At 51.0% G+C, this 55172-nt stretch carries 66 protein-coding genes and 1 pseudogene (1 of these 67 cut by a window edge); 42 read left to right on the top strand and 25 right to left on the bottom strand.

Annotated features, from left to right (window positions below; genetic code table 11):
* The 24 genes from AC0IM9_RS15515 to AC0IM9_RS15400 form a co-directional block, all read left to right on the top strand.
* A protein-coding gene (locus tag AC0IM9_RS15515) for a DUF4304 domain-containing protein (RefSeq protein WP_445370109.1) crosses the window boundary here: on the top strand, positions 1 to 410 show its 3' portion. Its footprint begins 25 nt before the window's first position; only the last 410 of its 435 coding nucleotides appear in the window; its start codon lies beyond the left edge, outside the window; the stop codon is at positions 408 to 410.
* Between the two features lie 22 nt (positions 411 to 432).
* Entirely contained in the window at positions 433 to 924 is a 492-nt protein-coding gene (locus AC0IM9_RS15510; protein ID WP_445370108.1) for a DUF4240 domain-containing protein, read from the top strand.
* A 90-nt stretch (positions 925 to 1014) separates the two neighbouring features.
* Positions 1015 to 1275, top strand: coding sequence for a type IV pilus assembly protein FimV (locus AC0IM9_RS15505; protein WP_445370107.1), 261 nt, complete (start codon positions 1015 to 1017; stop codon positions 1273 to 1275).
* Positions 1276 to 1362: 87 nt separating this feature from the next.
* A complete protein-coding gene (locus AC0IM9_RS15500; protein ID WP_482804617.1) occupies positions 1363 to 1806 on the top strand; it encodes a hypothetical protein in 444 nt (147 codons plus the stop codon).
* Positions 1807 to 1822: 16 nt separating this feature from the next.
* Positions 1823 to 2218, top strand: coding sequence for a DUF2750 domain-containing protein (locus AC0IM9_RS15495; RefSeq protein ID WP_445370105.1), 396 nt, complete (start codon positions 1823 to 1825; stop codon positions 2216 to 2218).
* 961 nt (positions 2219 to 3179) lie between these two features.
* Positions 3180 to 3803: a hypothetical protein gene (locus tag AC0IM9_RS15490; RefSeq protein WP_445370101.1), complete on the top strand. Its 624-nt coding sequence runs from the start codon at positions 3180 to 3182 to the stop codon at positions 3801 to 3803.
* Positions 3804 to 3893: 90 nt separating this feature from the next.
* A complete protein-coding gene (locus AC0IM9_RS15485) occupies positions 3894 to 4352 on the top strand; it encodes a DUF695 domain-containing protein (protein ID WP_482804616.1) in 459 nt (152 codons plus the stop codon).
* A 34-nt stretch (positions 4353 to 4386) separates the two neighbouring features.
* Entirely contained in the window at positions 4387 to 4833 is a 447-nt protein-coding gene (locus AC0IM9_RS15480; protein ID WP_445370099.1) for a DUF7832 domain-containing protein, read from the top strand.
* A 100-nt stretch (positions 4834 to 4933) separates the two neighbouring features.
* A complete protein-coding gene (locus AC0IM9_RS15475; RefSeq protein WP_445370098.1) occupies positions 4934 to 5524 on the top strand; it encodes a hypothetical protein in 591 nt (196 codons plus the stop codon).
* 84 nt (positions 5525 to 5608) lie between these two features.
* Positions 5609 to 6136, top strand: coding sequence for a DMP19 family protein (locus tag AC0IM9_RS15470; RefSeq protein WP_445370097.1), 528 nt, complete (start codon positions 5609 to 5611; stop codon positions 6134 to 6136).
* 104 nt (positions 6137 to 6240) lie between these two features.
* Complete coding sequence (locus AC0IM9_RS15465) at positions 6241 to 6522, top strand: hypothetical protein (RefSeq protein WP_445370096.1); 282 nt, start codon at positions 6241 to 6243, stop codon at positions 6520 to 6522.
* A gap of 144 nt (positions 6523 to 6666) precedes the next feature.
* Entirely contained in the window at positions 6667 to 7131 is a 465-nt protein-coding gene (locus AC0IM9_RS15460; RefSeq protein ID WP_445370095.1) for a hypothetical protein, read from the top strand.
* A gap of 83 nt (positions 7132 to 7214) precedes the next feature.
* On the top strand, positions 7215 to 7619 hold the full coding sequence (locus AC0IM9_RS15455) for a hypothetical protein (protein WP_445370094.1): 405 nt from the start codon (positions 7215 to 7217) through the stop codon (positions 7617 to 7619).
* 452 nt (positions 7620 to 8071) lie between these two features.
* A complete protein-coding gene (locus AC0IM9_RS15450) occupies positions 8072 to 8536 on the top strand; it encodes a hypothetical protein (protein ID WP_445370093.1) in 465 nt (154 codons plus the stop codon).
* A 485-nt stretch (positions 8537 to 9021) separates the two neighbouring features.
* Entirely contained in the window at positions 9022 to 9525 is a 504-nt protein-coding gene (locus tag AC0IM9_RS15445) for a DUF2199 domain-containing protein (RefSeq protein ID WP_445370092.1), read from the top strand.
* A gap of 631 nt (positions 9526 to 10156) precedes the next feature.
* On the top strand, positions 10157 to 11464 hold the full coding sequence (locus tag AC0IM9_RS15440) for a GTPase-associated system all-helical protein GASH (RefSeq protein ID WP_445370091.1): 1308 nt from the start codon (positions 10157 to 10159) through the stop codon (positions 11462 to 11464).
* Between the two features lie 8 nt (positions 11465 to 11472).
* Complete coding sequence (locus tag AC0IM9_RS15435) at positions 11473 to 12456, top strand: TRAFAC clade GTPase domain-containing protein (protein WP_445370090.1); 984 nt, start codon at positions 11473 to 11475, stop codon at positions 12454 to 12456.
* On the top strand, positions 12443 to 13270 hold the full coding sequence (locus tag AC0IM9_RS15430) for a TRAFAC clade GTPase domain-containing protein (RefSeq protein WP_445370089.1): 828 nt from the start codon (positions 12443 to 12445) through the stop codon (positions 13268 to 13270). Before AC0IM9_RS15435 ends, AC0IM9_RS15430 begins: the two co-directional genes overlap by 14 nt.
* On the top strand, positions 13267 to 15756 hold the full coding sequence (locus AC0IM9_RS15425) for a GAP1-N1 domain-containing protein (protein WP_445370088.1): 2490 nt from the start codon (positions 13267 to 13269) through the stop codon (positions 15754 to 15756). The genes AC0IM9_RS15430 and AC0IM9_RS15425 overlap by 4 nt, the downstream gene beginning before the upstream one ends.
* Positions 15753 to 16790 carry a phosphorylase family protein gene (locus AC0IM9_RS15420; protein WP_445370087.1) on the top strand — a complete coding sequence of 346 codons (1038 nt, stop codon included), beginning with the start codon at positions 15753 to 15755 and terminating at the stop codon, positions 16788 to 16790. Before AC0IM9_RS15425 ends, AC0IM9_RS15420 begins: the two co-directional genes overlap by 4 nt.
* A gap of 378 nt (positions 16791 to 17168) precedes the next feature.
* Positions 17169 to 17456, top strand: coding sequence for a DUF6794 domain-containing protein (locus AC0IM9_RS15415; RefSeq protein ID WP_445370086.1), 288 nt, complete (start codon positions 17169 to 17171; stop codon positions 17454 to 17456).
* A gap of 9 nt (positions 17457 to 17465) precedes the next feature.
* Positions 17466 to 18266 carry a retropepsin-like aspartic protease family protein gene (locus AC0IM9_RS15410; protein ID WP_445370085.1) on the top strand — a complete coding sequence of 267 codons (801 nt, stop codon included), beginning with the start codon at positions 17466 to 17468 and terminating at the stop codon, positions 18264 to 18266.
* Positions 18267 to 18669: 403 nt separating this feature from the next.
* The gene (locus AC0IM9_RS15405; RefSeq protein ID WP_445370084.1) at positions 18670 to 18921 is read left to right on the top strand and encodes a type II toxin-antitoxin system ParD family antitoxin; all 252 of its coding nucleotides are present in this window, start codon (positions 18670 to 18672) and stop codon (positions 18919 to 18921) included.
* On the top strand, positions 18918 to 19238 hold the full coding sequence (locus AC0IM9_RS15400; protein WP_064023803.1) for a type II toxin-antitoxin system RelE/ParE family toxin: 321 nt from the start codon (positions 18918 to 18920) through the stop codon (positions 19236 to 19238). The genes AC0IM9_RS15405 and AC0IM9_RS15400 overlap by 4 nt, the downstream gene beginning before the upstream one ends.
* A 328-nt stretch (positions 19239 to 19566) precedes the next feature.
* Here the strand turns inward: AC0IM9_RS15400 and AC0IM9_RS15395 are convergent, their stop codons facing one another.
* The 10 genes from AC0IM9_RS15395 to AC0IM9_RS15350 form a co-directional block, all read right to left on the bottom strand.
* A complete protein-coding gene (locus AC0IM9_RS15395; protein WP_482804615.1) occupies positions 19567 to 19893 on the bottom strand; it encodes a hypothetical protein in 327 nt (108 codons plus the stop codon).
* 603 nt (positions 19894 to 20496) lie between these two features.
* Entirely contained in the window at positions 20497 to 21066 is a 570-nt protein-coding gene (locus AC0IM9_RS15390; protein WP_482804614.1) for a Uma2 family endonuclease, read from the bottom strand.
* Between the two features lie 205 nt (positions 21067 to 21271).
* Positions 21272 to 21562 carry a hypothetical protein gene (locus AC0IM9_RS15385; RefSeq protein ID WP_482804613.1) on the bottom strand — a complete coding sequence of 97 codons (291 nt, stop codon included), beginning with the start codon at positions 21560 to 21562 and terminating at the stop codon, positions 21272 to 21274.
* The gene (locus AC0IM9_RS15380) at positions 21559 to 23211 is read right to left on the bottom strand and encodes a hypothetical protein (RefSeq protein WP_482804612.1); all 1653 of its coding nucleotides are present in this window, start codon (positions 23209 to 23211) and stop codon (positions 21559 to 21561) included. The genes AC0IM9_RS15385 and AC0IM9_RS15380 overlap by 4 nt, the downstream gene beginning before the upstream one ends.
* A gap of 133 nt (positions 23212 to 23344) precedes the next feature.
* Complete coding sequence (locus tag AC0IM9_RS15375; RefSeq protein ID WP_482804611.1) at positions 23345 to 23680, bottom strand: hypothetical protein; 336 nt, start codon at positions 23678 to 23680, stop codon at positions 23345 to 23347.
* Between the two features lie 73 nt (positions 23681 to 23753).
* Positions 23754 to 24380 carry a hypothetical protein gene (locus tag AC0IM9_RS15370; RefSeq protein ID WP_482804610.1) on the bottom strand — a complete coding sequence of 209 codons (627 nt, stop codon included), beginning with the start codon at positions 24378 to 24380 and terminating at the stop codon, positions 23754 to 23756.
* Between the two features lie 84 nt (positions 24381 to 24464).
* Positions 24465 to 25088 (bottom strand): hypothetical protein, encoded by a 624-nt coding sequence (locus AC0IM9_RS15365; protein WP_482804609.1) that lies wholly within the window; start codon positions 25086 to 25088, stop codon positions 24465 to 24467.
* Between the two features lie 145 nt (positions 25089 to 25233).
* Positions 25234 to 25707 carry a RadC family protein gene (radC, locus tag AC0IM9_RS15360; RefSeq protein ID WP_482804608.1) on the bottom strand — a complete coding sequence of 158 codons (474 nt, stop codon included), beginning with the start codon at positions 25705 to 25707 and terminating at the stop codon, positions 25234 to 25236.
* Positions 25708 to 25859: 152 nt separating this feature from the next.
* Positions 25860 to 27629: a DUF4942 domain-containing protein gene (locus AC0IM9_RS15355; RefSeq protein ID WP_482804607.1), complete on the bottom strand. Its 1770-nt coding sequence runs from the start codon at positions 27627 to 27629 to the stop codon at positions 25860 to 25862.
* A 107-nt stretch (positions 27630 to 27736) separates the two neighbouring features.
* Entirely contained in the window at positions 27737 to 28318 is a 582-nt protein-coding gene (locus AC0IM9_RS15350; protein WP_482804606.1) for a hypothetical protein, read from the bottom strand.
* Between the two features lie 153 nt (positions 28319 to 28471).
* Here AC0IM9_RS15350 and AC0IM9_RS15345 point away from each other — a divergent pair, with 153 nt between their 5' ends.
* On the top strand, positions 28472 to 28828 hold the full coding sequence (locus tag AC0IM9_RS15345; protein WP_482804605.1) for a hypothetical protein: 357 nt from the start codon (positions 28472 to 28474) through the stop codon (positions 28826 to 28828).
* 7 nt (positions 28829 to 28835) lie between these two features.
* On the opposite strand, the gene AC0IM9_RS15340 is transcribed toward AC0IM9_RS15345, so the two are convergent.
* The 5 genes from AC0IM9_RS15340 to AC0IM9_RS15320 form a co-directional block, all read right to left on the bottom strand.
* Entirely contained in the window at positions 28836 to 29384 is a 549-nt protein-coding gene (locus AC0IM9_RS15340) for a hypothetical protein (protein WP_445370067.1), read from the bottom strand.
* 346 nt (positions 29385 to 29730) lie between these two features.
* Complete coding sequence (locus tag AC0IM9_RS15335) at positions 29731 to 31515, bottom strand: vWA domain-containing protein (RefSeq protein WP_482804604.1); 1785 nt, start codon at positions 31513 to 31515, stop codon at positions 29731 to 29733.
* A gap of 83 nt (positions 31516 to 31598) precedes the next feature.
* A complete protein-coding gene (locus AC0IM9_RS15330; RefSeq protein ID WP_482804603.1) occupies positions 31599 to 32792 on the bottom strand; it encodes a DUF3150 domain-containing protein in 1194 nt (397 codons plus the stop codon).
* 110 nt (positions 32793 to 32902) lie between these two features.
* Entirely contained in the window at positions 32903 to 33205 is a 303-nt protein-coding gene (locus AC0IM9_RS15325; RefSeq protein WP_482804602.1) for a hypothetical protein, read from the bottom strand.
* Between the two features lie 154 nt (positions 33206 to 33359).
* Positions 33360 to 34301: an AAA family ATPase gene (locus tag AC0IM9_RS15320; RefSeq protein WP_482804601.1), complete on the bottom strand. Its 942-nt coding sequence runs from the start codon at positions 34299 to 34301 to the stop codon at positions 33360 to 33362.
* 131 nt (positions 34302 to 34432) lie between these two features.
* Here AC0IM9_RS15320 and AC0IM9_RS15315 point away from each other — a divergent pair, with 131 nt between their 5' ends.
* Entirely contained in the window at positions 34433 to 34642 is a 210-nt protein-coding gene (locus tag AC0IM9_RS15315) for a hypothetical protein (protein ID WP_482804600.1), read from the top strand.
* On the opposite strand, the gene AC0IM9_RS15310 is transcribed toward AC0IM9_RS15315, so the two are convergent.
* A complete protein-coding gene (locus AC0IM9_RS15310) occupies positions 34613 to 34903 on the bottom strand; it encodes a hypothetical protein (RefSeq protein WP_482804599.1) in 291 nt (96 codons plus the stop codon). The genes AC0IM9_RS15315 and AC0IM9_RS15310 overlap by 30 nt on opposite strands.
* A gap of 110 nt (positions 34904 to 35013) precedes the next feature.
* Here AC0IM9_RS15310 and AC0IM9_RS15305 point away from each other — a divergent pair, with 110 nt between their 5' ends.
* A complete protein-coding gene (locus AC0IM9_RS15305; RefSeq protein WP_140911866.1) occupies positions 35014 to 35250 on the top strand; it encodes a hypothetical protein in 237 nt (78 codons plus the stop codon).
* Positions 35251 to 35264: 14 nt separating this feature from the next.
* On the opposite strand, the gene AC0IM9_RS15300 is transcribed toward AC0IM9_RS15305, so the two are convergent.
* The 6 genes from AC0IM9_RS15300 to AC0IM9_RS15275 all read right to left on the bottom strand — a co-directional run bounded on the left by AC0IM9_RS15300 (position 35265) and on the right by AC0IM9_RS15275 (position 39239).
* Positions 35265 to 35495, bottom strand: coding sequence for a hypothetical protein (locus AC0IM9_RS15300; RefSeq protein WP_140911865.1), 231 nt, complete (start codon positions 35493 to 35495; stop codon positions 35265 to 35267).
* A gap of 307 nt (positions 35496 to 35802) precedes the next feature.
* Complete coding sequence (locus AC0IM9_RS15295) at positions 35803 to 36801, bottom strand: YqaJ viral recombinase family nuclease (protein ID WP_482804598.1); 999 nt, start codon at positions 36799 to 36801, stop codon at positions 35803 to 35805.
* The gene (locus AC0IM9_RS15290) at positions 36798 to 37145 is read right to left on the bottom strand and encodes a hypothetical protein (protein ID WP_082889552.1); all 348 of its coding nucleotides are present in this window, start codon (positions 37143 to 37145) and stop codon (positions 36798 to 36800) included. The genes AC0IM9_RS15295 and AC0IM9_RS15290 overlap by 4 nt, the downstream gene beginning before the upstream one ends.
* Before the next feature lie 90 nt (positions 37146 to 37235).
* Complete coding sequence (gene bet / locus AC0IM9_RS15285; protein ID WP_482804597.1) at positions 37236 to 38258, bottom strand: phage recombination protein Bet; 1023 nt, start codon at positions 38256 to 38258, stop codon at positions 37236 to 37238.
* Between the two features lie 394 nt (positions 38259 to 38652).
* On the bottom strand, positions 38653 to 38991 hold the full coding sequence (gene mazF / locus AC0IM9_RS15280) for an endoribonuclease MazF (protein ID WP_064023820.1): 339 nt from the start codon (positions 38989 to 38991) through the stop codon (positions 38653 to 38655).
* On the bottom strand, positions 38991 to 39239 hold the full coding sequence (locus tag AC0IM9_RS15275; protein WP_482804596.1) for an AbrB/MazE/SpoVT family DNA-binding domain-containing protein: 249 nt from the start codon (positions 39237 to 39239) through the stop codon (positions 38991 to 38993). The genes mazF and AC0IM9_RS15275 overlap by 1 nt, the downstream gene beginning before the upstream one ends.
* Positions 39240 to 39577: 338 nt before the next feature.
* Here AC0IM9_RS15275 and AC0IM9_RS15270 point away from each other — a divergent pair, with 338 nt between their 5' ends.
* A complete protein-coding gene (locus AC0IM9_RS15270; RefSeq protein ID WP_482804595.1) occupies positions 39578 to 40480 on the top strand; it encodes a DNA-binding protein in 903 nt (300 codons plus the stop codon).
* Between the two features lie 250 nt (positions 40481 to 40730).
* On the opposite strand, the gene AC0IM9_RS15265 is transcribed toward AC0IM9_RS15270, so the two are convergent.
* Positions 40731 to 41321: a hypothetical protein gene (locus AC0IM9_RS15265; RefSeq protein ID WP_482804594.1), complete on the bottom strand. Its 591-nt coding sequence runs from the start codon at positions 41319 to 41321 to the stop codon at positions 40731 to 40733.
* Between the two features lie 270 nt (positions 41322 to 41591).
* Here AC0IM9_RS15265 and AC0IM9_RS15260 point away from each other — a divergent pair, with 270 nt between their 5' ends.
* Positions 41592 to 42986 (top strand): tetratricopeptide repeat protein, encoded by a 1395-nt coding sequence (locus AC0IM9_RS15260; RefSeq protein ID WP_482804593.1) that lies wholly within the window; start codon positions 41592 to 41594, stop codon positions 42984 to 42986.
* 389 nt (positions 42987 to 43375) lie between these two features.
* On the opposite strand, the gene AC0IM9_RS15255 is transcribed toward AC0IM9_RS15260, so the two are convergent.
* Entirely contained in the window at positions 43376 to 45082 is a 1707-nt protein-coding gene (locus AC0IM9_RS15255) for a site-specific integrase (protein WP_482804592.1), read from the bottom strand.
* Positions 45079 to 45996 carry a DNA-binding protein gene (locus AC0IM9_RS15250; protein WP_482804591.1) on the bottom strand — a complete coding sequence of 306 codons (918 nt, stop codon included), beginning with the start codon at positions 45994 to 45996 and terminating at the stop codon, positions 45079 to 45081. The genes AC0IM9_RS15255 and AC0IM9_RS15250 overlap by 4 nt, the downstream gene beginning before the upstream one ends.
* Positions 45997 to 46226: 230 nt before the next feature.
* On the opposite strand from AC0IM9_RS15250, the gene AC0IM9_RS15245 reads away from it, so the two are divergent.
* From AC0IM9_RS15245 to AC0IM9_RS15185, 13 genes and pseudogenes are all read left to right on the top strand, one after another.
* A complete protein-coding gene (locus tag AC0IM9_RS15245; protein WP_482804590.1) occupies positions 46227 to 46916 on the top strand; it encodes a hypothetical protein in 690 nt (229 codons plus the stop codon).
* A gap of 233 nt (positions 46917 to 47149) precedes the next feature.
* Positions 47150 to 47458 (top strand): hypothetical protein, encoded by a 309-nt coding sequence (locus AC0IM9_RS15240; protein WP_482804589.1) that lies wholly within the window; start codon positions 47150 to 47152, stop codon positions 47456 to 47458.
* Between the two features lie 276 nt (positions 47459 to 47734).
* On the top strand, positions 47735 to 48961 hold the full coding sequence (locus tag AC0IM9_RS15235; RefSeq protein WP_482804588.1) for a DUF1173 domain-containing protein: 1227 nt from the start codon (positions 47735 to 47737) through the stop codon (positions 48959 to 48961).
* Between the two features lie 43 nt (positions 48962 to 49004).
* The gene (locus AC0IM9_RS15230) at positions 49005 to 49364 is read left to right on the top strand and encodes a hypothetical protein (RefSeq protein ID WP_482804587.1); all 360 of its coding nucleotides are present in this window, start codon (positions 49005 to 49007) and stop codon (positions 49362 to 49364) included.
* Positions 49365 to 49586: 222 nt separating this feature from the next.
* Positions 49587 to 49889 (top strand): WGR domain-containing protein, encoded by a 303-nt coding sequence (locus tag AC0IM9_RS15225; protein WP_482804586.1) that lies wholly within the window; start codon positions 49587 to 49589, stop codon positions 49887 to 49889.
* Positions 49890 to 49952: 63 nt separating this feature from the next.
* Positions 49953 to 50237: an H-NS histone family protein gene (locus tag AC0IM9_RS15220; RefSeq protein ID WP_482804585.1), complete on the top strand. Its 285-nt coding sequence runs from the start codon at positions 49953 to 49955 to the stop codon at positions 50235 to 50237.
* A gap of 58 nt (positions 50238 to 50295) precedes the next feature.
* Positions 50296 to 50802, top strand: coding sequence for a hypothetical protein (locus tag AC0IM9_RS15215; RefSeq protein WP_482804584.1), 507 nt, complete (start codon positions 50296 to 50298; stop codon positions 50800 to 50802).
* 183 nt (positions 50803 to 50985) lie between these two features.
* Positions 50986 to 51153 (top strand): hypothetical protein, encoded by a 168-nt coding sequence (locus tag AC0IM9_RS15210; protein ID WP_482804583.1) that lies wholly within the window; start codon positions 50986 to 50988, stop codon positions 51151 to 51153.
* 208 nt (positions 51154 to 51361) lie between these two features.
* Positions 51362 to 51631: pseudogene (locus AC0IM9_RS15205) on the top strand (hypothetical protein); the annotation flags it as partial.
* A gap of 380 nt (positions 51632 to 52011) precedes the next feature.
* Positions 52012 to 52596 carry a hypothetical protein gene (locus AC0IM9_RS15200; RefSeq protein ID WP_482804582.1) on the top strand — a complete coding sequence of 195 codons (585 nt, stop codon included), beginning with the start codon at positions 52012 to 52014 and terminating at the stop codon, positions 52594 to 52596.
* 67 nt (positions 52597 to 52663) lie between these two features.
* Entirely contained in the window at positions 52664 to 52801 is a 138-nt protein-coding gene (locus AC0IM9_RS15195; protein WP_482804581.1) for a hypothetical protein, read from the top strand.
* A gap of 8 nt (positions 52802 to 52809) precedes the next feature.
* Entirely contained in the window at positions 52810 to 53265 is a 456-nt protein-coding gene (locus AC0IM9_RS15190; protein WP_482804580.1) for a hypothetical protein, read from the top strand.
* A 369-nt stretch (positions 53266 to 53634) separates the two neighbouring features.
* Positions 53635 to 55172 (top strand): calcium-binding protein (locus tag AC0IM9_RS15185; protein WP_482804579.1); only part of this gene is annotated, 1538 nt, incomplete at its 3' end.

Below are 55172 nucleotides of genomic sequence, written 5' to 3'. Positions count from 1 at the left end.
AATATCTATTAAAAGACTCAGTAGCTCCAAAGTTAAGAGAATATGGCCTTAAGGGTTCGGGCCAGAATTACACTATAAAATCAGATAAGCATTGGGCATTAATCGGGCTACAAAAATCCATGTTTAGCGATTCTAATGGCCTAAAGTTCACAATCAATCTTTATGTCGTGCCTAAGGAAGATTGGGAGTCTGCCCGGCAAAAGTTGAGTTATTTGCCTGTCAAACCTTCAGCAAATATTCATTGGCCGGTTGGGTGGGTTAAACGGATTGGCTATTTAATGCCACAAGGCGAAGATTATTGGTGGTCAGTTGATTCAACCACTAATTTGCAGGGCCTAGTTAGTGAAGTCGTAGACGCAATTTGCAACAAAGCTATCCCCGCTATTCAGCAGCAAATCAATAATTCCTAACATGGCACTCAAGGAGGTGTTTATGGATGAAATGAAATTCTGGACGATCATCGACTCGGCGCACGAGCAATCTAACGGCGACATGGATCAGAAATGCGAGTTGATTCGCACAGCGCTCTCCGAACTACCCAAAGATGATGCGAGAGCGTTTTCGGCTCTTTTCCGTGCAATGATGGATCGTGCCTATTCGTATCCATTGTGGGGCGCGGCATATGTCATCAACGGTGGCTGCGGCGACGACACCTTTTCTGATTTTCGAGCCTCACTTATTTCTCGCGGTCGCACTGCGTTTGAGCGCGCACTCGCAGATCCTGAGTCATTGGCCGCGGAAGATTTTGACGAAGACGCATGGTTTTATGAGGGCTATCAGTATGCGGTGACCGACGGTGTCAAGGCCGCCGTGGGGTCAATCGTCAATCGCGAAAGTCCCCATCCCGATGAACCGTCTGGCCAAGCATGGGATGAAGACAAAGTCTATGAACTCTATCCGCAACTCGCCGAAAAGTTCGCATGACTTGGCGCTCAACCGGACCGACTGCAAGCTAGGCTTGCAGGCCCCTCCGCATTGGCTCCGGCAGCCGGTTAACTCTGCTGTCGGGTGACTATGGTCGTTCAGAACTCACAGCTAGCCGGATTGTTACTTGCAGGAACATTCTTTATTGCGTTTCTCGGACTGACGATTTGGCAACGGATCAAGTACCCTAAACGTAAGGGGCAAAAATCTGATCCTATTGCGGAAGCTGAAGTCTACATGGCTTACGGGCAGGATAAGCAAGCAATTGAATTACTCAAAAAGGCTCAACGAGAGAACCCAAATCGAATGGATATTGGAGAGAAATTGGATGAATTATCAAAGCAACCCTAATCCGCGAGTCAAACTGACCGGCAAAAGCCGCGCGCCTGTCGTCGCTAAGCTTTCACCGTCAAGTTAACCTTATCGCTGGGTGTCAGAATGAGACGAAAAGTGCTACAAGGTATAGCGAACACCATTTGTCAGATGATTGTTGGCTGGCGTCTGGGCGAAGATTACGAAACCTTGGCTGAGTTGCCAGACGGAATACTTCATGTCGACCTCATCAATGCGAGCAACTCACACAGTTCCGGCTCAATTCCTGCGCTGAGGATCACTGGCGAATTGAGCATGTGGCTGAACAATCGTTTTGCAGCGGAGAATATTGATCGTGACCAAATAAGAGCCGCATCCATTGAACTCAAGCATAGTACCGAACGAATTAGCACAAATCGGAAGAAGATCATTTCCTTCGACTTTGTTTGTAGCTCGTCTATAAAAACAGACGAGATCGAATACAAAGGAGCCCTTGTGGAACAGCACACATATCACCAACGTCAGACGCCCAACCCGGCGTTGCAGCAAACAGCCCCGTCGGTCGCTTAACTCCAGGTTGGATACCATGAGCATCGCCGCCCCAAACGCCGCTAGTTTTTACCGCGAGGTTGCTGCAGCCCGCGTTGTTTGGGCCATTCGAGATAGCGCGGGATTTCCTGCGCCAATCAACGGAGATAAAAAACGCGCGATGCCATTCTGGTCGTCAAAATCCAGAGCCTTGCAAATCATCACAAACGTGGAGGCTTATCGAGATTTCAGGCCAGAGCCAATTGCTTGGGAAACATTTAACCAGCGCTGGATTCCTGGGCTAATGAAGGACGGAATGCTGGCTGGTTTAAACTGGAGCGGCCCAAATGCAACAGGCTACGATGTCGAACCAACTGATATTGAGCGCAACGTTCTCGCACTGCTTAATCAACCTGTTGCCCAACCTATCATTCCGCCGGACGCTACGCGATGAAACCACGTAGCGTCAGTGTGTACAGACGTTGGGCGTCATAATAATTCGCACCCATGGTCGGCTTTAATCATCACACCTACTTCCCAAAGGAGCGTGACATCCAGCGCTATCTTTTTCCTTTTGTTTGCTTCAAATGCCGTAAGTCGTTCCGAATGCCTCACTCACTCGACGTTCGCCTCTGCCCGCAGTGCTCAACGCCAATGACAATGTTGGGCCGCAAGTTTCATGCACCGAAAAAGACCGAGGCAATGCAATGGAAGAAAGTTCAACTTCTCGCAGCCCATGGCTTTCTCTTTCAATCTATCTATATCCATAGTCCTGCGGGTGGAAATCAAGTAGTGCCCTATCCACGAACGCTCAAGGAGGCAATCACGTTTGTGGCAACTTATCGCGATCAAGCATTCCATCCTTGGCGCACTCCAAGAACAGCCGCCTTGGGCTACGTAAAGTGACGCCCAACCGGACCGCCTTTAGGCTGCGCGCTGCGGCGGTCGGTTACCTAGCACGTTATAAGTCCTTGAGATAATAATGAACAAAGATCAAAAACTCATAGAGTTACATAAAATCAAACGGAAATTGCAATATTGTGGCATCCCTGCACTATTAGCATTTATTTCAGTTGCAACATCTGAAATGGTCGGACTCGGCATTAATAATTATGATCTTATATTTTCTATAGGAGCTTATTCCACTTGGGCGTTGATAGCATTCCATGTTATTTCGGCGACGTGCCCAAACTGCGATAAAAGATTTTTTAGCATATGGGCTTTGTCCTGCTTCATAAATATCAAAAAACTTTCTTGCTGTAACTGTAAGTTCTCCATACCGGCAGATGACAAACCAAAGCCATATCGCAGATCAACTGGTGACGAATGGAATCAATAATACCTTATAACTTAACGCTCAAGCGGTACGGTGGCTATCGCTCCCACATATTAGATTTACATGATGTGTCGCTAAAATGAGCCGCCACGACTGGTATCGAAACAATACGTGGGATGGAGTTATCGAAGTTGCTTTTACGGCAAAACTGAAGCGTGCGCGTGATAAAAGTCAATACCTGCGCATCCAAGCCAGCATACTTGCCGAATCCCAACCAGAGATAACTTTACAACTACTTGATCAGTACTTTGCTCTTGGCGAGCACTTCGATTGCGCACAAGCATGGGTTGATAAAGCCAAAGCACATTTATCGCTTGACCAATTGAATCTAGCAATCCAAGCGTATCAATCTGCTCTTGCTAGGGAAGTTGCGTATCCTCAACTACAAACCCGAGCTTACCTCGAATATCCATACTTGGTCGCGACTTATGGCCTAAAGGAATATTATCAGGGGTGCATTACACTCCTGGAAAAGACCAAAACCAGATTAATGTTTCCAGTTGATCACTTTATTTGGTCCGCCACCTATGCAATCCTGTTGCAAAACGCAGGAAACATCTCCGAGGCACAGCAGTATGCAAAGGCAGCGCTTGAAGCAGCAGCGCAGGAAAAATCAGGATTTCGCTACCATCCCACAGTAGGGCTAGTCGGAGACAAATATGAACAAACAAAAATGAGTCTAGTTGGGCTTACAAACGCATAATACGTCGATTTACCCGTTCAAAAATCGCTATGCAGTTTTCGTCGGGTGGGCTCGGCGTTAGCCATCAAGTGCCAAAAAGGAAAATACATAATGTTTGGACTTTTTAAGAAAGTGCATGATTCATCAATGATGTTCGCCGATGACAACTGGCAAGTCGCTCAGGGTGAGTATGATGGTAGCCCCATCGTCGTCAGAATAAATGCAAATCTTCGTTCGTTTGTCGGTAAATCAGAACTCGTATTGAAAATTGGAATTGCAATTCCGTTAAATAATCCTCGCCACGGTGAAATGCCCGATCCGGAAGAAAATAAGACTGTCAGTATCATTGAGGACAAAGTTTTAGAGATGCTGAAATCAAAAGGATCTGCTGTTCAAGCTTTAGCAATCACAACTGGCACGTTTAAAGAGTTTGTTTACTGCACCAAGCCTGAGATTGACGTTGCATCTTTCCATCAGGAATTAAAAAACGGAATTCCTTCTCATAACGTGCAATGCATTGCTACTATTGAAAAAAATTGGGAAACCTACATGCAATGGGCTAATGGCTAACCAACGAGTGAACTTTATCGCTAGGGTTTAAAAAATGTCTTATGATCGAGCTGATTGGCATACGGATACTTGCGCTGAAAAAAGTCTGCCTGAGGAAAATGCAGCGACCCATATCGCCGCCTACGTTCGTTGGTGTATTCAACGAAATCTGATCGCTGAAGAAATTGCGAAGGAAGATTCAGAGGTGCTGGAACAAGTTCGGAAGGGGGAACTATCCGCAGCGACGTACTTCGATGAGTACATGGATTGGAAATTTGGAGAATGGAACTTGAATGATGTCGGCAACCAATTCACATCAGCGTACTACGAGAGTTATCTTGCTGATCTTGGTATCTTTTTCCCAAATGTTGTTTACGGCGAATGGGAAAGTATCGACTTTGACCGGCTCGCTAGCTTTCTGGATGTCAAGTTTAATGAATTCAAAAATGGAAACCTGAAAATCGCTACTCGAAAAGGGAAGTCTTGGTGGAAATTTTGGTAAACCCTAAACAACAGGTAAATTTGGCCGGTAAAAGCTACGCGGCTATTGTCTCTACGCCTTCGCTGTCAACTTACCCTTATCGTTGGACATAGGAGAAACCATGGGGTACGCATTGTCGTGGCTCGCCATAAAAGGCAAAACGGTTGAAGCTATCCATCAGCAACTGGGACTCAGCACGACTGGAAAACTTAGTGACTATGGCCATGCCCTCGTCGTGGGGCGTCAACTGCATTCGGGTTGGTATTTGATGGTGGCCAAAGGTTGTGATCACAAACTCATCTCCAATGTAGTCGTTCAACACGTATCGTCGAACTGCACTGCGATAGCGTGCTCGATTGAGGAACACGTCATGTTCTCATCGTCTGCTGAATGGAACGATGGTCAACAAAACTGGCGCATCCAGCACAGAGGTGGGGACTACGGACCTACAGACCTCAGTTTTGAGGGCGCACCTCCCGAATTGTTTTCAGATTTACGCGTGCACTATGGCTCGAAGCAAGACGCTGAAGGTGGAAAAAAAGCCGAGGTCGACTGGATTTTTGAGATTCCGCTAGAACTCGCAAAATCCTATGTCGGCTTCAAGCACGATGAAGACATTCCTGGGGTCGAAGACGGAAGTTTTGAGATTCTTGAGCTCTCTCGTGAGGGCTTGCTTGCCGCCGTCTCTAAGCCATGGTGGCACTTATGGTGAAAATGCCTAACCTTCCAATCCACCGGACGAAGGCAAGCATAGCTTGCCTTCGTCCGGTGATTTTCAACCTAAAATGGCACAATAATGAGCAACCTTCCTATATATGAGCGCATCCCAAATTCTGTGCAGGAGGCGCTAAATCACGTTTCCGACAACGATTTTGCCATTGCGATGAGCAATCTGGTCTACGCTCGCGAAGCCACGATCGGTTTCGATGCGCTTACTGATCCAGAAAGAGTAGTCTTTTGTCTCGACAAACTGGAACAGGAAATAAACAACGGCGGATTTGAGCAGTATTTCCATAACTTAAGTGGCAATATTGCAGCCGCAACACCCTCTGCATTGCGCGCTATGGGCGCATCTCAAGTCGCATCTATTGTTGAAAAAGCGCTTGAGCTATTTCCCAATAGTCAACCACCCACAGATCAAGCTCAACGGGAGAAACAAATGGAGTCATGGGGTCCCGAGCAAGAAGATATTCTGGAAAATTTAGACAAAGCTTTTCTCGCTTATCCAGAGCCGCTGGCAAAATTAGAGAGAGGCTATGTTCAAAAATATGAAAATTTTTTCCTTGTTCCTCACGGCGCAGGTCAATCAGTTCGTGCCATTTAATAACGCATTGGTGCGGACGGGCGGAAGCGTCGTGCCGCGTTTTCAATGCGATGCGTCCGCTGCCTCATACTTCTACGTTATGCAAGTTAAGGACATGTTGAGAGATGGAAAACAAAGAACTAATTTTAAGTGCAAAGTTAAAGCTTAAATATCTAATTATAGTTAATGCCATGGTTTCCATCCTTGCGTTAACTGGAGGATATTTTGGTGGGATAAATACCGCTATTTATTTTTTCGGTTTTTATGCAATTGAAATATTGGTTTTTGTTGCACTGTTTATTCCTATTTTCACTTTTTGGTTATTTAAAGGCAGATCAATTAAAACTTCAGCATCTAAAGCAATGCAAATTTTTGGCGATTTTTATCACTTTATAATCCCTTGGTAATAATATTTTTTATGGATACGGGTTCCAGGATAAATCAAAGGTATAACATGTCGCTCAACCGGAGTGCGGTTACGATGCCGTTATGCTTTTTCAGCTTTCCGTACCGCGCCGGGTTAGCTCTACTTTAGATTTAAAAAAATAGTTATGAGCTACCATCTCACAATACTACGCAGTGAAAATAGCAAACAGCTACCAATTTCTCTCGAAGAAGCAAAGTTTGCAGCAACTAAAATCGGAGGTTGGAAATATTCAGAAACGCCGGACTCATTTAAGTTGTTAACTGAAAACGGAGAGTCCACGCTTTGGTACAACGATGGCGAGCTTTGGATAAAGACCCCTGAAATTTGGGAAATTGACCATGTAATCAATTTTGCAAAAGAGCTTGGCGGCAGGGTTCGAGGCGATGAGTTTGAAACTTATACCTCTGCTGACGAAATCTTCACTCATCCTGATGATGTTGTTTTGAGAAAAATTGACGAGGAAAAGTCGGCTGCATTGCTGCAAAAAGATTTTTCGTCTCAAAAAAAAATCTTTCACACCATTATCGGGTTTTTCTTGCTTTTGGGGCTAATTGGTTTTTTGATTGGAAAATGGTTTGAAAGCCAATGAAACCTAACTACTTATTTCAGCCCATCACTTTGCACTACGCTTCAAGCGTCGGCTGAATTTTACGTTAAGCGCAATTAACAAAAATGAACATTATTCTCCCAAAGAAGTTATGCACTCCTGTAATACCTCTAGGCATTTCAATCGAAGGAGGCTTGGAGATATTGAGCACATTAGGTATGCCGGAAATAGAAAAAACTGGTGAAGATATTTCTTATCGTATAAATACACCTGAGTTTGACATGGCAATATATGAAGAAAATGCTTTTGTTAAGTCTGTTTGGTATAACGACCCGCTGGGCAGAAAATGGAAGTTTGGTAAGAAAAGAAAAATCAGCCTCTACCTGGAAAGATATGGCAACAAGGAAGACTGGGAGTTAAGAATGAATAACGGATGGATGGACTACTATTTCAACGAAAAATCAAAAGTCGCTATGGTATATGGCATACATAACGACGTTATCAGGTTTAATATTTGGCAAAGCGCATAACACGGCGCTTTACCCGACCAAAAATCGCTTTGTGGTTTTCGTCGGATGAGATGATCTATGCGTCCTGAGATTAATCGCCTCGTTCTGCTAGGTCCACTGTCGCCCGAGCCTGAGGCGTCGGTAGAGCATCTGCGTCAAGTGGAGGCATTGCTTCTTTCCGTAACCAAGCCGGTGTCAAATGAAGAGGCTCGCGCTCTGGTCAAACTGTTTGGGCCTGATGGTTGTTTTGGTTTGGCGTGGTCAATACTTCATCTAATCGAATCCTCGCCAGGCTGGCCATTGGCCGATTGCTTGGTTGATTCAAGCGATGAATGGGTCGCCTTACTTAGAGATCGAGCAGCTCGTGGAGGTTTGTTGTGAATCCGTTCACTGTACGGATTTTAACGCTTAATCCTGCGCTTAACGCGACCGACTTGACGGGCGTTGGGTTTGCTCCACGTTAGAGGCTCATCATGGCACGACGGAAACAATTCAAAAACATTGCATCCGGGTTGTATGGTTCGTTCATAAGCCGCAACAACGATGTAGGCGGCTATTGGGGTATTGGAAAACTTCGTCTTCTTGCGCAACAAAATGGCGTGCAAGTAGTTCGCATTGATCTTCTTGCGAAATCAATAATTCCAGTGAGTTTAGAATTTTCAAAGCTTATTTGTGGCTACCACTCACTCCTGAAAAAGCATCTTTATGCAGAGGGCATTCCGGAAAACTGGTTAGCATCCGTGACCGTCGAGCTTGATTTCAAGCCTGAACCGCCTTCCGGAAAGCACATTACAATCGCAACGTGGGGTAGTCTTTTCAAGCTCGTGGTGAATATTACAGACGATATGAAGAAAAATCATACTGTTTCCGGGCACGGTTACTGCGGGCCGCATAATCCAAGAAAGGAATCCAAAAGTGCAAGAACAGAGAGTTTCTAACCCTGCGCTCAGCCTGGACCTCTTCAGAGTCGCTGGACCCTGCGCGATAAAACCGGGCAGCAACGGTTTGCTATGCGTTAGAGTGATCGAACTCTCTTATCTCATCCAGAAGATTCAATGGATTTCATAATCGAAATTTTACGAAACATAGACTGCATGACGACGGAAATTACCCTTGCCTCAATAGGCGCTGCATTCTGGTACACGCCGCGCAGTGATTATTGGCAATCCATAGAAACAAGACAATCTGCGCAATACTCAAAACTGGCGCTCTCATGGTCATGTCGAGGCCGAAAACAAGGTGGAAGCTATGTATGCTAATTCTCGGAGATGGTTGCCCATGTATGGCGCGGCCTTAATTGTGGCTGGCTTTTTATTTTTATTTTGGGGCTCGTTGCGTTGAGCGCGCAGTCTAACAAGTCGCTCAAAGGGACGCTCAGCCGCGATACGGCTCCGCGCAACTTCGCTTGGCGTTGGGTGTTTCAATGACAGGCTTCGTTTGCACCACTTGCAAGCAGTATCACGATGAACTGCCCATGTGCTTCAGTGCTAGCGCTCCCGAACTCTGGCTTTCTCTGCCGGAGGCTGAGCGCAATGCTCGCGGCGAACTCAACTCCGACCAATGTATATTGGATGACAAACACTTCTTTGTCCTCGGCCGCATTCTTATCCCGGTCATTGATGGGCCTGGCCCGTTCATTTGGCTAGCGTGGGTCTCGCTGAGCGAGAAGAACTTCCTTCGTGCGTGCAAACTCTGGCATAGAGAAGGCCGCGAAAAAACTGAGCCGCCATATTTCGGGTGGCTACAAAGTGAATTGCCCTATGAACCCAACACGTTGAGTCTCAAGACCAGCGTCCAAACCATGCCTGTTGGCGAGCGCCCCAACATTGTTCTGGAGCCCTCCGATCATCCGCTGTCACTTGAACAGCAGCATGGCATCACAATGGCTCGTGTTCAGCAAATCGTCGAAGCTTGTCTGCATGGTTAGCGCGACGCCCAACACTTCCGTCAACCGGACCGCCTGCAAGTTGCACTTGTAGGTTTGCTCCAACCTTCGGCCTCCGCAGACCGTTTATCTCGAACGTTAGGTTGCGCAACGATGTGACGCGGCAAAAATGACCAGAGAAATTCTAATCTCGGGGTGTAGGTGCCGCGCACCGCTGAAATTGAAAGCAGCACAGCCACCGGACGTGGTATCGGATGCCCATTGCGAAATTCGCTCTCGTCTGAAAAGCCAAAAATTGTTGGCGTTTTCGATCGCGATGAAGGTTTCTATCCTTTTTCGACAATCGTGCCTCAGACTGATCACCTGCCATTGATTCGGTGCGTATCATTTGGGTTCTCAACTGCTCTGGCTCGTTAAAGACCGGAAAGGTTAAATTTGTTAATCGTGCAGTTAAATGCAATTGGTGTGCAACTGGAAAAACAAGTAGTGTTCATCACGGACAGTTACAAGTGTGCAAGTAGAAGGTTGTTTCGCATCCAGTTTTGACAAATTATCCTAAAGTCGTTTCAGTGGCATTTTAGCTAATTCTGAGCGTAGATATGCAGGTCTTGATAAACACTTGTTATATGGCTTTTTTACAACCAATTTGACAATATAAAAGGAACAATTTTGAATGACTGAAGCAATACTTCAATCCTACCTTAACGAACAGCACATCAAAACTGATGTCCAAGACAACATTGATAGCCTGAATAAGGCTGTGAACGAAGTTAAAAAACACCTAACAAGAAGAAAGATAAAATCCGACATCATCCCCTATACCCTAGTGGCGCTCGACCCGAAGGTGAAAGACATCGACCCGGTGGTGCAGCAGGTTGAAACGATCATTATCAAAAAGTGGCCTACTTTTAAAAACAGTGTGACTGCCACCCAGGATAAATCCACCACCTACATACGGGCAGTGATCCTAGAATCGCTGAGCCAACTATCGAAAGACGATGCGGCTACGACAGCACTGGTCTGGCTGACAGCCCGCGATGTGATCGGGCATTACCAGCTTGATTCGGAAGAGAACGTAATCAGCGGGTTTTTACAGAAGTTGGCCGATCGAACGGAGGAAAATGGACGGGCGGCCTGGGGAATCAGCCACAAATTTCAGGCAAATAAATTTAAAGGTGCTGAGATTTCCATTTCTGCAGTAAACGCGGCTCAAATTAATGGAGAAGTTCTAAAGGTACATTTACTCGATGCGATGGTCCACTCTGGATGGAGTTCGCAAGCTGGAGGAGGAAAGAACCCTCAATCTCAAGGTAACAACAGTTGGCAGTGGCCTCAGTTTATGGCTGAACATTCAGCTATGGGAATTACTAAAGTTGTGAACTCCGCCTTATCCCAACAAGCCAAGTCCATTTCCTCTATTTCTACCTCCATCCAAGATAGCTTGGACACTTACTTTGCCCAGCTTCAACCTTTTTTTGAAGACCTGAATACTTCCTTCGCCAACAGCATAACTGCCAACAACAAGCGCAGCGAGCTGCTCTGGTGGAAGGAATCGATGTATTCCCGTTTGTTGAACGCCAGCTACCGCAGCCTAAACCCAATGAATGCAGCCGTTTGCATGGCGCTCGACCTGGCCGAAGAAGTAGGTGCTATTTCCCCGGAAAGTGTTGATTACCTGCTGCGGGAAACCCTGAAAGACGTGCACGATGAACAAGCGGAGGAAGAACGCTTGATCTCCGACTGGTTAATGGACCGCGGCAGCCTGCACGGTGATATTCAATCAGCGTTGAAAGAACATGCTGCTGGAGGAGACGAACGTAAGCCCTTTCTTAACGCGTGGGCCAATGTCGTCCAATCGGGTGATCCCACCGACTTTTTCAGCGAAACGGGTATCGACAAAACAGCCAAACTGACTGCATCCGATCTGGCAGTGTGGTTGTTTCACGGGTTGCAAGCGCAAAAACTGGCAATTGATAACTAAGGCAGGATATGGCAAAGCGAAGATGTAACAAAGATGACTGCTATGCTCCTGATGATTTTTGTCTGGAACTAGCTGGCCCACTGCACGAGCAATGTCAGTTCTTCGAAAAAGTAGGAGCAGTAGAAGCACCGGCAAAAGCTGTGAAAAGGTTGGCTGTGGCTAAGTCTATTCCTTGGACGGGAGAATGGTTGCGACCCGATCAGCTCGACCTTTTGACGCACCGAGGTACGCCCAGGATCATCGGTTTGGTCGGATCGTCTGGGGCAGGGAAAACCACCTACCTCGCCATGCTGTACTCGCTCTTGTTCAACGGTAAATGCATCGAAAACTGGGAGTTTGCGGGAAGCTATACTTTGAACGGGTGGGAGTTGCAGGCAAAAACTTTGCAAATTCAAGAAGATGGATCAATTCGAAATCCTGATGCCACGCCTTCTGACAAGGATTTTTACAGCCTCTACCACCTAGCGCTGCGCCACGATGGTTTTTTAAACGATATTTTGTTTGCTGACTCATCAGGCGAAGTATTTTCAAAATGGGCGGATAACGTGAACGACCCCGCTGCTGAAAATGCCCGTTGGATCTATGACAACGCCCATGCATTCCTGTTGTTTGTGGATTGCGAGGCAATTATCGAGCAGCGGGGCAGGGCGAAGCGCGACATCGTTCAATTGGCCGAACAGGTGAAAAGGGGGCTGCGGGGCAGACCGGTGGTGATTGTATGGTCTAAAGCTGACCTAGCCGGGCAGATGCGTGAAAATATTGTCGAGGCGATCACAGGCAGCCTAGCCGAAACCTTTCCCGGTGCTGTATCACTGGAGATTAGCAATTATTCGAAATCCGATTCCGACCAGCTTTGTCACGTCAATAATGTAGAAGTGGCAAAAACAGTGCTCAACCATCTAGCCAACCCTCATCCTCTGCAAATCACACCTGCAGCCATCCAAACAGATGATTTTTTCTTTTTATACCGAGGCCGCTATGGCAACAAATAACGAGATATTGATCATCGGACCGCCGAGCTCAGGGAAAACCACCTTTCTGGCCCAATTATATGGTCGCCTGATGGATAAAAAAGGAAAGCTGCAATTGGCTTCCGCACCTGACAACATCGATGGTATCAAAAACGCCTACGATCGATTAGCTGTCGGGGAAGAAACGGAACCGACTGCTTCTACCGATAACCTGGAGGTAAAAATCCCGGTCATTTATGAAGGGCAGGATTTTGTGTTGCATTGCAAAGATTATGGTGGGGAACAGGTACGCGACCTCGTGGCCCTGATGGAATACGATAAAACGTGGATTGTTCGGGCGAAAACGAACGACCGATGGATCCTATTCATTCGCCCGTCGGAGATTGAACACCGCTTCGATTTAAGCAAGAAGGGGCATGCTACAAAAGATCCGAAAGAAATGAATGCCCCAATCTCCAGTACATCCGATCAATCGCAATTCATTGAGCTGGTGCAAGTGCTGCTGCACGCGCGCGGCACAGGCATGAAAAACCCAATTGATACTCCCCGATTGCTCATTGCATTAACCTGCTGGGACGAGCTGAGCACCGATTCGACACCGGAAGAAATCTTGCGGCAGAAGATGCCACTATTCGCCCATTTTATTGCCGCCAACTGGTTGGCAGGAGGCTTTAAGATCATTGGAGTATCCGCGCAGGAATTCCCGCTAAAAACTGATGAGGCCCGCGACAAATACTTGGACGAGATGCCTCAAAATTTCGGCTATCTGGTGCTGGACGACAATCCGAAGGAAAAAGACCTGACCCGCCTCATCGAAGAAGTCCTGAGCCTATGATAGTTATCCACCAGGCCATATACGGAGAATTGCAGGGGAAAACCTCCGGGCACGATCTGCTAGCTGCTTCCGATGAAAAAAACGAGCTGTTTAGACGAGTAAGCGGCTACACCGATTTGGCCGACCGACCTGTAGGAGGAATTTTGTCCAGTCCCGTGGTACGTGGTTTCTTTGCCGAAGATCATTTTTTGCTGATTAAAACATTTCCCGATAAAAGTCCTGGGCTTCGTTCGGGGAGGGTGTTTTCGCACGCCCTATTCATACCAAAAGCTGACCTGCACCGAGTTCGCGAGCTCAGCGACCTGTTTCAATATCACCTGCCCGATATTCAAAAAGAAGCAAAAATGCACTCACTGGAATACCTCTCGCAGGAAGCTATGACGATAACGGGGGCAGTGAATGGAAGGGAAGCTGCCGCCACCAATGCCTTGCTGGAAAAACAGCCATTTGTTTGGTTGGGGGAGGAAGGCTACTGGGAGTGGGTAGCCCGAATCTGGCCCAAGCTACCGGCCAAAGTAAAGCACATGCTAAAAATCGGAGCTGCATTCGGTCCATCTTATGTTAATAAAGAATGCCTCAGCCTACTCTATATTCCCGAAGACGCTAAAACCCTATGGGAGCGGCATTCCTTTCGTGTGCTTGGTGTGGGTGAATCACAGCCCCTGCGATCCTCAGCCGCAAACTGGTTGGTAGGAGATGTTAAAAAGGCTATCCCCTTTGAAATCTTGCTCAATGATTTTGCCCCGATAATTGACTCCATAGAAACGCTCAACCGGCTTGAGGATTATGGTAAGGCCTACCACCAAATCGACAAGGCCCCTGGGCTTAACCACTTGTTGGTCTTGGCCCATTTTGTTTCACAGATTAGTCCAAATGAAAGGGTTGGCATCAAAGGCAAAAACAAGCTGATGACCGCAATTCTTCAAGCCATTCCAACTGCACCGGTCAAGATGTTCATGGCTCTCACGTACCAAAGCTGGAAAGGATTCCCGGATGCAATAACTTCCGTTTCTGGTGCGGTACTTGAATGGCTCACCAACCATCTTCTTCAAGGAAGACAAGTTAAAGAGTGCGGGGCTGTGCTTGTAAAAGCATTGGAAGCTGAAACGAAAAACTGGTGGGTCAATGCGGTTTTGGAGTATGTCAATAACCGGCTGAAAAGACGACAACCCAGTGACGCCTCCATTTTGTGGCAGTGGATGAAAAATGAACCTGCGTTGATCACCCAACACACTTCTTGGTTGCCGTATGATGCTGAAAACGAGCTAACCCCAAAAATCCCAAAGCTGGAAACTGCAGTTGCCGAAGCGGTTCTGTACATGGCAGAACAAAAGGGCTGGCTTGTGCTACACGCGAAAGTGGCTGCGCAGCTTTATTCTGCTGAAAAAGCCATCGAAGCCCAGTTGCGTATCGACACTGATGAAGATCATACCGTAGCGCTAGAAGCCTTGTCTGAATGCATCAGCGAAAGCTCCTTTGTGTCTGTAGCAGCCAGTCATACCGATGCCCGCTTGCACCGCATCGCTGGAAAATTTATTTATGAGAACAAACAGTTACTGAAAGGCATCGACATTGCCAGCGAAGGTTGGCAGAAGTGCTGGGAATTAGCTGTTCAGCGAGGCAGTGATGTGTGGTCGGGCATTTCTAACCCACAGCACACCCTGTTCGAAATTCTCGATCACCTGCTGGCTGGAAATCCGTTTAGCGGAACTCTGCTACATGCCATAAGCATTGGAAAGTATAGCAGCTTAAAAGACTATCCCCAGCGGGCGTCCATCTGGCATGCGCTTCCAGAGAAAGCACGTACCGGGTTCATTACCGCAACGCTTTTCGAGCTATTCGATGACCTCTCCACCAGTAAATTAAGCTTCAACGACCTCGAAGCTGAGTTAAAAAACGGAGTGCAATCGCAGAATGTGCAACAGCATGTTGTCAGCAGCAAAACCATTCCGCTTACCAAGAAACTGCGGCTGTTTGATGTACTGCCTAGTTTGGGAGAATGTCACGCACAGCAGTTGATACGAGACAATCGCTTTTCACCCGCAGAAGCGGAAGAATTTGGTCGGCTTGTTTCTAAAAACAGATGGGAAACGGTAGCTGACGATCTGTATGAACATAGATCTGATAGAAAGGACTTGGTACCTGCCTTATTGCAATGTAGCCACTTACTCGGGGTTTGGCAACGCCTCAAACTTTCAGCTAGTGGGTTAAAACGAGATGCTATCAGCTCAGAGGAATGGTGGAATGAATTTTTGGAAGCTGCGTGTAAGCTGTTCCCAAACGGACCCGAGGAAAATGGATTGTGGATTAGTGCAGGAGGTGACTTATCACAACTTTGCGCAACTGGCACTGGTCGTTACAAGTGGAGCCTCGCTGTTCAAATATTGCGTAACAATGGAAAACCAACAACAAAAAAACTGCTACGTAAGATGCGCGAAACATATACTGGCAACGAAACGCTCAAAAACCTACAAGAAACGTTATGAACAAACCTATCCTTATCCTTACCGCTTTGGAAGTGGAGCGACTGGCCATCGAGCAGTATTTAAAAAACATTGAGCCGGTAGCACACCACGCAACCGGCACTGACTACACCAAAGGCACCTACCGCTCCAACGGTAAATCCTTTGAAGTCATTGTTGCCCGTACCGATCAAACCAATGTGAATGCCGCCATCGAAACTGAACGCGCTATCGCTCATTTTGATCCCGAATACACTTTTTTTGTTGGCGTGGCCGGTGGATTGAAGGACGTAAAAGTCGGAGACATTGTCATTGGTCGGGATGTTTACGGTTACGAGCGCGGAAAGGCCGAAAAAAACAATTTTAAACCCCGGCCACAATTTGGCGCTTCCACTTATGCGCTCGAGCGGTTGGCTGGTCAGTATGCAAAAAGCGAAGCCTGGAAACAAACAGCTGAGGAGCTACTGAACCCGGAATTTGCTCCCGTCATCAGTACTTACACCGGCACCATTGCTTCTGGTGAAAAGGTAGATTCTTCCATTGATTCAGAACTTCATCAATTCCTGGAACAAAACGCCAGCCATGCCCTCGCCATCGAAATGGAAGGCCTCGGTTTTCTCGAAGTATGCCGCATGCGTCCACTTGTCAAAACCCTGCTTCTTCGCGGAATTTCCGATCTTGTGCAAGATAAAGGGCAAATGGACGGCAAGGGCTCCCAATCATACGCTTCGGCCAACGTAGCCGCCTTCCTGTTTGGCCTACTGGAGCAACTGGATTTTTCAGATGCAACAACCAAAAGCACCCGAGAAGAAAAGCTAGTTGAAATTATGTGTAAGCTTTATCCAGGAGGATTGCGAGATAATCAAATATGGATAGCTGCTGGCGGGGATTTGTCTTTAATAAATCTAGGTCAATCAGGTAAAGGTCAATGGGTCGAAGCTATTAGAATATTGAAGTTAGGTGGGGGGGGTAATATAAATGTCGATAGTTTGATTAAAACTGTTGCAGAAGAGTATGGAGATAACAAAGATGTTAAGGAAATACTATACAGGCCTTAAATAAATGGAGCTGGTGAAGGGAATCGAACCCGCGACCGACTGAGTACAAATCAGTGAATGAGTTTTAAAACCATTGCATTGATGTGTGAATGTCTGCAATTGATGGTTTCGCCAATTCTTTGATGTCACCACAGAGCTGTCATTAGATCCAGTTAAAGGGTAATCGTCAATGACAGCTCTTGGCCGATCCAAGGCCTTCAAAATCTGGCTGAGTTTTAAGCAGACCAATGACGACTTTTCGACCGGAATGGGTGGTGGATTTGGGTTGGAATATTCACCATCCCTCAGATTGTGACTTGCATCGTAGCAAACGGGAGGAATTTGCGGGAACATGCATCTAAACAATTTAACTTGCCACTACTGCCGGGATCGTTCCAATTGGCTAACACTTGGTCAGCGTTCAAATTAAAACTGGACAGCCAGCCCACTACACTTTCCGATGCGATCGAGAGATTGCTATTGATTTTGCGTGAGGAAGATAAACGAACTATCGCGGCAATGACCGAGGATGATTTGTGCGACCTCCATTTTAGTCTTGGTCTGCTGATCCGGAATGCTTGGTTGCACAAGTCGGAGAGTGATTTGCTCGCTGCATGCGGTACTTATCATCCTGATGACGCTTCCCAGCTTATATTAGGCGGATTATGGCGGGCGTTACAACCTTAAGGACGCATTATGGGCATACAAGATCGAGACTATTACTGGGAAAGACATCAGGCGGCATCAAAAGTAAACGTTTCTGACTTCGACAAGTTGCGGCGACACCGTCCACAACCGACCAACCGGTCTACTGGGAGCTTAAAATACCTCATAACGCCGGCCATGATCCTCTTTAGCCTTTGGTGGGGGACCGATAAGTTTATAAAGCTGAAAGGGGGGCATCTTCCAGCATCACCCTCTGTATCAATTCCTGCAGAGAACACCCCGGTTGCTATGCCTATTTCTGGGGGGCTTGAAATAGTGGCCGATCGACAAGGACATTTCCGGGGAACCGTGTTGATCAATAATGTGCCGATGCCTTTTTTGATCGATACCGGCGCGACCATGACCTCCATTCCAGCGCGCTTTGCCGATGCCGCTGATCTACCGGTCGGCAGGCCCATTAATAGCAATACCGCGGGTGGACAGGTTATTGATCGGCTGACCCAAATAAATAGCCTGAAAATTGGGAATGCTGAAATCAGAAATCTCGATGCGACGATCAATCAGCATCTGGATGAAGTCTTAGTTGGCATGAACACCTTGAAATATTTCACCATTACCCAAAGCCATAACAGGATGACGCTGGTGGCCAATGGTTCTTCACCGGAACAAATAGTCAGGGCGCCTGTTATGTTCCCGGCCCCAGTTCGACCCGCCACACTGGCCGTCGAGCAACCGATTGCAACACCTGAAATTAAGCGAGTGACCAAGGTGAAAAAGACGGTAAATTGCAATGCCCAACAAGTCTGCACGACGACGTATAGCGACCACTAGATGTAACGGCTCGCAATGAAAAATGATCGAACTCAAATATATGGGGGACCGTAAGGATTCCTTCGTAAATGAGTAACATCCCTGGTTTTGGTTACATCTGGAATGTCACACCGTAGTCAATCGGCTCCAAATCCCTCTCCCGAAGCTCGTACATGCCAAATCGATTAGCGTGATGCGTCCGATAGGGACTAAACGTATATCGCCGATTTCGGCTCAAATTAAATGCAAATTAGCTTGGATTTATTCGCTCAGGGCATCAATCCATTTCTGTGGGTCAGCTTTAACTGCAAATTAAATCAGGCGGAGAGCCAGCCAGTCGACTGGCTGGGTGACAGACTTTCGCTGGACTCATTTGGCAAAGTTTGCCATGATCGGCAACAGAATCCATTACTAAGGTCGAACAATGGCCACGATGAATATTTCCCTCCCCGAACCCCTGAAGGAATTTGTTGATGAACAGGTGCAAGAACACGGTTATAGCACCTCCAGCGAGTATGTCCGCACCTTGATTCGTAAGGATCAGGTTCAACAGGCTGAGCTACGGATTGTCGCGCTCATGGCGGAAGGCTTGGAATCCGGCCCTGCCGTTGCCATTGATGATGCCTATTGGAAGGCTAAACGCGAGGCTCTCCAGCAGAAGCATCCGGGGCAATGACAAAACCCGTTCGTGTCCGCCCGTTGGCTGACACAGAAATCGACGCTTTGGCGGATTATATCGCCCGCGACAACCCCCACGCGGCGCTGCGCTTTCTGGAGGCCACACAGCAAACTTTTGATCGCATTCGCGAACAACCTGGGATTGGTTCGCGGCGGTATGCCCACCTACCCATGCTGAGCGGTTTACGTTTTTGGCCAGTTGAAGGGTTTGAAAAACACTTGGTATTTTATCTCGAACGGGAAAACCATATTGACGTCCTGCGAGTTTTACACAGTGCTCGGAATGTGCCTATGATACTTCTCAACGAGGAGTGATAGTTCGGTGGATTGTCGTCAAAGCTATCCTCAAAATCTGTAGCAACAGGATTCGGAAAAAAGCCGAAAGCCGACATAAAATTTTCTGGCCTTTAGGCGCTGGCCAGCGTTGGAAGAGTTGATCCTAAATTCGGTTCTTTCATTTCCAGGCAAAGAGCAATGGCGACGTAGAAGGGTAGTGCGAGACAAGATTGATGCGTTGATTGAGGAAACGATAAGGAGCGCCGATGGATCCTATAACTATCGATTTTCTACTCGAAAATGCAACCATCTTCATCGTATTCAAGCCGGCGAATCTCCGTTTTCTGAATATTAATCGTCCGGCGATTTAGTCGCCATTGGCAATACCTAAATCCCAAAGCACATTGCATTTGCGACAGTATGCGCTCCAACTGTCTGGAACTTCTTTTCTTGAATTTTTTGTTATCGTCTTTCCAAGACAACTTGGACATGCAACATGGTATAGCTTGTAAAAAATCATGGCGAAAACCAGGCAACCATATCCAAGAATGAAAATTACGATATACCCAATAAGATGGTTATTTTTCATTAAAAAGTCTTCAGCCAGATAGACACCTGCCTGACTGCCAATCAGTAGCAATACAAGACAAAAAAAGTGTTTTTTGGGGATGGTAAACGTTTCATGTTTTTTCACGTGCATATGAGCGCCTTGTATTCCGCCTAGCCCCGAAGCGAATCAACCGACGTGGTAGCGACGGTCGTTGTTGAGTATTGTTATGTGACTATGACCACTCTTTTCGTTCTGTGTTGCATTTTTTGTTTTTAGTATGCACTGTTATCCAAGGCTTTGGAGTGTCCCGGCCGACTTATAGGAGAGCAGAGTTGATTCCGACATAACGATTCCTTGATGCCATTTTTAACGAATATAACGATGTAGCAATCGAGAAAAAACATTTTCAATGCAAAACAGTCGAGCCTATCAAGGCTATTTTTCTTACCGAGTTCATTATGTTGGCAGAAATGCCGGACGGGTACCCTCACTGCATTGCCATATACATGCCTCACACCGACAATTTTATTGTAATAACTGCCGTAGCCTTGCCGAATAACTGGAATTTGTTGAGCTGTTTGTAACTAATGCAGGCGGCGTTCAATTTCTCTAACAATGGCAACTTTAGTTCGTTGTGGACTATATACAGCACAGATTTAAAGTATCGGCGGTTTGCATAGCCCAACAAGCAAAACCCTTAGAATTGACAAAAAAAGCCCCTTGTTCAGGGGCTAAAATCGAAGGCGACTATTGATGATCGGTATCAAACTTCGCCTGTTTGAATTGCTTTAAGTCATCATTGTCGACGCGGTCGTAAATAGCCTCCACGGACAAGGTGAGTTGAATGGAATCGAAGGTCACTTGATCCCCTAGGTAATAATACTCCGAACGCCAGTCGCGTTTCCGGCGCATCACGATGATCGCGACGATATCCTGTTCGATCAGCACGTATTCCTCAAGCGCTGGAATATTGATGTAGTAAAGCAACTTTTTAGTGGTATCGATTTTACGAGTCGAATTCGATAGCACTTCGACAATCAGCAGGGGCGACGTTAGAAAATCCGCATCGCCGGCCGCATTCGTACAATCCACTACGACATCCGGATAAAAGTAGTTCTGACCGGCTTTCACCTTGGTATCGGCCATGAACGCCTCGCAAGGCCGGCCTTTTAAATGACTGCGAAACTCGCCAAGCACGTTGGCCGAAATCCGCGAATGGTTGTGATTCGCGCCGGCCATGGCCAGAACCCGGCCATCGAGATATTCGTGTTTAGTTTCGGACACGCGCTCGCTCGCGAGGTATTGCGCCTCGGTCATGAAAGACTCACTGGATTGTAACGTCATCGCTGATCCCGTAGAGTGTGGAGAGTGTGTGTTCATGCTGGTTTCCTCGAATTGTTATGAAAAACCGTCGGGAAAACAAGCCCCCAGACCGGGAAGCAGTTTCCCGTCCGGGCGGATTGCGATTGAATCGCGTTAAGCGTTAAAACATCCCCCTAACGCGATCGTCAGGGGGACGGGGTTAATCGCCGACAGACTGCTCGGCGTGTATTTTCCTCAGCATGCTATCGAGGACAGTCGGCAATAGCGCGCCGAACCGGCCTTGAAAGTCTAAGGGCTCGTTTTTGGCATAGCGCCTAGCCGCCAAACCTAACCGTTGTCTAACCCAAGGACTGGCCTTGAATTGGCTTCTCAGCCAGGTCAAATAGGCGTCGTCGTCGCCCGCCCAATCCGCCGGCGGCGAAAAGGGCGACTCGGGATGGCCAGGCTCCGTATCCAGCGTTTGCGCGTCGAAGACGAATTTCGAGGTCATGACGGCCGTTCGAGGTCGGTTAAAGCAGGTTCCGCTATCGAAACGGCTGCCAGCTGTCCATCAGGGGCAATCTCCACCACGAACCGGTTGCCGTGCAACACTTTGCATCCGGTCAGATCCGGCATCAGCCGTTTCAACGCGTCGGCGGGATCATCGGCGGTATTCGCCACGATGAAGCAGCCAAATTGCTCGATATCCTGATCGTGACAGGAACCTTGATAGTCATGGTCGTTCTCACAGAAACGCGACACCTGCTCCAGCACGTCCCCCCACTTTCCCTGGCAGGGAATCAGGACGATATCATCCTGTTCGTTGCCGGTATAGGCGCCGTGCTCATCGATTTCTACGCTATCGTCACCGATCCGGATCCGGTAAGCCCGGCAAAACACCGCCGTCACCCAAACCCAGATGCCTTGAAATTGCGCGCGGTGTGACTCCTCAAGGATCTCACACTGCACTTCTTCTCGGCTTAAGTGCCGCAGGTAAGGCTGTACCCAATGCCCGGCGTCGAATTGGTTATCGACGAGCACCCAGCCCTTTTTCCAAGCCAGCAGGTATCGCAAGGCCCCATCGGACTGGAGATTGTCGTCAATCGTCACCAATTGCACTTGTCCGCTTTTGACGGCGGACTGGGTAATTGGTTGGTCAACCATTTCCAGAAAGTCGCCAAACAGGTCGGTATCGCAGACCGGCGGCCGTTGGATGCGGGAGACTAGCGCTTTGGGCAGTCGGTCGACATCGTTGAGTAAGTGTATCAAGCCACACTCGCGTAGCACCGGGTAGTAGGTCAGGAAATCGTCCGCGCTCAAGGCCGTTTTCAGTGCCATGAGCTGGCGTTCGACCGCCGCGGCGATCGCCTCTCGGATCAGCTTAATCACATCGGCTTCATCCACCAATTTGTCGCGATCCGGTAAACGGGCCATGAATTGAGCGCTATCCAGATGCACGATATTGCCAAGGTAGCTAGTGTGTCCGATACGGTAATAGTGGCCTCGATATACCGGTAGTCCTTGCAAATACACCAAGCAATCCCGGTAATGCCGATACGAATCGATCAGGTTGATCAAGCGAATTGCGCCGACCGGCGATGCCACAAACTCCGCGGCCCCGATAGAATCGATGGCGTTGGGTCGCGGTAGCGAGACTCCGTTAAAATGCACCGGAATCGGAAAACCGGTGGCTAAGTCCGCCAAGGTGTTTTCGAGCGGACCATTGACGATATCGATCAGCCGGATTTCGGTCAGACCATTCCAATCGGTCACCGGCAAGACTTCTACCGGTTGGAACCCCAGGATGTGATCGGTATCGACCGAAACACACCCGCCTTTACTAGATAATCCCAGGTGCCGGCAGGCGAATAGCGCGGAGAGAAAGCCCACGCCAAAGGCGTGTTCCTTCGCAATCAGTTCCACGTCCCAGCCGGACTCGGCGACGGTGAGCAGGGTTTCGAGCGAATCGATTCCGCAGCCGTCGTCCGTCACAGTCAGGGTGTTGGTATCGGCGCAGTAGTCGAACGCGACATAGCTGGCGCCGGCGCGGCGGGCATTCTGCATCAGTTCACCCAAATACGTCGTCCGATTGGTAAAACTCCACTTCAGACTGTGGACTAAATTTTCAGGGTTTACTTTCAGTTGTAGGGGTGCGTTCATGGTGTTTTTCCTCAATTAAATTGGAACGTCGAGGAAATCGAGACGCACCCCTGGCGGGGAATGTCCGTTTCCCCGAGTCATTGGGTTTTAAAGCGCGTCACCGGGTTATCCCAAGTGATGCGCGGGTGTGGTCTTAAGCTGCCAGAGCTTCACCGCCAGACGAATGGCTAGCATGGCCGGCAAAGCAAGACGGTTCGGTTGCAAGATTAATCCGCGTCGTTTTCCGAAACGTATCCGTCACAATCCGGATACTGTCCAGGCCGGACAGATTGAATTGCGAAACGATCGGTCCGCCGCAGACGAGGGACAGGCCGTTTTCCTGTTCGTCGTCCAGATTGATATCGCCCCAATCGCCGTTGGCATGTCGGTCCAACAACGCTGTCATTTCGACACCGCAGGCGGTTAACAACGCCAGTGCGGCGATAGAGGTTTGTATCCTTCCGTTTGAGAGTGATACGAGTGCAGTCATGGTTCCTTCTCCAAAAATGACGGGGAACACAGGCTCCCGTACGGGAAAGACGGTGCTCCCCGCAAGGGTGGTTTCAAAAAGGCTCGGGGTAATATTCGTCCGGCAACAACACCGTTGTCGCCGAATGATCGGCTTTGGTGATGACCCAGACGGTGTGTGCGTCATTAATCCGATACACCGACATCAGTTGACCGCCTTCAGCCAACACAAATTGTTCTAACACCGGATCCTCTACGGCCCAATCGTCAGCGTGCCGCGAGAGCAAGTAGCCCGCATCGAGCAGCATGTCTTCCAGTAGAGCGAGTACGCCGGGTGTCACCACCGTGGTACCCAGCCGGAAGGGCTGTTTTTGCGGTTCATTCCGGATCAGACGGACGGCGTAACTCTCCGCGACCCGCGCGTCGATGTCAGCCGAAAATTCCGCGATTGCCTCCCGAATCGTGTCGGCATTGGCCGTTTCCGGCAATGTTACGCGTAGCGATTCCAGGATATTGCGGCCTTGACTGTCATAGCCGGCGGTCACTACCCATTCGTTTGCCCAGTAGCTTACGAATACATAGGCCTGCTTGCGTCCGACCGCGGTGGCATAGCCTTTCGTGGCGATGGCCACGCTGTTGAGCGCGATCCAGCCTTGGTCCGTCAAAGATTGCTGTACGCTGCGTTTGATGGCGGCGTCAGTGTTTTGTGGTTGGTCTGTCATGGTGATTTTCCTCAGAAAAGGTCCCGACAGGCCGCACCCAAACGGGTAGGGTACCCGTCGGGTTGATAATGAATGTGCGTGCGGTTACTGCAGTGCTTGCCAGTACCGGTTCGCGTCGGTTTCGGACAAAAATGCCGCCCGTTGCCGGTTGTTTAGCCAGACTTGCCAAGGCAAGTCATCGCTATCGCACTCGATCACACCGTGGTATTCGACCGGCAGCGCAAAGCGTTTGCCTAGAATAAAATCGGCAAACCGATGGGCTCCCTGTTGGGTTTTAAACCCCGCATGGTCTTTGCCATCGATTTTGACACCCCAGGGGTACTCGACGTGCTCGCTTTTTTCGAGGCTCACGTCGCCTACCCGGAAGGTTGGATGCTGATACAGCGTCTGACGCGGACTGTCGATTCGTACGATACAGTGGTCCAAAATAGCCGGACCGCCGCTTTCACCGGGTTCGATCAGCAACGGCACCTTGATCTTGCCGCATGAGCGACCGATGGTACCGATGACGTCATTCTCGTCGAACCAGGACTGTCCCGTTGCTGGGTCGCCATAGTACAAACGGATTTTCCGTTGCGTACCCTGGACTTCCTCAAGCAGAGCAATGACGTCTTGCGGTGTGTCCTCGTGATAACAGGTGCCGGACGGCAGACGCTGATAGCGAACTGTATTCCCGTGACTGGTCTGTTCAATAATGGGGTGTTGCATGATGTTCTCCAGTTGAAGCGGGAACACCACGCCCCAGTCGGGAACAGGTATTCCCGCAGGGTAAGGTACTGGTGAGACCAGTAGTTAACTTAAGATAGGGTCGGTCTTTGGCTTAATCGAGGAGTAAGCTTGACGCCATACCTTTTCACAACAAGCCATGCTCAGCGAATGAATACACGGTTTCGCCGACGATGAAGTGATCAAGTACGCGAACGTCAATCAAGGCCAAGGCTTCTTTAAGTTTTGCTGTAATCGCGCGATCGGCCCGACTAGGTTCGCTAATCCCCGACGGGTGGTTATGCGCCATAATCAGAGCTGCCGCATTATGGTGCAGCGCAGCTTTGACCACTTCGCGCGGATACACGCTAGCGCCATCAATCGTCCCCCGGAACAATTCATCGCAAGCGATAACGCGATGTTGATTGTCCAAGAACAAACACAGAAATACTTCGTGCTCGTATGGCGCCAACTTCAATTTGATACAGTCCTTCGCATGGTCAGGACTGTTCAAGGCTTCACCTCGACTGAACGTGCGGTTATAGATCTTAATGGCCTCTGATATGACATCCTGTTCATCAGCCAAACGATAACTATTATTGGTTTCTTGAATGAATAACATGGGCTTTCTCCGGTAATCTTAAAATGTGGAGAAAGCCGTCCCCTGCCGGGGTAGACTTTCTCCGGAAGGGTTGTCAAAAATATTCAAAGCCTCGTCAGCGATGTCTACCGACGTTGACCGTCGGCAGAACATATTTTGCTAAAGAGGCTCAATTACGACGCCAAAGGCAGATCTTGATTGGACTCCAAGGCATCAATCCATTCCAGCAAATTGCGGTTGACGGGTTCATTCGCCAACATCGCATCCGGATCGATCCCTCGGCTGGCCAGTACCGCGCTCATTGCCTGGGCTAAAAGGGCGTTGCCTTTTTCCCGTTCCGACTCGCCGCCGTGCTTGATGGCCCAAAAGGGATCGAAGCGTAAGTGTCTGGTACCGCTTGGACACTGTTTATTTACCTCGGCATGAAATGCCCGATCGAGCGATTCAGCCTGTTCGAACTGCTGCCAGAAACCTGGACCGGCTTGAGTATCCACCGGCGGTAACCAGCGTCGCCGACAGCCAACCCAACGGTTCATGCGGTCGATCAAGGTCTTGCTTTTCGGAAAAAAGTGGATGGTCCCGGCGCCCGGATAGTAACGAACGTCAAAGTAACTACTGCTTATCCGTTCACCCTGCTTAAGCGCACTGAAATGCTGCCTAAACACCGATACCAAACTTACTTCCGTTTCGGTCTTGCCGTCGAGCAAGGCAAATACCTTGTCGAAATCGGCTAGAAGTTGCTCAGAATTCCAGTCAAGACCTGTGTGGTAGGACTCGACTTTATGCCCTGGCAGTACGAAGCGCGTGGTCTTGATTCGCATCCCCAGCGTGCGGTGTTTATCATTGGATTTCCACCCCATGTAATACACTGCATTGTCGCTGTGGTAGCGCGTGATCAGATCGAACACATCGCAGACCATGCTGAGTTGAATTTCACCTTGCTGATCGATGATGCCTTGCAGAAAACCGTAAATATTCGCCACGGTAAATTCCAAAGACTTGATCGATTCGAAATCCGACTCCAACCGCTTTTGCGCCGCCGATGACAATCGTGACTTGACCTGAGTCGAACGCAGAATGCTACTCCACGCGCGATTTTTCAGGTCCTGATAACGTTCGTACAGCGTCTGCTTCACCGCATCCAATGACGAATCGTCTACAGTGTGCACACCGCCACCACTCAGCTCACCCAGGGTTTTACCTAGCATGGCTCGATAGCGGCTGGCACGGGCTTCACTGAATACAGCCTGCCGTGTCGCTTCGAAGGCGGCATCGAACATCAATACCGCGTTATCGATAAAAGCAGTCGGTAAGGCTAACTCCTGGGGCACATGAAATGCGCTGGCCAAGTCGTCCGCTTCACGACGATCCTGACGCAAATTGTCCAAAATATTGCCGAGGATCTCCTGTTCGAAGGTTGAGGTTTTTTTCAACCAGATCAGCGCAATTTCGACGTTGGTTTTGCGTTCGGCATCTTCGCCGGCGAACATGTCAGATAAGAACTCCACCTCGCCATGCTGTTCGATCAAACGCACTAACAACTGGCGTTCTTTCGAAAATGGATTGCGTACGGTTTCGGCATTGAGGATGGCGACGATTTCAGCGTCGAACAAGATGTCCCAGGCCTTCAGCACGTGCTGAGCGCCCTGTGCAAAAGGCGGATTCATAATGCAGTGCGAGTAACTGCTGCCGTTTTGAAACTGCAGGAAATCCAACCCGACCACCGTGTAGCCTTGCGCACGTAACACCGCATGCTTACGCATATCGATTTCGACGCAATCAATCGGTACCCGCTGGTACTGTTTGAATGGCTTGCCTTTGAGCAAATGGCCTTCGCCGGCCGATGAATCCAGGACCCGCACAAACCGGGTGTTCTTGAACTTTGCCCAAGCCTTGATACTCAGCGCTTCCGTCGAGGCATAGTATTGAAAGGGATCTCTCATGACATTCTCCAAAAAAAGGGGAATGCCACGCCCCGGTCGGGAACAGACATTCCCGCAGGGATTGATAATGAGGCTCGCCGCGGATATCGCGAAAAGCCGAAGGATGATTAAGCGTCTGGGTCTGAATCAGACAATCCCAGTGCTTGTTTAGCTAACGTTAACAATTGGTCCAAATCGTCCCAATCGATACTGCCGCCGGCGTCTTTACCGCGCTGGTAGGCGTCGATCAGACCGCGGCACACTGCCATCGCGGTGCGTTCTTGACGTAGCTTCACCACCGAGGCATCGGCCTTGGGCCAGACGTCGACCGCTTCGACCTGCCAACGCAGGGTTTTGCCGTCGACTTCCTCGAAGTCGTCGAACAACAGCGGCATTTCCGGGGTGTCGTCCCAGATGGTACCGTCGTCGAAGGCGGCTTCGGCAGCCGCTTGCGCGCCGTCTGCCGACTCTGCGACGATGCCGACTACCACCCGGTGCTTGTAATCGAGGGTGTACGTCACGGCGTAGGCCGGCGATGGGTTCTCCTCGGTCAGCACCTCGCTGTGGTAGGGTGAGATTTCGGCATTGCACGATGGGCAACGGTCGTTGCAGGCGCAATTCCATTCGTCGTCCCATTCGATCTGGCAATAGGGACAACGGTATTGGTTCAGATACAGAATCTCCGAAACCGGAGCTGGTAAGAATGACATGGCAATACCCTCCGTGATCGGCGGGAACCGCCACCCTGCAGGATGGAGTCCCGCCAGGGTGAATAAAAAACCGCCGGCCGCGCGGGCAAACGGTTGCACTTTAAATAAGTCGTTGTAAGGTCAGCGTACGCTTCCTTTTTTCAAGGTACGACGATGAACCCGATAATGACCCGATTAGTGAACTGGGTGAAGTGGCTGGATCTAATCATCGATCCACCACCGAAACCCAGGCCGCAGCCCGAACCAAAACCAATGGCGATTCTGGTAGGGCCCGGCAAACGCCACTTCGATTTGTATCGAAAACTCCTGGCGGATTTGAACGATGCCGAAGTCGGCGTGTTAACCAAACTGCGCGATCCCCAGGTTGCAGGACCGCTGTTAGCCCGCATCCGCGCGCTCCGGCAGGAGACGATCGTTGAGATTGCGCCTCAGCTCGGGCTCGATGTCGAGCGGGAACTGAAGAGCAACAACGTGTTTCACCTGCCTTCGGATAGGACCAGGCTGCACTGACCGCCGATTAATGCACGGCCGAACGCGAGCCCTCTTTGCCGCTGCCAAGCGCTTTGCGCAATTCAGAGGCTGGATTCGGCCGTTTAGCCGGTCCTTCCACCTGCGTTTTGCGGCGCTTTTTTGCAGGCTGCGCGAGCAGTTCCTGTGCTTGGGCCAAACTGAGTTGCAATTTGGCTATTTCAATGTCCGCAAGCATAATCGCTTGGGTTTTCTGTTTAACCTGCAGCTCGATATCGAGTGTTTCGAGCCGGTAGGTCGGACGGTTGTTGCGTTCCAAAATACCCTGCCTTACGGTTTGGGATAAGGTTTCCCAATCCGTTGCCGGCAGGCTGTTTTGTGCGGTAAAGCGGGGTGGTAGTAGGGCCGGCATTACCGAAGCTTGGCGCAAGCGTGCTGTTTGCCATAACGCCCAGTGCTGACTAAACCAGAGCCGGGCGGACTTGAGAGTATGCCAGATCACCCGGATGGCCAGGATGAATAGGGCAAGAATGATGGTGCCTAAAATGAAGTGCATTGAAACCTCCTTCCGCAATGGAAGAACATGCTTCAAACGCACGACCCGGTTCGGGCGATGGCGCCCGAAGCGGGATGGATAAAGGCTTGTAACAAGCCCGATTAAGGATCGGCATTAACGCAACCGATACAAGCAAAACGGATTTTGCTCGCCGCCTGAAGACGGAACGCCGGCAGAAGCCGGAATCAGCATTCTCGAAAGAACGCATGAAGTCGATTTTTTCATGTCCCGTCGCGGACGACGCATGAAAAAACCGGCTGATATCGCACACTGCCACTGTAGCCCGATCCGGCCGGGCGTGCAATAGGGAAGGGTGTCGATACGGGCAGGACTTCATCAAGGATGAAGTTCTGGCCACGCATCGACACGATTCAAGTCACCTAAGCGCTCACGCCGCCAATAGAATGGCTTTGGACAGTGCGAACAGCTGAGGCCTCAATTCAGCCAGGTCATGAATGGTGAGGGCGACCGGAAACAAATGGCCAACCTCCACCCCCAAGCCGATGCCGAGGGTTTCGATGCCGCTGTCACGGCAACGCTTTAAGATCGACAGCGTGCCCGGTAAATCGTTGGGTACGCCGTCGGTCACCGTTAACAGCAGTTTGCGCGGTTCGCGGCATTGCAGCAATTGCGCCGCGGCAAACCAAACGGCTTGCGTCATCGGCGTGGTATAGGCCGAAAAGACCGAAAAACGTCCCAAATTGTCGCGGACTTTTTCGCCGTGCCGTAACACCTGGTGCACCGATTCATCGTTGGCGCCGGGAAAGGCGGTGATTGCCGGATTGACCCCTTGAATGCTCTCCAATGCGAGGGCCAAGGCCATCGACGCTTCCAGGGCCAGAGTGAGCAAACTCACCTCTTCGCCCTGAATGACAAGGGTTTCGCCCATGCTTTCGGATTTGTCCAACAAGATATGCACCGCACAATTGGGCGCAACTCGTTGCCCGGATCGGCAAAACACCCGCGTATCGCCCAACGCGAGTTTGGTTAAGCGGCGAGGATTGATACGCCGGCCGTTTCGCGCGGCTTGCGGCCGATTTTGCCGGTGGGCTTGCACCGCGCTTTGCAACGCAACCCGCAGGGCTTTGCTGTTCTGCTCCACCCGGTTTGCTAAGGCTTGGCCGACTAGCCGACTACCTTTCGGAAACAGACCGACCGGTAGCGTACATTTTTCGGCCGAATCCGGCGTCAAACCCAATTGCGATTTCGCCGTCTCGAACCAATCCTGTTCCAGGTCTTGCTCGGACGTGACGCGCAGCTGGTCCATTAAAGACGGCGTAGCGCTATCGTCCTGTTGGGCTGGTTGATCCGTTCCGGACGAAGCGTTATCCGCACCCGCCGATTCGTTTCCAGGCTCGTCATCCTGATCGGACGGGGCCGGGTCTCCGGGATCGGTCAGGTTTTTGTCGCCGTCTGCGTCTGAACCGGACGATGACGAATCCTCGTGCTCGGTGTCCGTGTCGGATGAATCGTTATCATCTTCGCGGGTGGCGTTGTCGCCATCCTCCGAATCGGAGTCCGAATCACCGCTAGCCGACGTGTTCGTCGGTTCAGTACATTCCTCTTCGAGCATCGCCAAAATCCGATCGGTCAGATCCAGACAGTCGCGTTCACAGGTTAAACCCTCCGGTACTTCCGACAATAAGCCTTCCAAGCGAATCAAAGCGCCGCGTGGAAAACATGCACGCAAGGCCTCTCGGGTGGCGTCGACTAAGGGTTCGAGAACCGTTTGACCTAACACCTTGGCCCGAAGCCGTTTCAGAATGTAGCCGAACAGGACGTTGCCGGGATGATCGGATGCGGTCTGGGCCGTTAAGCGACCTTCGGACACCAACTGTTCCACCACCTTTGCCAGGGTCAAGCGGGTGCCCGGATAGACCTTGGCCAGTTCATGCTCAATGCGCACGTCTTCGATCGCGCCGCAGATACGCCGACGCAGAACCGAGTCACCAAAATCGAGCTGAAAGTCCGAAAACCGAATATGCGCCGCTTCATGGGCCAGATAGCCCCACGCGTAGTTCTGGTACTGCGGATCGGACCCGTTGTAGCCCGGTAGTTGTATCGATTGGCCGTCGGTGTAGGCGTCAGTACCGCCGACCGAGACCGAAATGCCAAAGCGGTTGCCGATCGCGGCCGCCACAATGGGAAACGCGCGTTCTAAAGTTTGATGCATGGCTTGCTCCTTAAAAAACAAGGGGCAAGCCACAGCCCCGAGGGGCGTGTCGAATTGCCCCGATAGGGTGATAAAAATAACGCTTAGAACCAGAATTCGGTCACCGCTTCCTCCGGTAGTTTGGATTTGTCGGTGCCGTGGGTATCGGGTTCGTTGTCGTTGTCGGATCCGAGCGCTTGCGCAGCCAACGCGGGCGGTGCAACGGGTAGAACCGGCCGCGAAGCGATGTCGGCAAAGGATTGAGCTTCGCCTTCATCGTCGGTAAACAGATCGTCTAACAAGCCGGCAAACAGATCTTCCGGGTCCACCATGGGCGGCTCCTTCGGTTCGAGCAGGCTGGTTTGCACTGGGGCGAGCACGGCTGCCGATATCGGCGATGCCGGATGCCCTGACGACAACGTGTCATCCGCGTCTTCGTCGTTCGTTACCTTGGACGGGTTCGACGACAAGCCTTCACCGTGACGGCGAAGCTTGTCGGGATCGGCCAATAGCATGGTCATTGCCATGATCTCCTGCAGCAAGGCCCCCTCGATCGCGCCGCGATTGGGGATTTCTTGCAGTACGCCATCGATCCAGGTGACGATCGGTGCCACGCGATAATCCAAAAAGCTCAAGCCATCCAGTTTGTCGCGAATCCGCTTAATCGGCCGCAACGCATTCCGGGTGACCTGATCTTTTCCGATCAAGGATTGTTCCAGCAATAACTCGGCGTCGTTGGCCACTTCTTGAAACAACTGGCCGCCGATCGAATCGATTTGCTGTTCCAGCCGTGCCACATCTTTCGGGCTGGAGGCTTCCGGTTGTCGGATGGCGACCACCATGAAGTCGAAACCCAACTTCGTGGCCACGTACGCCATAGGGTCGATCGCCTTTTCGATAATGCCGGCAAAGTTCGGATGTTTTTTGATCCAATCGCGCACGGCGTCGTCGTAGCCGGCCAGGAACTTCGCTTTATTAACCGCGAATTCCTGAGCGACTTTTTCCAGCTCGCTCACGATGGCGTCCGCGTGTTCGACCGGCACCACAAAACCGCCCATGAAGCGGGTGCCGACCCGTAAACAGTGGCGTTCGGCCGCTTTTTTCAAGCGATTGAAGTCCGCCAACTGGTCGGGATCGAGCAAACGTTTCGAGCCTAAGCTGGCCAAGTCCTCGGGCGGTAATTCACTGCCGTCGGCCAGTACCAGATCTTCTTTGCGCAATTTTTTCCGCGCGCCGTAGATGTTGGCTTGGATTTTGACCAAGACCACACGTTCCAATATTTGATTACACTTCGTCATAGTGCCTCCTTAAAAGAGGCCTACGACAGCCCCGGAGGGCAGTGTAAGCCCCTTCCGGGTTGATAAAGCCTGTTGAAAGGCGGGTTCAAAAAAGTAAAAACCGTGACCGGTTAAAACCAGTCACTGTCCGTTTCGCCTAAAGCGGCAACCAGATCCAAGGACGGCAACAGCAAGCCCAGTGCTTCAGCCACAGGCCGGATCTGCACTAGGTTGGTACCGAATAGCTGTAACACCTCGGATTCCTGGTGTAAGTCGGTCGAGGTTTCGCGAGACGCATCGGTGACAATGCCCACGTCGATATCGGCAAAGCCGGCTTTTTTCAAAGCGGTTAACCACAGCCAAGCGCCGACGCCGTGTTCTGGACGAATTTGACCGCTGGTGTCGAAGCCGTGTCCCGCTTCGGTCAATTGCACGAGCGTTTGCCAATGGGGCCAAGGGCTGAGCGGTTCACCGAGGCTGTCATACGCCCCAGCGATACGGGATCGCCACAGACTTAGGGCATGGTTTACGGCAAAGACGACCGGTTGCGGTGCGCGGCATTCGACTTGCCAATACAGCACCGACATGTCACACCTGCCAATCGCTGCCGAACACGTCTTGCGCCAACCGATGGATGGCCTCGCGTTCGGCCGCATCCCCCCGCAGAACCAGGGCCCGATCCAAGGCATAGGCCAGGGCGTTCGGGGAACCTTTGTAGTTGGCGCTGAGCTGGGCCCAACGCAACAAGCTGCGGGTCGACATGGTGATCGAGAGCAGACCAGACGAATCGCTGCCGCCAATAAAGACCTTGCGGATCTCGTTGGCCAGCTGAATCATGCGTTCCCGAATGCTCACGGGCATGGTCGGGACCGTGCGTTCCAGCATACTCATTTCGTCGTCCGGTTCCGGATAGCCCACTTCCATCAAACGAAAGCGGTCCATAAAGGCCACGCTTTGACGCATCACCCCTTGATACAAGCCCGACTGGTCGCCGGCGCCGGCACTGTTGCCGGTTGCAACCAGACGGAACTTCGGGTGCGGCATGACGACTTCGTCGGTGGCCGCAATCATCAGCGGTTTGCCTTCGACGATATCGTTCAAACCCAGCAATTCGGCCGGGTCGGTCGCATCGATTTCGTTGAGCAAGAGCACGTGGCCGTGGCGCACGGCGCTGGTCAACGGGCCGTCGGTCCATTTCATCGTGCCGTTGCCGGTTAAGACGAATTGGCCCAACAAATCGTTGAACTCAAGCCGGCCATGACCGGCAACGGCATGCATACCCCAGTGTAAGCGGGCGGCCGCTTGCTCAACCAACGAGGTTTTACCGGAGCCCGTGGGACCGGTGATATACAGTCCATCGCCATTCGGATTCCGAAAGAACGCCAGGACGTCGCGCAATGGCTCGCGCCGAAACACATACGGTTTTTGGACCGGCACGAATGGATTATTTGCCGGGACAAAGCCTTCGACGGTCATCGAGGCCGGTGCGGATACGCCGAAGGTATCGGCGACGGAATACTGTTGGTACATACTGCCTCCTGATTTAAGAGTGACTCCCGAAATAGAAGGCGTGCGCCCCCGGTAGGGAAGCGAACCTCCCTTGCGGGGTTGATTAATGAGTCATAGCGGTTACGATGGTCTAAACCATTGAGGGCTCCGATATGATTCGACTAGGGGATAAACTACGTTTAAGCGACCGGGAACAGCACGCCTTTCGGGTGATGACCGGTCGCGCCACGCCGCCGAAGACGGTGGCGGAGTACAATGCGGCCTTGCAAGTCGCGGCCGATGCCGTGCGGGATAAGGACACGAGTGCCGAATCCCGCTTGCTGCAAGCCGTGTTACTCGGCGAATGCCTCCAACAGGAGTAATTCGGCCAGAAGGTGGGCTTTAGCTTCGCCGATCGCCTTGCTCGCCAGCAATTGGCGTAAGGTGTTGGCTTGGCCGCGGTCGACGAGCGATAGCACCAAGGTGGTGGCAATTGACTCGTTGAGATCCCGGAAGATATCGGGATGATTGAGTAAAGCCCCGGCAACCGAGGCCGGTTTTAACGCGGCCAGTTCGAGGATCTTATCCGCCGTGGACATGGAGGGTTCGCGGCGTGGCAGTTTCGAAACAGAATTGAGGTTCATGGTCGTATCTCCTATAAAAAAGGGAGACACGCCCCCATCGGGAGAGGTCTCCCTGGGTGGGGTGGGTAATCATCAAACGATATCAAACATCAACACCGATCGAGGTTTGCATGATCAAACATGCGGGTAAAGTCCGATTGACCCGAGCGGAATTTCGCCGCTTACAACGCAACAACGCCAGGCGCGGTTACGCGGTCAATACGATTAAAACGACAGCGGAGTACGATGTCGCCTTGGTTCAGGCGTGCTCCCCGGTGTTCCTGGCCGATTTACTGCAGGCGTTGGAAATGGGTAGCAGCCCTTTAATGCGTGGCGAGGTTACTTTCGATCAGTTGACCGACAGTTAACCTACGGTTGACATTCAACCGACAGACACTGCGCGTTCGGCGATCGCGGTCAGCGCAACTGCGTGCAGCTGCTTGAGCAAGTCGACTTCGGGATCGTCACGGTGTTGCCAATTGTCCGGCAACGACGCGATATACGTCGTGACCAGGGTGGGCTCGGTTTTAGCCATCTCGAACAGGCGACGGGTAGTATCCCGGCGATTCTTAAGATCGGTTAAAAACAGCCAAACAGCTTCTGATTTTGTCATAGTGCACCTCCAACAATCAGGGGCACCGATGGCCCGATAGGGCGTGATGCCCCATTCGGGTTATACAATAGGCCGTTGATAGCAACGGCCGGACGAAGCCGGGTTTGACGCACCCGGTACCACCAAGGACATGCCTTGATCGCCGCCTGAAGACGGAACGCCTGCTCTGCAGGATTTTCAGCGTATCGATGACGATAGCGCTAGAAAAGTCGGTTGAGGGCTTGGCTTACCCCCTTAAAACAAGCCCTGAATCGACTTAAAGAAACGAACACTACCGAGGTAGTGTTCGTTCGTTGCTAACGTGTTTTCAAAACCAACTGCTTTCCATCACGGCCAAGGAGTCCGGGTCAAACGCTACTTGCGCGTTTTTGCCATTGTCGTCTCGGCACGTCACGCGTACCCGCGAGGCCGGAGCCTTGCGGTACGGGGCCAGCTCCGCCTCAGTCAGTTGCGGGAGCAGGGCCGTTAAAGCCGCCTTGTAATCGATACCCCCCTGGCTGACGCTTCGACAGACACGCACGCCGGAATGTTCGGCGATGACGTAATCGGCCATTTGCTCTACCCATTGGGCTTCGGTCTTGGCTTGCAGTTCGGCCAGTTGGATGGCTTCGGCTTTCAATGCCTCCAGTTTCTTCTGCCGGGCACGGTATTCGGCCGCCAGTCGATGCCATTGAATTTCGGCGTCGCCTTCAGGCAAATACAAGTCCCGCTTCAGGTCTTTCGGCGGTTCTTTTTTAGTGATGACCCAACCGTAAAACGTGATGGTCGCGTTGATTAAAGTCACCAAAAAGGCGTCATCGCGCGCGATGTCGAACACCTTGACATGCTGGTCGTCGAGATAGAAGCACAGATAGCCTCTTTTAGCATCGGCGACCAACAACTGCTGCTGCATTTGCACCCAATACAATTTATAGGCGGCCGACTGCTCGCCTTCCTGCACCACGTTTTCGTAGGTGCTGGGATGCGGGCATTTGATTTCGACGGGTTCGCCGTTAGCGGGAATGCCGTCGAACGAGGCGCGGATCAACGGGTATTGATCGCACTCGCCGCACAAGGGCAACAACAGTTCGTCACACGTGGCTTCGAACCATTGCGCCGCCTTCGTTTCCAGTTCGCGGCCGCGACGGACCAAGGGATGGTTGTCGAGGTTGGCTTCCAGGACGATGCCGACCCGTTCCGCCCACAAGCGCCAAGGCGTTTTGTAAGGCGAGCGGTTCAGAATAATCGCCGCTTCGCTGGCGGTTACCCCCTGCGATCGCCACAGTCGCCACGCATCGCTGCGTTGGGCGATATCGACGATTTTCATTCGAACTCTCCGTCGATCCGGATGTGACAGCCGTGCAGCAAGCCTTCTAATTTGCGTTGTTTCAACACCGCGTGGCAACGCTGTGCGAGACGGACATCGTCGAATAGCAACAAGGTGCAACCCGGCGATAGAGTGCAGATGCCGCCGAAGGTATCGGCGATACTGACCAAGTCGGCGTAGGAATGCCGGCGATGAAATAGCCGGGTTTCCGTGTCCGGATCCAGCGTTTTATCAAGAAATCCCGGCCCATAGCGGCGCAGGACGGTCGGTGAGTCGTAACGGCTCCAGTCGGTAAAGCTGGGTATCCGGTTGAGGGATTGATCGAAGGTAGTGATTTCATTCATGACGGTTCTCCAAGAGAAGAGCGTCACGAATAGCCCACCGGGCGAATCATGACGCCCTGGATGGGTAAATGAGAAAAACCGAAAATCGGTTTAATTTCTGAGTGCTTGACGAGCCTTGTTAAGCTCGGCGTCTTTCGTAGATAGCGGCGGCATAGTCATGCCTTCGGTATGCGTTAACGCGGGTTTCGGTTTGGCTTTGTCCAATTCCGCACGGGCATAGATCAGGTCAACACCAGTAAATCGGCTGGTGATGAATTCTTCGGCCGCCGCCCATGCATTTGCATCTTTTGTCCGTTTAATCAGGGTTTCAACTGCCTTAATCAAATTTGGATGGAGCTTAGATGCATCGATCACCTCCGGCTTGGCTTCAGCTTGAGGCTGTTGCTCGGGTGCCGCAGTAGTCGGTTCGGCCGGCGGATCGATATCGATCACGTCGGAACCGTCGATATCGATGATTTTGCCGTCCATTTCCTCGGCGGCATAACCGCATTCTTCCGGAAAGGCCGCGCGCAAAGACGCCGCTTTACCGCATTTGGCCAATTGCCCTTTGGGGCGCTTGATCCACATCGCGGTAGGCACTTGCGAGTTTTTGCCGCCGGCCGTGCTGTAGGCTTCAAGCCAATAGACTTCCTCGGTAAAGGCGCAACGTTGGCCGCCGACGATCCGGTATACGGTAACCGCCACCCATTCGGGAAAAGTTACGCTGACATTGACGTCCTGCCATTGGTCGTTGTCGTCTTTGTGGCGCCCGGTAAAGGTCTTGGTGACATCCGGGCCCCACACGGGACGGTCCATGCCGGCCCAAACACCGGTTCGGGACGCGGTGGTCTGGATTTCCGTGATGGAGGGCCAGACGGTTTCGACATTGCGGCCTAAAGCGGTACTCCACATCGGGACGATATGGACCGGTTTTTTGAAGATGTCGAGTTTTCGGGTTTTGCAATAATCCAGAGCCATCAAGATGGCTTCTGCGGTTTTGGCTGTGGGAAAGGTGACTTCCGTCAGCACTTTCCAGGATTGCTCCGTCAGGCCATAGGTTTGTTTCGCAGCATCCGGCATTGCCGGGCGAGTACGCGTATCGGAGGTATTTTTGCCGGGATTGCTTTGAGCCATAATCGTTCTCCTTAAAAAAAAGGGAACGACGGACTCCCATTGGGGAATCGGATCGTTCCCCGTTGGGTGGTATAGGCGTCTTGAATGACGCATGGATTGAAAGCTGAGATTGACGCACTCAGTACGGGAACATCGGTTCCCGCCGCCTAAAGACGGAGCGCCTGCTGTTGCAGGATCTTCAGCGTTGATTAACGCTAAAAACTAGTGGCCTTTATAACAAAAGAAATTGCGAAGTGGAAGTGGATTTTAGCGGCGACTGGGTACCTGAGCGTGTTGCTCGAAGAATCGGTAGAATGGTTAAACGCTTGGCGATATCCCCGAAGCCTTAACAGGAGCAAGCCACTATTTGACTTACCGAAGACAATGCAGGGTAATAGCTGGTCCACGGGCTGAATTATTGAATAAGAGCCTCGATTTTGGCCAAGACTTCGGCCAATACCGCCCCGTCCACCATAGATATCTTTTCGGCCTGACGCGCCGCCCAATCCAGACTCCGAATCTGATCCGCCAATATCACACCACTCACACGGTCGCCGTCCGGTAACGGTACCTCAAACGGATATCCTTTAACCCGACTTGTTACAGGGCAAATCAACGCCAGCCCGGCTTTGACGTTATAAGTGCGTGGCGTAACGACCAGGCCGGGGCGGCGCCCCGCTTGTTCGTGGCCTGCTTGAGGATCGAACGCAATCCACACCAAATCCCCGCGCTCAGGTACGTACGATACAGCCATTAATTGTTACCCTCTCGGCCAACATCCGGCCCCCAGTCAATGCAATCATGCCGATTATCGGCAGTCATGCCAGCCAGCAACTCGTCCAACTTGAAAACAGGCTTAGTCGTGGACGGCACAATACGAAACCCGCCATCATCAGCCGTCAGTTCGACCGGCGAACCGATTTCCAGCTTTAACTGTGCCAGCATCGCCGCCGGCAATCGAATCACGGCGCTATTACCCCATTTTTTAATTTCAGTTTGCATCAGATTTACTCCCGTTAAACGCGCTTAATGCAAATCTTTGTCGACCGATATAGCGCCGCCAAAAATGACTTACCCGAGGCCGGCGCCTGCCGTAAAAGTGCCTATAGCAGTTTGCGACCCAACTTTCATTGTTACCTCTGAAATAAATTCAAATCGGTAGCCACATTGTCGCTACGTTTTTTGTGGGTTGCAATCCTGTGGCGACAATGATTGCAAATTTGACAATCAGGATGGCGTGAGATGTGAAGCGTGGGACTTAACTTTCTTTCTTACTTTCTTTATTTCTTTTAATATGTCAAACTCCTGCCGTCGCAGTTGAATCCGAATGGGAGTTCGCCATGCAAGAAGAATTTGAATCCAGTTTGGGTCGCCCCGCCGATATTACCGACGACCAAATTATCGAAGCCGGCAAGGCGTTGACGAAGGCGAATCGGAATGTCACCGGATTTGCGTTACGCAAGCTAACCGGCGGCGGCGATCCGAAGCGGCTCAAAGAGGTTTGGGACAGGCACAATGCGGCTCAAGCGGTGACAAATTCGGAGCCCGTCGTCGAGTTGCCGCTGGAAGTGGCCGAAAGCTTGGCGGTGTTGACCAAGGGGTTGGTCGACAAAATTAACGTGTTAGCGCTGGAACTGAACGACAGAGCGGTCAAAACCCAAGAGCGGCGGGTAGCTGATGTGTTGCGAGCGGCGCGCGAACAGCAAGCCCAATCAGAGCGCGAGCTGGCTGATGCCTCGCAGGCGGTCGATGAATTGGAGACCATGCTGGCGGATGAGAAGGCCAGGGTGGGGGAGTTGACCAAACGCTTGACCGAAGCGCAGGCCGCGAACCAGTTACAGGCGGTTGAGCTAGCCACCTTGCGCGAACGATTGGAGGCGGTAGAGAAGAACGCGAAGGCAGCAACCGAACAGCATGAAGCAGAGCAAGCCAGGCTGCGGCAACAGGTGACGGCTCAGAAACAAGCTGCCCAATCTATCGCGGCCGAGCGAGACCAATTGAAAACGGAATTGACCAAACTGCAGACCAAAGTGGAAACCGCGGAGGAACAGCGAAAGGAGGAACGACAAAGAGCCGCTGCGGAACTTCAACGTACGGGCGAAAAGCTGATTAAGCTCGAAGCTGAAACAGATCGCGCTAAAAAAGAGGCTGGCAACGCGCGGGAACAGGTTGCGCTTCTAACAGGCCAATTAACGGCCATGAAAACACAGGTCGAACAGTTAATGAAAGCTATTGGTAATTAGTTAATTGCGCTGAACCGGGGGCCTGAAAAGTCGCCGTTGACGATCTCAACCAACCGGCCAATACCGGTCAATCGCCAACGCAATTCTTCAAATACTTAAAAGGCGGCTAAGGATGCAAAAGCAGACCATCAGTTGACGTTCAAGATTCCTCCAATTCGACTACAGCAATCGGGGTTACCTTCCTGCAATTTCTCGATAAAGACTATAGCCATCTTCAAACCTTGGTTAAGACCAACAAAATACTAGCCGCTTACAACCCGCTAGACACCACTCCCTGCCATTGCTCTCCACTTAAATCTGGCCAAAATTCAAGTCCAATCAGATAGAGAAGATAGATGATTCTAACCCATAATAGCGGCGCAATTTTGCCGATGACACTGACTAAAAACGATTGTCGGCTTAGTTTGATGGGTGTCGGCGGCTCGACCGGTTTGCCCTCAATCACAAAATCCGCAATCGCATTCCAGTTTTCCTGATGCAGCGCCGCGCTATGCGCACCTTTGACGTATTGAATCTGATGGACTTGCGGTGAGTGAAAGCCTCGGTGACCCGCACCACCCAAATCCTGCCAGTTCAGCATCTGCATGGCATTGGGGAACCACGCCACCACCCAGTCGCCGGAGGCGACGTAGTTTAAGACTTTTTCCACCCGGCCTTGCCTAAGCAATTTTTCCCATTCGTTATCCGTTCTGACCACGCTACCGGCCAATACCACTTGTTTGAAGCGGCAGCACGGGTATTCTTTCAAAGCTTTGGTCAATAAATACGTTCCGTGGCTATGGCCGACATAGGAAAAATTGGCGTTAGGATATTGCGCCAAACCCTCGGCATATTGATCCATCAACCATTCCACCTTTTCGCGCCTACGCCAAGGGAACAGAAATGACAGCGTTGGAAAATAGCCAAACTGGAGGTTTCGGTTTCGAATGTCCTCTGGTGATCGGTGCCTCGTTGTTTGACCCGACAGCTATTTTATTTGCAATTAATTCGAGCTCAAAAAGACGTTGATTGCGAATCAGATCAATTTTAATTGCAAGCCGTTACAAATAAGTATCAAGATATATCCTAAGCATAACTAAAAATCGTCATTTTTTATTGGTTGATAAACACTATGGAAATTCTGAATCTGCAACACCATACCCCTGATCAATTTGTCGGAAAGACTGTAACTGTAAGGGGGCGTCATTATAGGATTGGCGTAAGTTTTCGAGTCAACGACCAAGGTTATTCTCACTACTTGATCAATGACATGTCGGGGCTATGCCTTCATATCATTCAAATCCGAAATGAGTATATGTCCGATCCAAGCTCTGCCACTCAGGCGAGCCAGTTGAAAGAGAAATTAACCGCCGAGTTACGAACAAACATGCAAAAGGAGTCAAATACCGTTGAAATCCCAATAATAACGGTAACTGAGGCCAACGGTGGCTGCTTCGAGTTACACGAAACTTCATGGGGCATGTTTGGTTGCCCCGAAGAACCGCCTGTATCAGAGTTAATTCAAGAGGCTAGCGCTTTTCAAAAAGAAAATGACTTCCCATCAGCTGTTGCAATATTGAAAAACGTGCTTACTGAGTTCCCCTATCACACCGTGGCACTTAACAACCTTGCCTTCTGTTATGAATCACTAGGCAACATTACCTCAGCCATTGCTGTTATGGATCAAGTGATAGAAATAGAGCCTAACTATGTGCAGTACTTGGGTAATCGGGTGATTTATGCGCTTAACACTCCGCGCCGCAGACAAGCATTAGAATTATTTCATCAAATGAAAGCCCAGTATCCACGGGTTCCCGACTATGATTATTATGGTATCCATGCCTTTTTATGCTGCGGAGCAACTGATGAGGCAAGCAATCTTCTAAAGTCGTTAGCCTTGCCCAAACAACAAGTTGATGAATTATCAACACTTGTATCTGCAGCAGTAGTTGCCAAAAAGCAATTTGCGCTTCTGGATAAAGCTATTTGTAGTAGGCAGACTCCTATTTCAGCAGCACTGACCGGCTTGCAAAAAATTTATGCAAGTTATGAATCAAATCCTTTAGTTCAGGCAAATCTTGGTTTGGCCTTGTTTAGGGATGGTCAATATGAGCGTGCAGCGCGATTATTGATGATGGCGACCGGAGGGATTGCCGACAAGTGGATGATTTATTGCTGGGCAAACGCGGCTTTTTGTCAAATTGAACAGGGTAATTGGGTGACTGGAATGCAATTGCTCAACCATACCATGTTAGTGCTAAATGCTTTAGGGCCTAAAATGAATGCATTTGATGCACCAGGAATTGCCACTTGGATTAATGATGAGACGGTTCAGGAATCAAATTCACCTTCTGCAGCAGAAATCGTCGATAAAGCAATAGCCACATGCCCTGATAAGATATTAATCACCGAAGAAGTGAGGCAATTAGCGGCCCTATATAGACAGGCGGCAGCGCAATATGCAAATTCAGCAAATCAAAATACTAACACTGACCCCGTCAAACCTTGGTGGAGCCGATTCTGGTAAATGTAAAAAACGCCAAATTTGGCGAAAGAATCCGCTTTGCAACACCATTGAAAATAATCCAGTAGGTCTAGATTGGGAAACGGCGGCAAATTTACCCATTAAACAAGAAAAATAGCGTCACGATTTTCCAGCGGAAAATTGAATTCAAATACATTAAATTAAACTCACTAACTTCTTAGCTGGAAATTTCAGCGCCGAATAGCAAAATTATTGAAAGCAGTTTTCCAGTGTACCTGGCGAAATAGAGGAGTCAGCAATGGACTTTAGAGCTGTCATTGCCTCTATGATGACCTCTATGGCGGCTAAGGGTCGTAAAGAGCCGGCCAGACCTTCTGTTTCATCGCCCGAAAGCGGTCGCTTCCACAATACAACACCCACCAAGCAATGCCTTAATCACCTGACATTCCCAATATGGCTTTGTACCGCGAGTCTTTATCGGAATGTACATAAATCGAGGTAGTAGCGATGTTTTTGTGGCCGAGATTGTCCCGCACGATTTCCAGCGGAACCCCTTTGTAAACGGCGTGGCTACCATGCGTATGGCGTAGCCAATGGGTACTGGCTCGGCGGATTTTGTCCGCCGCGACAGGGTCGGTTGGACCGATATCGTCCGCGGCGGCTTCAAAAAAGGCCTTGAGCTTTTGGTACAGCGCCGATTCGCTGAGGAAAACGGCGCTTTGCGCGTCGTCAGGCGCATCCCTTAAGCGATTGCGTAATTTGCCGACAATCGGGGTGTTCGGCGCAGCATAACCAATTGGTTTGAGTTGCCGGTCTCGCAAATGAGCATTGATTTTGTCAATCAGCTGCGGAGCAATCGGGACCTGGCGATGCGCCTTACCTTTACCGACGACGTTTAACCACCATTGGTCGCCGTCGTAACCGGTGAGGCGTTCCAGATCGCCAATTCTCGCTTTGGTCAATTCGTGAAGACGTAAACCGGTTAAGTAAGCGAAGCGCAGAATGAACAAGGTTCGCCGGTGATCGGCCCGCTTATTGTCCGGGGTAGCGGAGTTGTTGGCTTGCCGTTCGGCAAAGCCAATCAAATAGTCCCAGAGTGGGGGAGACAGTAATCGATCGGTGCCCTGGCGCCGCCCGTAGCCGCGCTTGCTTAAGCCGGCGAAGGGGTTGCTGTCCAAATAGCGCTGGCCTACCAGCCAGTCGCAGCAGGCACTCAGAATGATTTCGGCTTGGCGAGCACTACTGGGTTTCAGCGGACCTTTGAACGGTTTCCATTGCGGTGACCAACGTTGGCCAGAGGGACCGATCCAACGCTCGGCCGGCTGCGGGTCTTCGAGGAAACGGCGAAATTCGGCGCAATCCGGCGTGGTCAGCGACGATATCGCCTTGCCGCGCTCAAAGATCGCCCACAACAAAAACCGCTCTATTTCCTTCCGGTAGGTGCGATGGGTCGGGGTTCCGGCGTCGTATAAGGACAACCAGGCCAGAATCGCCTCGAAATCGTTGCCGGCGTCCAATAAACACCGTGAGACCGGAGCGCGGTTTGAGCCGGATTGCCCGCTCAGATGCTCGGGTGGCCGGAATCGCTCGATGGGGGCGATATCGGACGAACCCACTGTTACCGGGGGGCGTGCCGGGGGTTTTCTCGCCAAATCCAGACTGAGGCCCAATACCTCCGCATAATCGGCAAAAAAAGCCTGAATCTCGGTGGCGGATGTTTGGCCCAAGCGCGGGATTTGCGACCACCAGCGCTGGCCATGTCGGTTGATGAAATCCGCCAACTGGGTCAGGCTGTGAATGTTTTCGGTTTGCGCTAAGCGCGCCGCGGCCGCGGCTGGCAGCCAACGGCTACAGGCTTCATTCGGATGTGGCAATGGCGCCGGTTTGCTTTTCAGGCGATCCAAAGACTTCAAGGCTTTGTCAATCCACTCGGCACTGCCGGTGCACGGCTGTTGCCAAATGGCGGCATCGGCTGTCAAATTCAACAGCTCGGCTTTGCGCGCGAGGGTGCGGGACAGGGCCATGACGGTGCGACGGGTCTCAGCGGTACCGGCGTCATCCAAGTACGCCTCACCGAGCACTGGCCAGGATAAGCCTTGTATCCATCCCCGTAGTAATCCGAGTTCGTTGGGGGTCATCCGGCCGCCTTATCGGGGGTATTCTGGGCCGGCCGGCGTTGCTTTCTGACCAATTCGTGTAATCGGCGGCATTTGTCCTTCTCGGCCTGAAGCTCCGCTTCCCGAGCAGCTAGTTGTGCGCGTAAGGTGGCCAGATCGGCTTCCCACTTGAGTTGGTGTTCATGTCGATCGCTGAGTTGTTGCATCAATTGGGTAATCCGCGCCTGAGCCGTGGCCAGTTCGAGTCTAAAATCCTCCAGCTCGCGTCCCAGTGCGGTAATGGTCCGTGCATGTTCCTGACGCGCGGCGTTCTTTTCTTCCTCAATGCGAGCCAAATGCCAATCGTGTTGCTGATCGAAGCGATGCGACCAGGCTGATTCCTGTGCCTGCAGTGCCGCTTTGGATGTCGATAAACTGCCTTCCGCTCTGGACAACGCTTCTCGGGTGCTCGCCCATTCGGCGTTGGTGTGGCTGAGCGATTGGCGTGCCTCTGCCAGCGCAGTCGCCAATTCGGCATTCGTGTGCCGAAGTTCCTCGTTGTGTTGGCTCAGTTGCGATCGCTCGGTGTCCCATTGGGTTTGTTGGTCTACTAGCTGCTGTTGCAATTGGACAATCAGCGCTTGGTCGTTACGGGCGTTTTCTTCGAGTTGTTGTCGCTGTTCGTCAAACTGTTTACTGGCTTCCTTCAGGGCCAGTTGCCAGAGCGAAACGGCTGTATCCAACATTACGGCCGGCATATCCGGCCTCTCGAAGGTTTCTTTGTGCTTGTTGGCGAAATGCAGTGTCCAGTCTTTGATGGCTCGGCTGATCACGGTCGGACTATTCACACCGATTCGATCCCGAATCGCGTCGATGGTCGGAAAGCGGCCGTCTTCCCTTAACACGGTATCGCAGCATTCGTAAGCGATGGCATAGGTATCGGTTCTATTAGACATGGATGAAACCATAATTCACAGATGATTCATCTTCGCACGAAATTCACGGCATGCAACAGGGACCGGCACGCCAATCTAACCTTTTCGTTGGTCCGTTTCAGATGGAGGGGTGGCAATATGCAGAAGCTGACCCGCTGGCAAAGTGCATTTCAGAGGCATTTAGCCAGCGGGTTTGAATTTTCAAATACGCTAGCATGGCAACCTTTCAATTTAGTAAAGGAAGGTGAGCCATGGCCGAAACCCAATCCGGATCCGGAACAGACCTCTATAGTCGCCCCAGCTTTACGCAGTCGCTGGTGCTCAACAGCGAATATAGCAAACGCGTCCATCAACGCTACTTCAAATCCGTCGTGTCCGCGCTGTACATGATCGACACGATTTTATACATCATCGGCGAAAAGGACCATATCGATCAGGTACAAGAGGTGGTGTCCGGGTTGATCGATGCGTGTACTCAAGATCTGCTGAGAGAAATCGAGCGGCTGGAGAAATTGAGAGACGATAACGGTGTGTCCGGAACGCCCAAATACAGTAATCCCGGTCGGTACGATATCGAAATTGTCTCGCCTCAGGTGTCGCAGTTCGTCTCGTTGATGCTGAAAATGGACGACGCCATGAAATTGGTCGACACCCTTTGGCTAAGCAACATCATCCCGAACGACAAGCGCGCGGACACCGAGCGTCAATGGCAACTGCGGATTCAGAAACTGGCCCGCCGGATCATTAGCCTCCGCGGTAGTGCTTACCGAGAAGCGCGCGCCCGCGGCAAGACGACCGAAGTCGAAACTGCTACACAAGCCTTGATTGACAAAGGTGTCGACCTCGATACCGACGATGGGAAAGAAGTAGCGGATATCGAGACAGAGGACGAGGAAGAGACAGAGGCTGTGGCGCCGAAATCGACGCGTCGGTACGGCTAACTTTTAAACTTTCGGGGCAGGGATGCCGTGCAGGTGAATCTCAGAGGCATTTAGCCAGCGGGTTTGAATTCCGGTTTTTGATATAACGGTTCGCGCTAACGTTCAAGGAGGTAGCTGGCTTCCCTAAATAATCAGCATATCTAATGACTCCCGGCGACGGGCAGTCAATTTAAACCCTAAACGGGGGAATTCTCCGTTTAGGGGGAGTCCTCCGTCTAATTTAGGAGGATCTCATGAAAATGCGCAAAGACACAGCGGTGCAGGTTCATCCCAGCGTCGAACAGTTCGATATCTTCGTGATCGATTGGGACGCACTGCCTCAATTCACGGAATCGGAATTCGACGAGCTGCGTTACCGTTTGTTGCTGGCGATGTTGAGTTCGCTGAAAGACTTACGGGTCTGCGACGAACAAAAGGCGGATGCCTTGGAATGGTTGAAAAGTGACGACACGTCGCCTTTTTCGTTTCGAGTCTGCTGCGAAGCGGAAGGTGTCGATTTCGAAGTAATGCGTGATCTGATTTTGGATCACTTGAGAATGTAATTTACCGAATCGCATCCCATGTTTCATGGGATGCACCTTATTCCTGGCGGCCTCTGGGGTGGGTTTTATGAGTCAAGCGGAACATGGCGGGCATTCTCCTTCATTGGAAGGGATTGAATCCAACCGTACCGACGTGCAGAGGCCGTTCGCGATCATTCATGTCAAACCCCACATCTGTAATCCGGGTTCCCATCATCCGGATATGTCGTGCCGCGCCTGTGGCACTGGCAGCTATGCCGAAGACGCTGCTTCACCCTCTGACAAAACAGACAAACCATGAGCCATTATCGATTAGACGGTATCGAATTCACCGAAGCTCACGAGGAGTTTCAAAACATATTGGCCCGAGCGTACGCCAATAAGCAACGGCCGTTGTGCTTGTGCATGGCAGACGGCGTCGAAACGTATATTGCCTATGCCCATGAACGATATTGGCTGAAACGGATGCCCAATTCCGGCGGCCACCATCATCCGGGCTGCGAATCCTACGAACCGCCGGCCGAATTGTCCGGCTTGGGTCAGGTGTACGGATCGGCCATCAAAGAAAATCTCGATACCGGCGTTACCCAATTGAAGTTCGACTTTCGTCTGGCTCCAGGGAAAAGCCGAACGCCGGCCCTAGCATCCGAAACCGATGAAGCGGCCAAGCCGACCAGCATTAAAGCGTCCGAAGCCAAACTCGGCCTGCGCGGTTTGCTGCATTATCTCTGGGAGCAAAGCGGTTGGCAGCGCTGGACGCCAGCGACCGAGTCACGGCGCAATTGGCATGGGTTGCGCAAAGCCCTGTTGGGGGCCTGCGCCGGAAAAGTCGCCAAAGCCATGCCACTGGATGAAATCGTGTTCATTCCGGAAACGTTCATCCTCGAAAGAAAGGATGAAATCAGCGCCAGAACGGCGAAGTTCTTGGCTTGCTCGGACAACCAAAATCGCTTTCGGATGTTGATTGGCGAACTCAAGGAGATCAAGCCGGCTCGTTTCGGACATAAGCTGGTTATCAAGCATCTGCCGGAGCACCCGTTTTATCTAAACGATCAGACCTATAAGCGCATGGTTAAGCAGTTCGATGCGGAATTGCTTTTGTGGCGAGGGATCGAATCCAGCCACTTGATTGTTATTGCGACTTTTTCGATTAACCAAGCCGGCTACGCGGAGTTGGACAATCTCAGCTTGATGAATGTCTCGTCGCAATGGATTCCGTTCGAAACTGCCGACGAATTGGCGCTAATCGAGTATTTGGTGGCGGAGGGCCGCTCGTTCAGCAAATGTTTGCGCTACAACCTGGCCAGAACGAAACCGTTAGCGTCGGCGGTACTGGTCGATATCAGAATGCCCTTGGCACTTTATATTGCCCGAGACGGCGCCGGGGATGAATCAGCGGATGGAATCGATGGTTTGATCGCCGACAGTCAGACGGCGTCGTACATCTGGGATCCAAAACAACCGGGTTTACCGTTCGAACCACAACAGGGGAAACCTCAAATCGCCTATGCCGCAACTGTATAACCTTCAATCCACAACGACTTTAGGAATTGAGGCCTAATTGGTCATGAACACAGTCAATTTAATCGCGATTCTCACGCTTTATCGTCTAGCCGACGACGGTCTATGGCATGGCTACGGTGCGCACAGCTCGATTCGGATTACCAAAGGCGTGAAAGAGTTTGTCGAGGCCGCCGGACAGACTGAACTATTGGCTTGGGCGGTGTCGGTTTTGCCGCCGCTTTCAAATTGTTATCCGTGGCTCAGGATCGAATTAACTAGCGGCGCCGGACAGGCGCTGTTAGCGGTGACCGACGAAAAGGGTAAGTGGGTGACCGAGGATTCCTTGTCGTGGTCCGACCAACAGGTCGGACGTTGGATATTTTACTGGACGGACAGGGTATTACTGTTGTCTGGCGAATATTGAATTCATCAGTCATTCAAAGGCATGGCAAATGGCGTTTTCCGAGCCATTTAGATATTACTCAGCCAAGAGTTACCCATTAATCGCGCGATCGCAAACTTGGCGATGCAACCTATTTGGGGTTTATAGCGGAATGGCGCCTTAAATTGGTAATGTGATTATTTTTATATTAAAAATGACTCGCAAATGCCGGTTATCATCGCTTAGTCTTTTTCAGAAATACAGATGACTATTCTTCATTTTTATCGTATATTGATAATATCGTTTCTTACTAACGTTATTCTTATGTGCGATATTTACCTGGAACGACACGAACCGGATTCGAATATTCATCGATTCTATGCGCTGACGATATCACCCGGTATTTTTAGCGACTGGTCTTTAGTAAGGGAGTGGGGCCGGGTTGGATCGCCCGGAACCGTGCGCTCTAATTGGTATGAATCGGAAGAAGAGGCGATAAAGGCTCAAAATGACATACTGCGAACAAAACAGCGCAGAGGCTATGCGTTAGCCGCGATAACGTGTTAATACTTTAGTTTCTCTATTAAGGAATAAATAATGCTTGAATTTGATGGTAAATCCTAAGGCGAATTGCTCGATATTATCAATAGCGCAAAAAGTCAGCTCAGTGCGAGAATCAGCGAAAAGCGAGAACTGGTGATCGCTCAAATTAAAGAATTAGCGGCTTCGATTAATGTGTCGGTGGAGATTATTGATGCCACCGTGAAAACAAAAGCCTCTCGCAACCCCCAAGTTGCACCGAAATATCGCAACCCGGCTAATGCAACCCAAACCTGGACAGGTCGTGGTGTTGCGCCAAAATGGATGAAGGAATTATTAGGGGCCGGGCGGAGCAAAGAGGAATTTTTAATATGAGTTCTCCGGCTCATTCCAGGCGGGCTTTGTACGGCCGTAGCTAGATCCGCCCAGGACTATGCGTTCTAAAGCTTGCGTTCTATTCGGTTTGTTGGCCAGTATGGGTCTAAACGGCTGCGCGACTCACATTGCGCTAAAACCTGACGCCGACGATCGGGCAAAAAAATATGCGGCCTGCCGGGAGGAAGCCGACAGTCTGTATGCCGTTACGCCAAGGTACCCAACGCATAGTCGTTATCCTTGGCGGGCATATTCGCCGAACACGCCGGCTTTTCGGTTCAATATGGGCGATACCTTGGACGACGGCGATCTGGATGTCGCGGCCGTCGGAAAGCTTCCTTGTTTCAGACAATCTCCGCCGCCCGGTGTCGAGCTTGACGAGCGGATCTGGGGGCAAATTCTCAGAGAACGCGAGTTCTTAACGGCTGGTGAGTATTTCCAGATGTGGAAGTTATGCGGGGGTGGTAAAAAATACCAGTTTCTCGATGAATGTCCGCAAAACCAAATCCGGGCCGACTTGTGCCAAGACCAAGGTCGAAATTGCAAACTCGATTTTAACGGATGAAAATCGAAAAATAGCAATGAATGCGTACTTGCGCAGCTGGCTCGTTAAAACGTTGCGCAAGGAGGGTCGCATTGATGACAAGGGTCACATCATTCGTGGTAATAGAGAAAATCCGGTCCCTTAGCGCGGCCAAGTTTGAACCCGTTACTATTGATAACGTAGTATCAATAGTGTGATTAGTCCGTGACCGACACCTCCAAAATCCAACAACTTGTTCCGATCGCGAACCGGATTCTAACCGCCGAAAATTTCCACCGGCTGTCCGACGTGCCACCTGAGGTGGAATGGTACGCCAACCTGATGTATCCGCAAACCCGCCGCGTTTACCAAAATGCCGTTGAAGACTTTTGAGCTTCGCCGGCATCCAACGACCTGAAGATTCCGCGACGTGACTAGTGCCCATGTCATTGCCTGGCGGGACGATTTGGGCGATCGTGTCCAAAATGGTGCAACTATTCGGCACCGGCTATCGGCCTTTACCTTTGCGACAGAAACGCCGTCGCCAACAGCATTTGCAGGTGTGTATTTCCTATCACCTCAACCCAAGTGGCTATGCGGCACCGAACGACTAGGCAGAGCCATTTGGAAGAAATGGAGTGGTTACGATCGTCGCAGCCCAGTTGAAACCAAAATGCGTTGCTTCAAGCTGCTGGGTGAACGGGTCAAAGCGCGTATTTTTAATAGCCAAGTCGCTGAGTTGCAAATTCGAGCCGCGATATCACCAAATCTGTTGGCTTCGTTACTCGGGATTTTTAAAATCACTGCCCAGGAAGCGAAATTAATCCCGAGCCGAGTGATACTCATCGCGGGGAATGGATACAATTGCTAGTGGTTAGCTTGGTCTGTTCTTCCTTGCTGTTTCAAGTCACCTATTCGGCAGCCATAATCCCCGCTTGACGGGGCATATAGCAGGATACCTGCTCGTTTGCGGATACTGGGCGGTTTCGGCTTAGCCGTTAGGCAAGCTCTATCTGGAGCCGTGGTATGTTCTGAAATGGGCGGAGGTTATGGAAGCACAGTCAATTTAACGCCGAGCAAGCGGGCGATCGGCGACAAAGCGAATAATAGCCCTATCGCGTTGCCGATTGGACGTAAGGACAAGTTTGTTCGAAGTAGCGATTTGCGACAATTAGCTAACGCCGATTGTCATCGTTTAGATGCGCGGCTAAAACCACAACTCCACCGGCAACCAATTTTAGAGACTAACAGATGGCACGAAGGGAATCGACAAACGACAGGGAAGCCTATGCCCGCCCACGTGACCACCACGCTCGGCATCGATCCGGGTTGGCCAGCCTGCCTCACTGGAAAAACCTGACCCCAATCGTTATCGGCTTAACTTCGAGAAAGGTCGGCGGCAACCTGATCCAGGATACTTTCCACGGCCAGTTTACCGACCACCTGGAAACCAGCGCCGTCGCCAATCTGCCGGGCATGCAGGCATGTCCTGAGCGGAGTCGAAGGGGCGCGAGACAAGTCCGCAGCCTGCGCGAAGCGGCCAGTATCAGCACCACCTTGGCGGGCCTGCTCAGCCAATTTGCTAGTGCCGGTCGCACCGACCAGCAAACCTTATTGGATCAAATCCTCGACGACTGGAGCGACACCAGCACCATGGCCGCCACCTACAGCGGCCACAGCCTGACCGTCAACATCCAAAACGTCGCCGCCGGCAGCGCCGCCTACAACGCCTGGGCCGACAAGTTGACCATCCTGGAACACTTCAACGGCCGTACCTTCGATACCATACCAGCGGGTATAGCGGCAAATAATGAAACTCGGAAAATTGCAACATGAAAATCTCGGTAAACATGTTTTGGAAACACGAACTTTTTGCATTGGATAGGTTATGACGGAGAGTGATATGAATTTAAACAATACGAAAGAAACAGAAATACGGCGCAATGCCCGCTGGCTATTGCGCCTTACGGCCTTGGAGTTTCGCGGCATGAAAAACCCAATAAATTGTGGTAATGCAAGATCTGATCTCCCTCAATATTGAGAATACATATGATTAAAAAAATATTCATTATTATTTGTTTGACTGTTTCAATTTATTTTATTAGCGTCTTCGCTCGCGCTTATAACTCTGAAAGAATTGCGGAAAATTATATTAAAGAAGCTCTTTTTGATTTTGCCAATCCGTGGAGAGTTGAGAGTTTGAATAAAAGAGCATCATGGTGGCTAATAAATAAATCCGACTTATCTCCTGATGACATTTGTCGTTTAGCAAACGTAGACTTAGGAAATATTATTAAAATTATTAAAAACCCGGAATGTAATATTCAACAGGGTTTCGATAAGTTTTCAGCAGAAAAACATACATATGCTTTGTGCTCAACGATCGTTAAATTCGAAAAAAACAGTGTTGATATTAAAATAAGGTTAATTGATGAAAACGGAGGTTGGAAAGCGGGGGACTGGAAAATAAATGACTTCATGTCAATCAATAAAGTTAAGGAATAATTTATGTCAAAACTATCTATAAAAACCACGTCTGTTGATCAGCAAAATGGATTGATAGACGCTTTGCAAAAAGGGGCTACACAGGTTCCAAACACTTATGATGTAGTTCAGTCCGCAGATAACACTGTTGATATCTATCTGCATGAAGACACCGATGCGGCAATTGAATTACTTGTCAGAATATTGGCTGCGAATCCCATATATCTTGGTACAGGAGTCATAGCTGAACAACCGTTGGCGGAAGGTATTAAGAGAGCTGCAAAATTAATATCAGGTCGACAAGCACAATTAGATGCTGCAATTGACGCGCAAGTTGGTGGCAATTTCACCTCCGCCACCGTCGCCACCCCGCCCGTCCGCCGCGACCCCTTGGTCTTCGACCTGGACGGCGACGGCCTGGAAACCGCCGGGGTCAACACCGCCAACCCGATCTACTTCGACCACGACGCCGACGCCGTCAAAACCGCCACCGGCTGGGTCAAATCCGACGACGCCTTCCTGGTGCTGGACAAAAACGCCAACGGCACCATAGACAGCGGCCGCGAGCTGTTCGGCGACGCGATGATCAAAAGCAACGGCCAACTGGCCGCCGACGGCTTCGACGCGTTGCGCGACCTGGATGCCAACCTGGACGGCAAAGTCGATGCCGCCGACACTCAATTCGCCAACCTGCGCCTGTGGCGAGACCTGAATCAAGACGGCATCAGCCAGGCCAATGAGCTGTTCACGCTGGGCAGCCAAAATATCGCCGCCATCAACGTCGGCAGCACCGACCACAGCCAAATCCTCGCCAACGGCAACCAATTGGCCGACATCGGCAGCTACGTCAAAACCGACGGTAGCAGCGGAGCTCTGGGCGAGGTCAGCGGCAACTTGGGCGACATCAACCTAATCCAGGATACCTTCCACAGCCAGTTTACCGACCACCTGGACACCAGCGCCGTCGCCACGCTGCCGGACATGCAGGGCGCCGGCCAAGTCCGCAGCCTGCGCGAAGCGGCCACCCTGTCGCCGGCACTGGCGCAATTGCTGGCCGATTTCGCCGCCGCCGACCGTACCGGACAGCAAGCCTTGCTGGACACCATCTTGAAAGCCTGGAGCGAAACCAGCACCATGGCCGCGACCTTCACCGGCGCCTACGCCGGTCACAGTCTGACCGTCAACATCCAAAACATCGCCGCCGGCAGCGCTGCCTACACCGCCTGGGCCGACAAACTGACCATCCTGGAACACTTCAACGGCCGTACGTTCAACACAGTCCCGGCCGGTACGACGGCAGCGACTATCAACCTGTGGAGCGTCACCCAGGATTTGCTGCAAAGCAGTTACGACGCGCTGAAGAATTCGGTTTACCAACGTCTGGTATTGCAAACGCGGGTACAACCGTTGCTGGATTTAATTTCGTTGCGCGTGGACGGAAACGGCGTTGCCTTGGATTTTACCGAAGTGAATGCGGAATTGGATCGCCGCGCCACGATAAATCCAGGCAAGGCAGCCGCCGACCTAGCGGAATTTACCATCATGACTCAAGACTCGCTCAAAGACAGCGGTTGGCGAGGATGGGAAAAACTGGTCGAATACGTTAACACCTACCCGATGACCCCGGAAATGCGTAGCGAGTTAGTTTTGGCCGGGGTCAAATTTGACGGCACAGGCGGAAACGATACTGTCGTAGGCGATGCCGGGAACAACAACATTTCAGGCGGGGCCGGTAACGATACGATTTATGGGGCGAATGGGGATGACAATCTTAGCGGCGGCGACAACGAAGACGTGCTGCTGGGCGGCGCCGGCGACGATGTGTTGAGCGGCGGCTACGGCTACGACAGCCTGACCGGCGGTTTGGGCAATGACACCTTGTACGGCGGCTATCATGCCGACACCTACGTCTTTAACCGTGGGGATGG

The sequence above is a fragment of the Methylomonas sp. Uni0011 genome (assembly GCF_056850255.1).
This window is presented reverse-complemented; position numbering and strand designations above follow the sequence as displayed.

What these genes read in the sequence shown, in the direction of transcription:
- AC0IM9_RS15195 (WP_482804581.1), top strand. Translation starts at nt 52,664, where the DNA reads ATGAATTTAAACAATACGAAAGAAACAGAAATACGGCGCAATGCCCGC.
- AC0IM9_RS15355 (WP_482804607.1), bottom strand. Translation starts at nt 27,629, where the DNA reads ATGAGAGATCCCTTTCAATACTATGCCTCGACGGAAGCGCTGAGTATC.
- AC0IM9_RS15310 (WP_482804599.1), bottom strand. Translation starts at nt 34,903, where the DNA reads ATGAACCTCAATTCTGTTTCGAAACTGCCACGCCGCGAACCCTCCATG.
- AC0IM9_RS15510 (WP_445370108.1), top strand. Translation starts at nt 433, where the DNA reads ATGGATGAAATGAAATTCTGGACGATCATCGACTCGGCGCACGAGCAA.
- AC0IM9_RS15490 (WP_445370101.1), top strand. Translation starts at nt 3,180, where the DNA reads ATGAGCCGCCACGACTGGTATCGAAACAATACGTGGGATGGAGTTATC.
- AC0IM9_RS15460 (WP_445370095.1), top strand. Translation starts at nt 6,667, where the DNA reads ATGAGCTACCATCTCACAATACTACGCAGTGAAAATAGCAAACAGCTA.
- AC0IM9_RS15440 (WP_445370091.1), top strand. Translation starts at nt 10,157, where the DNA reads ATGACTGAAGCAATACTTCAATCCTACCTTAACGAACAGCACATCAAA.
- AC0IM9_RS15255 (WP_482804592.1), bottom strand. Translation starts at nt 45,082, where the DNA reads ATGACCCCCAACGAACTCGGATTACTACGGGGATGGATACAAGGCTTA.
- radC (WP_482804608.1), bottom strand. Translation starts at nt 25,707, where the DNA reads ATGTTATTCATTCAAGAAACCAATAATAGTTATCGTTTGGCTGATGAA.
- AC0IM9_RS15270 (WP_482804595.1), top strand. Translation starts at nt 39,578, where the DNA reads ATGCAAGAAGAATTTGAATCCAGTTTGGGTCGCCCCGCCGATATTACC.
- AC0IM9_RS15495 (WP_445370105.1), top strand. Translation starts at nt 1,823, where the DNA reads ATGAGCATCGCCGCCCCAAACGCCGCTAGTTTTTACCGCGAGGTTGCT.
- AC0IM9_RS15505 (WP_445370107.1), top strand. Translation starts at nt 1,015, where the DNA reads ATGGTCGTTCAGAACTCACAGCTAGCCGGATTGTTACTTGCAGGAACA.
- AC0IM9_RS15365 (WP_482804609.1), bottom strand. Translation starts at nt 25,088, where the DNA reads ATGCAACACCCCATTATTGAACAGACCAGTCACGGGAATACAGTTCGC.
- AC0IM9_RS15405 (WP_445370084.1), top strand. Translation starts at nt 18,670, where the DNA reads ATGGCCACGATGAATATTTCCCTCCCCGAACCCCTGAAGGAATTTGTT.
- AC0IM9_RS15455 (WP_445370094.1), top strand. Translation starts at nt 7,215, where the DNA reads ATGAACATTATTCTCCCAAAGAAGTTATGCACTCCTGTAATACCTCTA.
- AC0IM9_RS15500 (WP_482804617.1), top strand. Translation starts at nt 1,363, where the DNA reads ATGAGACGAAAAGTGCTACAAGGTATAGCGAACACCATTTGTCAGATG.
- AC0IM9_RS15190 (WP_482804580.1), top strand. Translation starts at nt 52,810, where the DNA reads ATGATTAAAAAAATATTCATTATTATTTGTTTGACTGTTTCAATTTAT.
- AC0IM9_RS15410 (WP_445370085.1), top strand. Translation starts at nt 17,466, where the DNA reads ATGGGCATACAAGATCGAGACTATTACTGGGAAAGACATCAGGCGGCA.
- AC0IM9_RS15235 (WP_482804588.1), top strand. Translation starts at nt 47,735, where the DNA reads ATGAGCCATTATCGATTAGACGGTATCGAATTCACCGAAGCTCACGAG.
- AC0IM9_RS15200 (WP_482804582.1), top strand. Translation starts at nt 52,012, where the DNA reads ATGGCACGAAGGGAATCGACAAACGACAGGGAAGCCTATGCCCGCCCA.
- AC0IM9_RS15400 (WP_064023803.1), top strand. Translation starts at nt 18,918, where the DNA reads ATGACAAAACCCGTTCGTGTCCGCCCGTTGGCTGACACAGAAATCGAC.
- AC0IM9_RS15370 (WP_482804610.1), bottom strand. Translation starts at nt 24,380, where the DNA reads ATGACAGACCAACCACAAAACACTGACGCCGCCATCAAACGCAGCGTA.
- AC0IM9_RS15480 (WP_445370099.1), top strand. Translation starts at nt 4,387, where the DNA reads ATGTCTTATGATCGAGCTGATTGGCATACGGATACTTGCGCTGAAAAA.
- AC0IM9_RS15245 (WP_482804590.1), top strand. Translation starts at nt 46,227, where the DNA reads ATGGCCGAAACCCAATCCGGATCCGGAACAGACCTCTATAGTCGCCCC.
- AC0IM9_RS15475 (WP_445370098.1), top strand. Translation starts at nt 4,934, where the DNA reads ATGGGGTACGCATTGTCGTGGCTCGCCATAAAAGGCAAAACGGTTGAA.
- AC0IM9_RS15265 (WP_482804594.1), bottom strand. Translation starts at nt 41,321, where the DNA reads ATGGATCAATATGCCGAGGGTTTGGCGCAATATCCTAACGCCAATTTT.
- AC0IM9_RS15305 (WP_140911866.1), top strand. Translation starts at nt 35,014, where the DNA reads ATGATCAAACATGCGGGTAAAGTCCGATTGACCCGAGCGGAATTTCGC.
- AC0IM9_RS15250 (WP_482804591.1), bottom strand. Translation starts at nt 45,996, where the DNA reads ATGTCTAATAGAACCGATACCTATGCCATCGCTTACGAATGCTGCGAT.
- AC0IM9_RS15330 (WP_482804603.1), bottom strand. Translation starts at nt 32,792, where the DNA reads ATGACGAAGTGTAATCAAATATTGGAACGTGTGGTCTTGGTCAAAATC.
- AC0IM9_RS15465 (WP_445370096.1), top strand. Translation starts at nt 6,241, where the DNA reads ATGGAAAACAAAGAACTAATTTTAAGTGCAAAGTTAAAGCTTAAATAT.
- AC0IM9_RS15485 (WP_482804616.1), top strand. Translation starts at nt 3,894, where the DNA reads ATGTTTGGACTTTTTAAGAAAGTGCATGATTCATCAATGATGTTCGCC.
- AC0IM9_RS15290 (WP_082889552.1), bottom strand. Translation starts at nt 37,145, where the DNA reads ATGAATGAAATCACTACCTTCGATCAATCCCTCAACCGGATACCCAGC.
- AC0IM9_RS15425 (WP_445370088.1), top strand. Translation starts at nt 13,267, where the DNA reads ATGATAGTTATCCACCAGGCCATATACGGAGAATTGCAGGGGAAAACC.
- AC0IM9_RS15260 (WP_482804593.1), top strand. Translation starts at nt 41,592, where the DNA reads ATGGAAATTCTGAATCTGCAACACCATACCCCTGATCAATTTGTCGGA.
- AC0IM9_RS15470 (WP_445370097.1), top strand. Translation starts at nt 5,609, where the DNA reads ATGAGCAACCTTCCTATATATGAGCGCATCCCAAATTCTGTGCAGGAG.
- AC0IM9_RS15450 (WP_445370093.1), top strand. Translation starts at nt 8,072, where the DNA reads ATGGCACGACGGAAACAATTCAAAAACATTGCATCCGGGTTGTATGGT.
- bet (WP_482804597.1), bottom strand. Translation starts at nt 38,258, where the DNA reads ATGGCTCAAAGCAATCCCGGCAAAAATACCTCCGATACGCGTACTCGC.
- AC0IM9_RS15295 (WP_482804598.1), bottom strand. Translation starts at nt 36,801, where the DNA reads ATGAAAATCGTCGATATCGCCCAACGCAGCGATGCGTGGCGACTGTGG.
- AC0IM9_RS15420 (WP_445370087.1), top strand. Translation starts at nt 15,753, where the DNA reads ATGAACAAACCTATCCTTATCCTTACCGCTTTGGAAGTGGAGCGACTG.
- AC0IM9_RS15345 (WP_482804605.1), top strand. Translation starts at nt 28,472, where the DNA reads ATGAACCCGATAATGACCCGATTAGTGAACTGGGTGAAGTGGCTGGAT.
- mazF (WP_064023820.1), bottom strand. Translation starts at nt 38,991, where the DNA reads ATGGCTGTATCGTACGTACCTGAGCGCGGGGATTTGGTGTGGATTGCG.
- AC0IM9_RS15300 (WP_140911865.1), bottom strand. Translation starts at nt 35,495, where the DNA reads ATGACAAAATCAGAAGCTGTTTGGCTGTTTTTAACCGATCTTAAGAAT.
- AC0IM9_RS15320 (WP_482804601.1), bottom strand. Translation starts at nt 34,301, where the DNA reads ATGTACCAACAGTATTCCGTCGCCGATACCTTCGGCGTATCCGCACCG.
- AC0IM9_RS15385 (WP_482804613.1), bottom strand. Translation starts at nt 21,562, where the DNA reads ATGACCTCGAAATTCGTCTTCGACGCGCAAACGCTGGATACGGAGCCT.
- AC0IM9_RS15380 (WP_482804612.1), bottom strand. Translation starts at nt 23,211, where the DNA reads ATGAACGCACCCCTACAACTGAAAGTAAACCCTGAAAATTTAGTCCAC.
- AC0IM9_RS15390 (WP_482804614.1), bottom strand. Translation starts at nt 21,066, where the DNA reads ATGACCGAGGCGCAATACCTCGCGAGCGAGCGCGTGTCCGAAACTAAA.
- AC0IM9_RS15350 (WP_482804606.1), bottom strand. Translation starts at nt 28,318, where the DNA reads ATGTCATTCTTACCAGCTCCGGTTTCGGAGATTCTGTATCTGAACCAA.
- AC0IM9_RS15230 (WP_482804587.1), top strand. Translation starts at nt 49,005, where the DNA reads ATGAACACAGTCAATTTAATCGCGATTCTCACGCTTTATCGTCTAGCC.
- AC0IM9_RS15315 (WP_482804600.1), top strand. Translation starts at nt 34,433, where the DNA reads ATGATTCGACTAGGGGATAAACTACGTTTAAGCGACCGGGAACAGCAC.
- AC0IM9_RS15240 (WP_482804589.1), top strand. Translation starts at nt 47,150, where the DNA reads ATGAAAATGCGCAAAGACACAGCGGTGCAGGTTCATCCCAGCGTCGAA.
- AC0IM9_RS15275 (WP_482804596.1), bottom strand. Translation starts at nt 39,239, where the DNA reads ATGCAAACTGAAATTAAAAAATGGGGTAATAGCGCCGTGATTCGATTG.
- AC0IM9_RS15435 (WP_445370090.1), top strand. Translation starts at nt 11,473, where the DNA reads ATGGCAAAGCGAAGATGTAACAAAGATGACTGCTATGCTCCTGATGAT.
- AC0IM9_RS15215 (WP_482804584.1), top strand. Translation starts at nt 50,296, where the DNA reads ATGCGTTCTAAAGCTTGCGTTCTATTCGGTTTGTTGGCCAGTATGGGT.
- AC0IM9_RS15445 (WP_445370092.1), top strand. Translation starts at nt 9,022, where the DNA reads ATGACAGGCTTCGTTTGCACCACTTGCAAGCAGTATCACGATGAACTG.
- AC0IM9_RS15430 (WP_445370089.1), top strand. Translation starts at nt 12,443, where the DNA reads ATGGCAACAAATAACGAGATATTGATCATCGGACCGCCGAGCTCAGGG.
- AC0IM9_RS15335 (WP_482804604.1), bottom strand. Translation starts at nt 31,515, where the DNA reads ATGCATCAAACTTTAGAACGCGCGTTTCCCATTGTGGCGGCCGCGATC.
- AC0IM9_RS15225 (WP_482804586.1), top strand. Translation starts at nt 49,587, where the DNA reads ATGACTATTCTTCATTTTTATCGTATATTGATAATATCGTTTCTTACT.
- AC0IM9_RS15375 (WP_482804611.1), bottom strand. Translation starts at nt 23,680, where the DNA reads ATGACTGCACTCGTATCACTCTCAAACGGAAGGATACAAACCTCTATC.